Below are 49952 nucleotides of genomic sequence, written 5' to 3' on the forward strand. Positions count from 1 at the left end.
GACATGGCCAACCGCCTCCCCGCCCCCGACCTGAAAAACCTCCACGCCGCGTTCCGCACCGAGAGCGCCGTGATGCTCGAATTCGCGAACTCCCTCACCACCGCCCAGTGGAACGCGCCCAGCAAGGCCGCCGGCTGGAGCATCGCCGACATGGTCGGCCACATCGGCTCCACCGCCCACAACATGTACAGCCCCGCCGGCCTCCAAGCCGCCCGCCAGCCGAGCCTCGAGGCCGTCAACGAGGGCCCCGTGCAGGTGCGCCGCGCGTGGAGCCGGCAGCAGGTCATGGCCGAGTTCGAGACCGCCACCCGCACCTCGGCCCGCATGCTCGCCTTCGTCCGGCACACCCCGATGCGCGCGGTGCCCATGGGGCTGAACGAGCTCGGAAAATTCCCGATGGCGCTGCTCGTCGGCGGCGCCCTGGTCTTCGACCTGCACACCCACCTCCGCCACGACATGGCCCCCGCCCTCGGACTGCCGACGCCTCCGACGGACGCGAACCGGATGCGCGCCGTGCTCGACTGGATGACCGCGGTGCTCAGCAACCAGACCGCGAAATCCCCGGCACCCGGAATCGACGCCGGACTGACCCTCACACTCACAGGCCCCGGCGGCCGCACCTGGTGGATCGACGCCGACGGCCTCGCCGCAGCCGGCTCCCGCACCCCGGCGGCCCGCATCACCGCCCCGGCCATCACGTTCCCCGACTGGGGAACGCAGCGCTCCTCCTGGCGAGACGCAGACGTCGAGCTCGCGGGCGACACCGAGCTCGCCGCGCTCTACCTCGACACCGTCAACGTCATCTAAAGGCAGACGCCCGCCGCCGGCGTTCATTCCACGGCATGATGGAGGACGTCGGCTGTGGCATTCATGACGCATACAGTCGGCGCCTGATTAGGAGACTGCTGAACTAAGTCCTTTTAAGGGGCTGGTCCTGGGGCGTTCACGTGTCCGGGCCAGCTCTTCTTTCGTAGGCGATGTCGCCGACGATGACAGAAAACACCTGAGGGCAGATGGGCCAGTGCACTTTCCTTCAGGTCGGAGACATAGTCGGAGCCGTTGTCCGAGAGGGCACGGTAGGTGGTGACCACGCCCCCTGAAACCGCCACGGAGCCGTGGGTCTGGCCCGTCCGTTTAATGTGCCACCAGCAGCGGATGCATCGGGTGGTGTCCAACTGAGAGAGGCCCGTTGACTGAGTGATTACGCTCACGATAAAGTGTGCCGACGTTTATTGAAACGTATCAACCCGACCGCGGCCTCGCTCCGGATCGGCAAACTTGAAAGGCAATGGCGCCGATGTCCAATGAATTACTCGCCTTCCAGCGCACCAGACACCGACCGGGGCCCAAACTGCCCGCCCTACTACTCTGTGTTGCAGTGTCTCTTGGAGGGGTACTTGTGCCGACAGCCGCGGCCGCTGTGACCGTTGAAGTCGCCTCCGAGGCCATCGCGGTGGACGGCTTGACCACGAATGGCCGCGTGAATCCCTTGGGAATAGCAGGCAAAAACCCGTCTTTTGGCTGGCAGTCGGCCACACCCCGTCGGGGCGCCACGCAGTCGGCCTATGAACTCCAGGTCGGCTCCTCCGCAGGGGCCTCTGATGTGTGGACGTCCGGTCGGGTAACAACTTCCCAGCAGGTCGATGTCGAATATGCAGGGCCTGCGCTGCAGGCAGCGTCTCGGTACTACTGGCGCGTCCGTGTGTGGGATGACAAGGGGACGGCGAGCGACTGGAGCCAACCAGCCTGGCTCGAGACCGGCCTTCTGTCGGCCAGCGACTGGGGCTCCGCAGGATGGGTGGGCAAGCCGACGCCGTCTTATCAGGATTGGACCGACTACACGGCCACTCAGCAATTCAAGCTGAACAGCACGGCGTTCGGCACGTTCCTTCGGACACAGGACGTAAACAACGCCTACATGTGGCAGCTCAATGTGAGCACCGGTGTGCCAATGTTGCGTCCGCATCTTCGGGTGAACGGTGCATACAGCTTGCTGGCTGAAGTCGATCTTCGGCCGTTTGGTTTCACCGCAGCAGGTCTCCTCGCGGGTCAGCACGAGGTGTCCTTCCGGCTGGCCGGGAATACGATCGAAACCGTGCTCGACGGAAAACTGGTCGACACCCGGACGGCGACGAAGTTCAGCTGGGGACGCACCGGATACCGCACCTTCGGCGCGGAGTCAGTGACCATTAGCTCACTGAAGGTGACGAAGGCCGATGGCACCGTACTGGCGAGTCCGGATTTCGGTACCAACCCGTTCACCGCGGGCACATTCTCTGGCGGACAGGTCACGATCGCCGGGACATCTGACGCTCTGCTGAACGGTCCTTCGGAGTATGAGCCGCTGCTTCGCAAGGGATTCTCGACCGATGCGGCAAAGACGGTCAAGAGTGCGCGCATCTACGCCTCGGCCCACGGCATTTACGAACTTTCCCTCAACGGAAAGCGCGTTGGCGACCAGGTACTGGCGCCCGGCTACACCGAGTACGCCAAGCGCATCCAATCCCAGACATATGACGTGACCGAACTTGTTCAGCAGGGGGACAACGCGTTCGGCGCATCCTTGGGCGACGGCTGGTGGGCAGGCAAAGTCGGGTTGGCCGGCAAGGCGCAATACGGCTCGGACCTCGCGCTCGTGGCGCGGCTCAAGGTCACCTACACCGACGGGAGCACCCAGTGGGTCGATACTGACTCTTCGTGGAAGTGGGCACCAGGGCCGTTTGTGGCGACAGATAACCAGCTGGGTGAGACTTACTCTGCAGCACTCGAGCAGCCAGGGTGGGACCGCCCGGGCTTCGATGAGGCGACTTGGAAACCCGTTATCGAGCGGAGCTCAGACACGGCCAAGCTCTCGCCGCAGCCGGATGAGCCAGTCCGTCAGACCGATTTGCTCGGTACTGTTGCGATTACGGAGCCAAGTCCGGGCGTCAAGATCTATGACTTGGGCCAGAACATGGTGGGTGTCCCGCGCGTGACCATAACCGGCAAGGCCGGCGAGACCGTCCGGCTTCGGCACGCGGAGGTTCTCAACCCCGATGGCACGATGTACACAGCCAACCTTCGGGCGGCCCTGGCCACGGACTATTACACGTTCGCCACGGACGGCACGGTTACTTACCAGCCGACCTTCACCCAACACGGTTTCAGGTACATCGAGATCACAGGCCTCGGCCAGGCTCCGACGGCGGATAATGTCAAGGGCGTGGTGCTGGGGTCCGATCTGCCTCGGACAGGCTACCTCAAGACCTCCGACGCGATGCTGAACAAACTGCACAGCAACGTGACCTGGGGTGCCCGGGGCAACTTCTTGTCGATCCCGACCGACACACCGGCACGCGACGAGCGACTGGGCTGGACCGGTGACATCAGCATTTTCGCGCCGACGGCAAGCTATCTCAGTGATACCAGAGGCTTCCTGGGCAAGTGGATGACCGACGTTCGCGACGAACAGAAGCCCAATGGCGGTCTCCCGGCTGTCGTTCCATCGACCAACGGCGCATTTGACATGAGCGCCGTCGGCTGGGAAGACGCCACCATCACAGTGCCCCACGCCGTATGGAAGGCTACCGGGGATGCCCAGATCGTCCGTGAGAACTACGAGGCGATGAACAAGTTCTTCGCCTACGCCCGCACTTCCGCAGGTGCCGACAACCTGGAAACCGGGCGTTTGTCGTTCTTCACGAACGACTGGCTGCATCTCAACGATCCGACAAACCAGGGAGTCCTGGGCACCGCGATCTGGGCACTGGACGTCAAGATGATGGCAGAGATGGCCGCGGCCATCGGCCGCGACGACGAGGCGGCAGACTACGCCAATCTCTACCAGGCCGTGCGCGAATCGTTTACCAAGGCGTACGTCGCATCAGACGGCACGGTCTTGGGAAATTCTCAAACCGGCTATGCCCTTGCTCTTGGTGAGGGGCTGGTCACCGACCCGATCCTGGAACGCAAGGTCGGGGAGAAGTTCGTCGCGAAGCTGGCCCAGACGGGCTATCACCTGCGCACCGGCTTCATTGGCACGCCGTGGCTGCTGCCCGCGCTCACCAACATCGGGCGTGACGACCTCGCCTACACGATGCTCCAGCACAAGGACTACCCATCGTGGGGTTACGAGATCGAGAAGGGTGCCACCACGATCTGGGAGCGCTGGAACACGATCATGCCTGACGGCTCCTTCGGCCCGGTGGACATGAATTCCTTCAACCACTATGCCTATGGAGCCGTGGCCGACTGGATGCACCGTAACATCGGCGGTATCCAGATCGATGAGCCCGGATACCGAAGCAGCATAATCGAACCGCATCCCGGCGGCGGGCTGAACTCAGCAGACGGCACGCTTGAGACCGTGTACGGAGAGCTGTCGAATTCCTGGCAAAAGACCGCAGAGGGCCTGACCATGAATGTCACTGTTCCGATGAACACCACCTCGCAGGTACGCATCCCATCGGATCACCCGTTCCAGGTCAGCGAATCGGGCAATCCGTTAGCCACTGGTAACGGGATCCAGAAGATCGCTTACGACGACGACAAGTCAGTCACGGTGGTGACCGTCGGTTCCGGAACATACTCGTTCAAGGCGAACAGCATTTCAGTGCCGCCCACCGAGTCGACGACGGACTACGTGGACTTCGGCGAAGCGACGTCGGAGAACCAGCACGGTGTCGAGGCCTCTCCCAGCAGTGGAACCAGCGTCGAAGCCGGCCTGACCCGCCGATACTCTCACAACCAGTTCCCAGGCTCTCGGTACTCGGCGAAGGTCAAGGTGCCGGCCGGGAAGCCGTTCCTCCTGCGGATGCAGGAGACCTGGTTCACTCCAGGGGTCAAGGACTACGAGGTGTACGTCGATGGCACGCTGGTCAAACATGTTCACATGACGCGCACTGAGCCCGGCGCGGGCACCTCAAAATACGAGATCCTCGTCGACGAAGCAACTGCTGTGGACAACGACGGCACGGTAACGGTTGAGTTCCGGTATCCGGACAGTAATCCTCCGGGACTCTATTTCGACCCCTCCATCGCAGACCTGTGGGCGATCAGTGCGGCCCCCGCAGACACGAAGGGTCCGGCGCTCACATGGGACGCTGGTCCGGAAGACGGGAGCCAGTGGGTCTGGGGCAGCGTCCACGCGGCACCGACATGCTCAGCAGTGGATGAGGAGTCGGGACCCGCGGAATGTGCCGTTACAGGCTACGACACGGCCGTCGGGCAGCACACGCTGACAGCCACGGCAGCCGACAGGTCCGGGAATTCTACCAAGGAGTCCCGTACTTACACCGTCCTCCCATGGACGCTGAACGGCTTCCTCGAGCCCGTCGATATGAATGGCGTTGTCAACGTGGCCAAAGGAGGCTCAACGGTGCCTATGAAGTTCGAAGTCTTCGCTGGCACCGAGGAGAAGATCACGACCGACGCAGTCAAGGCGGTCAAGGCCACCAAGGTCTCATGCGTGGCCGACGCCCCAACAGATGCTGTCGAGAGCGTTACCACCTCTGCTGCCGGGCTGTCCTACAACACATCTGAGGGAGTGTTCCAGTACAACTGGAAGACACCCAAGTCTGCCGGGGACTGCTACCGACTGAGCGCCCAGGGAGCAGATGGCTCGACGTTGGAAGCGCTGTTCAAGCTGAAATAGGGCGAAGACCCCTGTCGGACTAGCAAAGTAGAAGCGCAGGACCTGGGCCCGGCATTGCCGGGCCCAGGTCCTCAAGCTTGGGGAGATACGCACGGTGTTCCACCAAAAAGATGGGCGCAGCTACGTGCTTGACCCTGGGAACAGGCCCCTGCGACGTCGATAAACCGCTTTCCCAATTGAATCGAATCAAAACGCTTTTTTGTGCTCCTTGACACACCTCCGAATCGTGCCCTACGGTGTGGGGAGGTTCACAAATGAATCGTTTCATTACAAAGGAGTAACGGCATGGACGACACCGAGTCCTACGACGTCGACCACCCCGGCCCGGCTGCCGCCGATAACCTCGTTCCCGTCTTGGAACTACGGGATATCCACAAGTCATTCGGAGCCGTCAAGGCCCTGCAAGGAGCGAATCTGCGCCTCCACCGCGGCCAAGTCACGGCCCTCGTCGGAGAAAACGGCGCCGGTAAGTCCACCATGGTGAAGACTCTGGCCGGTCTTCACGAGCAGGACCGCGGCCAAGTATTCCTGCACGGCGAAGAGGTATCCTTCCGGGACCCGCTTCATGCGCGGGAAGCCGGCATCGCCGTGATCTACCAGGAACCGACGATGTTTCCGGATCTGACCGTCGCGGAAAACATCTTCATGGGCCGCCAGCCTCTGGGATCGTTCCGGCGAATCGATCGAAAGGCCATGCGGCGCCTAGGCCTGGATCTCTTCAGCCAGCTTGGCGTGAAGATCGATCCCGACCGCATCGCACAAGGTCTTTCCATCGCCGACCAGCAGGTGGTCGAAATCGCCAAGGCGATCTCCCTGAACGCGCGCGTCCTGATCATGGACGAACCGACAGCAGCCCTGAGTGGGGTCGAGGTGGAGCGGTTGTTCGCCGTTACCCGCACGCTCCAGGCCGGCGGAGCGGCAGTCTTGTTCATCTCCCACCGGTTTGAGGAAGTTTTTGCCCTTGCTGACTGGATCACGGTCATGCGCGACGGAGCCCACGTCGCCACCGCACCGGCCTCTGAACTCACAGTGGATCAGGTCATCCGACAGATGGTCGGGCGCGATGTTGCCTCACTCTTCCCCAAGCAGGAGGCAGAAATCGGGGACGTCACCCTCGAAGTCCGGAATCTGAGCCGGAAGGGTGTTTTCCACGACATCTCATTCAACGTCAAGGCCGGTGAGATCGTCGGACTAAGCGGTCTCGTGGGTGCAGGCCGTTCGGAAGTCGCCCGCGCCATTTTTGGTATCGACAAGTACGACGCCGGTGACGTGATTGTACGGAACCAGCCGCTAAAAGCGCTCTCCCCCCAGGCATCCATGGCTGCTGGCATCGGATTCGTTCCCGAAGACAGGCGCAAGCAGGGCCTGGTCATGGAACTGAACGTCAGCCGCAACCTGACGCTTACACTGCGCCAACGGTTGAGTCGCTTCGGCCTTCTAACCAACAGATCCGAGGCCGAAGCCACCAACGAGTGGGCCAAGAAGCTACAGATCAAAGCAGGAGCCCCCGACTCGCCCATCTCGACGCTCTCCGGAGGAAATCAGCAAAAAGTCGTCCTGGGCAAATGGCTTGCGACAGGACCGAAGGTCCTCATCATCGACGAGCCCACCCGTGGCATCGACGTCGGCACGAAGTCCGAAGTTCACCGCCTCATCTCTGAGCTTGCGGGGACCGGGCTCGCGGTCCTGATGATCTCATCCGAACTCCCGGAGATCCTCGGCATGTCAGACCGCGTGCTCGTCATGCACGAAGGCCGCATCACCGCCGAACTGAGCCGCAGCGAAGCCACCGAGGAAACCGTGATGACCGCCGCCACTGGAGTCGATTCCCACAACAAGGAGACCCTCGCGTGACCACATTAGCCCTCCAACGCCAGCCGTCCTTGGCCTGGCTGGGAACCTTGACCCGTTCCCGGGAATTCAGCGTTTTCCTGGCCTTGGCGATTCTGATAGCGGCTACCGTCGCAGTCAACCCCCGCTTCCTTGGCGTACAGAGCACCAAGGACCTGCTGCTCAACTCTTCCATCCTCGTGATCCTCGCGATTGGGCAAGCGGTGGTCATCATCACCAAGAATGTGGATCTCTCCGTCGGCTCCGTTCTCGGCCTCACCGCCTTTGCCACAGGCAAGATCTTCATCGCGTTACCGGAACTTCCGGTCGTAGTGATGTTGATCATCGGTATTGGCATCGGAACGCTCCTCGGCGCGATTAATGGAGCGCTTATCGCCGTTGCGAAGGTCCCGGCACTGGTGGTGACACTCGGCACCCTTTACATCTTCCGCGGCGTTGATTTCGCTTGGGCGCAAGGGCAGCAGATCAGCCCGTCCAACCTCCCTCAGGGATTCCTGGATCTAGGCAGCGGAGCAATTCTCGGGCTCCCCTACCTTGCCCTCTTAGCGCTGGTCGTCGTCGTCGTCTTTGGGCTCTATCTCAAGAACATGCGATCAGGACGTGAATTCTACGCCGTGGGATCCGACGTGCTTGCCGCGCGGCTTTACGGAATTGGCGTGGGGAGGAAGGTGTTCATCGCCTTCGCCGTCTCGGGCGCGCTGGCTGGTCTCGCGGGGGTGATCTATGCCGCGAAGTACGGAAACCTTGATGCCACTGCAGGCCAAGGGCTGGAACTGAACGTCGTCGCGGCCGCCGTCGTCGGTGGGGTGGCAATCGCGGGCGGTGTCGGAACTGTCTATGGAGCAGCCATCGGCGCGCTCCTCCTCACCACCATCACGTCCGCGCTGCCGGTCCTGGGCGTTTCCCCCTTCTGGCAGCGCGCCATGATCGGGGCACTGATCCTGGCTTCCATCGCACTTGACCGCTACCTTGCCGTCCGCGCTGAGCGCCGGCTGAGAGGACACGATTCCCATGCTGGCTGAAACAGTACGTCCAACGGCAGCCCCGTCATCAACACCTTCGCGCTTTAGCTTTCTACGGGGCTGGGACACTGCAATCATTGCCGTAGTTTTGATCTGTGTTCTCCTCGCGTCGCTGACCGTGGAAGGATTCGCTTCACCTCGCAATGCCGGGTTCCTCCTGATTGACATGATCCCCATCCTGCTGCTTGCGTTACCCATGACGCTGATCATCCTGACCGGCGAAATTGACCTTTCGGTGGCCAGCATCGCAGGCTTCACCAGCTGCGTCTTCGGCGTCCTCTGGAGCGGCGGCCTTCCGCTGGAGACCATCATCCCGCTCTGCCTCGTTCTCGGTGCCGTCTCCGGAGCCCTCAACGGCTTCCTGGTTTCTGTCCTCAGACTGCCCTCATTGGCTGTGACGATCGGCACGCTGGCGCTCTATCGAGGACTGGCCTTCGTGGTCTTGGGGGATCAGGCCGTAACCAGCTTCCCCCGTGCCGTCACCACAGCCCTGCAGGCAAAAATCGGATCCACCGGCATCCCTGTCTGGATCATCCCCGTCCTGCTCCTCGCACTGGCCTTCGGGGTCGTCCTGCACTTCACAGGCTTCGGCCGCTCCCTGTTCGCCATCGGCTACAGCGAAGACGCCGCGCGGTTCGCTGGCATCACGGTGGCCCGGACCAAGTTCTGGCTGTTCGTCGTATCGGGCATCGTCGCCGCACTGGTCGGTATCTGGTGGACGCTCCGGTACGGAAGCGCCCGAGGTGACAACGCAACCGGCCTGGAACTCTCAGTGATCGCGGCTGTACTCCTCGGCGGCGTCTCGATCTTCGGCGGAAAGGGCAACCTGCCCGGCGTCATTGCCGGCGTCGCACTGCTCGCGATCCTGCGCAATGCGCTCCAGCTCGCCAGCGTCCCCGAGGACACCCTCTCCATGTTGACCGGCGGGCTCCTCATCGCGGCAGTCGTCGCGCCCAACGCCGTTGCCTGGGGACGTACCCAGCGCAAGAGGTCCAGCACCACCTAGCCAACCCCCTACAACCCCCTGCAACAACGACGTTTCAAACCGAAAGGCTCACCATGAAATTCACCACTAAAGGAAGCCGCCGGGTCGCCCCGGCCTTCCTTGCCATCGCCACCGGCCTCACCCTTGCCCTGACGGCCTGCGGAGGCACCACCGTCAACTCCGGTTCCAGTAATGCAGCAAGCGGCGGCGCATCCACCGCCTCGGCGGATCCCAACGCTCCCCTCAAGGAAGGCCTCAAGGTTGCCTTCCTGCCCAAGCAGCTGAACAACTCATACTTCACGGTTACCGACCGCGGCGGGAAGACAGCTGTTGGGGAGTTCAAAGGACAATTCTCCGAAGTCGGCCCCTCCGAAGCCAGCGCCTCAAGCCAGGTGAGCTATATCAACACCCTCACCCAGCAGGGCAGCGACGTGATCGTCACCTCGGCCAATGACCCGAAGGCCATTTGCTCAGCACTTGATGAAGCACGAAGCGCGGGCGCCAAGGTTGTCACCTTCGACTCGGACACCGACCCTGAATGCCGGGACGTCTACGTAAACCAGGCAACGGCCGAAGGGATTGCCGCGACGCAGGTCAAACTCATTTCCGAGGCAATCGGAGCCGAAGGCGGAGACATCGCCATCCTCTCGGCGACTGCCAACGCCACGAACCAGAACGCCTGGATCGAACTGATGAAGAAGGAACTCCAGAAGGCGGAATACTCCAAGCTGAAACTGGTATCCACGGTCTATGGCGACGACAACGCCCAGAAGTCCCAGCAGGAAGTTCAGGCGCTCCTGCAGCAGCACCCGAACCTCAAGGGCATCATCTCCCCCACCACGGTCGGCGTCGCTGCTGCCGCTCAGTACCTGGCCGGCTCGGAATACAAGGGCAAAGTCCAGCTGACCGGGTTGGGGTTCCCCAGCCAGCTCAAGGAGTTCGTCAAGAACGGCACGATGAAGTCCTTCGCCCTGTGGGATGTTGAAAAGCTTGGTTACCTCGCGGCCTACACGGGTGCTGCTCTGGCTTCGGGCCAGATCACCGGCGCTGAAGGTGAGAAGTTCAAGGCCGGAGACATGGGAGAGTTCACCATCGGTGACAACGGAATCGTCCTGCTCGGGGAACCCACGGAGTTCACCGCCGACAACATCGACCAGTTCAACTTCTAAGCAAGCGCTGAACGGCCAGATCGGACAGACTTTGCGCCTAGATCGGGGCCCCTTCCCCAAGGGGTCTCGGTCTGGGTTCCAATCGCCCACAAGTTTGGTTCCCCGACCTCCTCGGACGAGTCGGTGCGGCGCCGGGCCCTCGACCAGCATTTTGACTGCATCGAGATCATGCACGCCACCGGCTCGCGGGACCTGAAGATCCGGCTCGCTGACGGTACCAACTACCCGGGCCCAGGACGACATCCGCGGACGCCAGGACCGACTGGCGGTGTCGCTGCAGGAGATCTACGCCGCCCTGGGGATGAGCAGCGCCGGGTGCTGGAGTACGAGTTCTTCGAGCCGGCTTTTTACCACACCGATGTCCCGGACTGGGAGACTTCCTACGCCAGACGCTGTCGTTGGGGGGAGGATGCCTTGGTCTGCCTGGACACGGGTACAACGCGCCGGGAAGAACATCGAGTTCATCGTGATGCAAGCTGCTGCGGTTGGGCAAACTGGTAACAGTGCCGAACCCCACAGGCCCGCAAGGTGTCAGCATTCCATCCGATCATCCTTCGGCCCCTTCAAGAGATCACGCCGCAAGCTTTGGCTGTTTAGATCACGCAAGGACGCGTCGCCACGTATTCGTTCAGACGCTGCTCCTGACCACACTCGGAGACCAGACACTGGACACGCACCTTTAGAGTCCTCTGTTTCTTAGGAAGCAGATTCGCGACCTCATGGGCGAAGGCCGCGTTGGATTCGTTGTCCACATTCCTCTCATGCTCTCGCATCGCGAGGAAGGCGGTCGAAGATGGTCCGGAGGTACGGGTGGTCGCAGTCTGTCCGCTTCTGGACGTCTACGCGTGCGTCCGAAAGAATTCTGCCAGTCGGTAGGCGGGGTCGGCTTCGAGCGCGAGTTCCAGGAACTGGTGGGCTTTGCTGCCTCGGCCTCCTCACCAGTTGATGAAGGCGATGGCGGTGAGGATGGGGGCCGAGTGTTCGGTGCTGCTGTGCCTGTACGCCTGGAGCAGTAGCTGCTGGGCCCATTCGACACGCGACCGAGGGGTCGTCCGACTTAGCTGTAACCCGTGAGCCTCTATGTGCCGACCTAGTCTGCCCTGGCCTCCCGGGTGTGACCCGACTTGCTCCATCAAGTCTGCCATCCAGGGGGCGGCGACCGTGATGAAACGTCATCCCTCGAGCAGACCGCGGACGGAGGCTGTGGACCCGGAAACGTCGATAGTGAGGCGCCCCACGGCGGGCTGACCCCCTTGACTGGGAAAGGCTTTTGAGTTCTTACTTGGTTTGAAGAGGCGAGCACATTGGAGGGGAGGCAGTCTGCCGCCGGTGAAGCGTCCAAGGAAGGGATCATGTTAGCCAGAGTCAGCACATATCGGCCCAGCCCAGACAACACGGGGGCGCCGACAGAAGAAACAATAAACCGCGTGCTGGGACTTCCCGGGTGCAAGGGGATCTACTATCTCTTCGGAGACGCTCAAAAGTCGATGTCGATCACCTTATGGGACAGCCAAACAAGCCTCGATGACAGCCGGCAAGCCGCGGACAAGATCCGTTCTGAAACCAGCGCTGAGCAACACCTGCAGGTTCTTGACGTCGAGGAATTTGAAGTCCTGACCCGGGAAATCAAGGGTTGACCTCCCTTTCAGTCCGGGGAAGGCCTCCGGCAACAGAAATGAAAGTAAGGCGTGGCGAAATCTGACGGAATCTGTGTCCATGTTTATGTTGCGGCAGCAGGACGCAGAGCCGTTCATCGGGTGAATTCAAATACATCGCCCTGGTGCGACTCCTGCTGCCTAGAACGGGGAGTCATCACTTCAGTTCCACGGGCATCCCCGGCGCGGTCCGGATCGTGCCGGGCAACACGGCCGGCCCTTCCGCGTCCACCGGCATCGCCGGCGAGATCAAAGACCTCTCCGGCGTCGAGGAGATGGTCATGGTCGGGGACTGGGCATGATCGCAGCGTCGTGACCTGACCGCCGACGCGTTTCTCAAGGTCCGGTCCGTGAATTTCGTCGGGGATCCACAACATCACCCGCGCTTTCCTGCCTCTCATCGCCAGGGGTGGGAGGGTCGTCAACAAAGGCTCGGCCAGCTGTAGCCGGATGGAGTTCGGTCCGCTCGACATTCACGTGATCCGGTCGAAAAGGTTGTCGGCATGGTGGTCGAGGCGTTCGTCGCGGACCGGCCCGCACCGCGATACGACCTCCACCACAGCTATCTGCAAGACGTCGTCCCGATGAGGCTCCTTCCCATCCGGGTGGATGAGGCCCTGGTCCGCCGAGTCCTTGGTTTGGTCGCTCGGTGATGCGATCGCCGAACTGACAGTGTCGAACTGGCAGAGTTTGGCTGACGGGCCGAGGGGACGCCTCAGCGTTTAGTGCGGTTCTACTTGGCGGCAAGGGCCGCGAATCGGTGGAACTGCGCCTCGCGCTCCGCGGCGCGCTGTTCTTCGAAGCCTCGCTCCACCGCGCCGAGCAGGAGAGACTTGGTGGCTGTGACGGCGCCGTGCGGATGTGCGGTCAGACCGTTGACCAGCTCAGCGATCGCCGGATCTACCATGTCGCGGGACACCACCTGGCTGACCAGGCCGCTCGCGAGGGCCTCCTCGGCACCGATATACCGTGCCGTGGCGGTCCATTCCAGTGCGCGGGAGTAGCCGACGGCTTCGACCAGATGCTTGGTGCCGGTGAGATCGGGGATGATGCCGAGCGCGGGTTCGCGCATGCTGAACTTGGCGTCGTCCGTGGCGATGCGGATGTCACATGCCAGCGCGAGCTGGAAGCCTGCGCCGATGGCGTAGCCCTGCACCGCCGCGACGCTGATGAAATTAGGGTCGCGAAGCCACAAGAAGCCTTCCTGGTAGGTCGCGACCGCGCGATCGAACTCTTCCTGCGTTGCCGTGAAGAGGTCGGTGATTGGGGCGTCGTCTCCGATCCGTTCCCCGGAGAAGAGCCGCCGGTCCAGCCCCGCGCTGAACGCCTCGCCTGCCCCCCGGAGGACGACCACGCGGACGTCATCGCCGATCGAGGCACCGACCGCGGCCAGGGCGGCCCACGTGCTCGGCCGCATGGCATTGCGATTCTCGGGGCGGTTCAGGGTGACGGTGACGACCGCGCCGTCCTGGACGCGGGTGACGCCGCCTTTCTCGAGTGCGGTCCTCGTTGTTGTTTCCTCGGGCATGTTGTCTCCGCTCTGTTCTAGTCGCTCCACGGGGTGGGCAGGGTCAGCCGAGCTTGATCTCGCGCTTGAGGATCTTGCCGGTCGCGGTCTTGGGCAGCGACTCGAGGACGTGCACCAACCGCGGGTACTTGTAGGCGGCGACGTTGCTTTTCGCGTGCTCCCTCAACTCGTCCGGAGTTGCCACGGCGCCGGGCTTGAGTGTCACGGCGGCGGCGATCTCCTCACCGAGTTCGGCGTGCGGCACACCGATCACCGCGGCCTCGGCGACGGCGGGATGCCCGTAGAGCACTTCTTCGATCTCACGCGGGTAGACGTTGTATCCACCACGGATGATCATGTCCTTCTTGCGGTCCACGATGAAGTAGAACCCGTCATCGTCCCGCCGGGCCAGATCACCGGTGTGGAACCAGCCGTCCCGGACGGCCTTCGCTGTCTCCTCGGGCTTACCCCAGTAGCCCCGCATGACGTTGTGGCCGAGGACGGCGATCTCGCCGATTTCCCCTGGTCCGACGTCGGCGCCCTGTTCGTCAACGAGCCGGAACTCGACGCCGCTGATCGGCGTGCCGATCGAGCCGGCGCGACGGTGGCTGGGCAGGTTGAACGACGCAGCCGGGGATGTCTCCGACAGCCCGTAGCCCTCCAGCACCGTGGCGCCGGTGGCCTGCTCGAAGGCGGTCATGACCTCGATCGGCATCGCGGAACCTCCCGAAACGCAGATGCGCAGCGCCGACAGGTCGTGCTCGGCCAGGCCAGGGTGGTTGAGCAGGGCCATGTACATGGTGGGCACCGCCTCGAAGATCGTTGCCCGGTCCCGGACCAGGATCTCCAGCGCCTTCGCCGCATCGAATCGGGGGAGCAGGGTCAGTGTCGCGCCGGCCGCGATGACCGCGTTGAGCCCGCACGTCTGCCCGAACACGTGGAACAGCGGCAGCCCGCCGAAGACCATGTCCTCGGCGGTGAGACCGAACAGTTCGTCGACGCACACTTCGGCGTTGCGGGCCAGGTTCGCGTGGGTGAGTTCGGCGCCCTTCGGCTGTCCGGTGGTGCCGGAGGTGTAGAGGATGACCGCCGTTTCGGTCCCGGCCCGCTCCGTGACGCCCTGGACCGGGGTCACCGCCGCCAGCAGCGCGGCGAAGCCGGCGGCCTGGACCACGACTACCTCGGCGTCGGCCTGCTTCGCGCCGGCTTCGGCCTCGGCGCGGCACCCTTCCGCCGTGAAGATCAGCTTCGCGCCGGAGTTGCCTAGGTAGTACGCGATTTCGCGGTCCTTCAGCAGCGGGTTCATCGGCACCACCACGCCACCCATGCGCAGGATCCCGTAGTACAACACGGCGAACTGCGGCACGTTGGGCAGCATGACCGCCACCCGGTCGCCGGGCTGGACGCCGCGTTCCGCCAGCAGGCCCGCCACTTTCCGGGTCGCGTCCTCGAGCTGGGCGTAGCTGAGCACGACGTCATCCAGCCGGATCGCCGTCCGGTCGGGTCTCGTATCGGCTTGACGGATAAGATTCATCGCGAGGTTCAAGGCGAAGGCCTTTCAGTTGAAGCGGGTCGGGTCAGGGGCAGCGGCAGTGCTACCGGAGCCTGTGCCGGCACGGTGGGGTGGTCCGGGGCGACCGGGTCCAGCCGGCGGTACGGCTGTGACTGGGCGGGGCGCGGATCGGCCTCGCCCCTGTTGGGCCAGAACGCAAAGGCACGCTCAGCCTGGGCGGTGATGGTCAGCGACGGGTTCACCCCGAGGTTCGCGGTCAGCGCGGTTCCGTCCACAACAGACAGATTTGGGTAGTTGAACACGCGGTGGTAAGGGTCGATCACGCCGTCATCCGCCGAGGTTCCAATCGTCGCGCCGCCAAAGAAGTGCGCAGTCATCGGCTTGTTGAAGATCTCGCCCCACGTCCCGCCCGCGACGCCGCCGATGCGCTCGGCCGTGCGCAGGTTTGCTTCGTGCCCGGCCGGGATGAACGCCGGGTTCGGCTCGCCGTGGCCCTGCTTCGACGTGTAGCTCCGGCGACCGAACAGGCCGCGCTTGGTGAACGTGGTGATCGAGTTGTCTAGGTTCTGCATCACCAGAAGGATCACCGTGCGCTCGCTCCACCGGTAGCCGTTGGATAACTTCACCGACTTGACTGGCTCCCGCACGAAGGTCCGAAGCGCCTGCAGCCACCGCGGCGTGGGCAGCGAGCCGTCGGTGGCGACGGTCTGCAGCAGGCTCATCGAGTTGCTGCCCTTGCCGTAGCGCACCGCCTGGATGTGGGTGTTCTCGTCCGGGTGGATCGATGACGTGACCGCCACGCCCCGGGTGAAATCACGCTCGGGGTCGGCGGTGGACCGGCTGGACCCGACGATCGCCTCCGAGTTCGTGCGGGTCAGTTCACCCAGCCGTGGCGAGAGCTCCGGCAGGACACCGGTGTCCCGCATCCGGTGCAGCAACCGCTGCGTACCCCAGGTGCCGGCCGCGAGTACGACCTGGGGGGCGGTCAGGCTCCGGCGGTGGCGCCGCGACCGATTGCCGGTCTTGTGGACGTCCACCATGAAAGACCCGTCCGGCTGCGGTCGCACGGAGTCCACGGTGGTCATTGGGATGACTTTCGCGCCGGCGCGCTCCGCGAGGTGGAGGTAGTTCTTGACCAGGGTGTTCTTCGCGCCCACACGGCAGCCGGTCAGGCAGGACCCGCACTCGGTGCAGCCAGTGCGCTGCGGCCCGGCGCCGCCGAAGTACGGATCGTCGACGGTCTTGCCGGGCTCGCCGAAGTGCACCCCCACCGGTGCCGGTTGGTGCGACTCCGGCACGCGCATCTCGGCCGCGACCGCGCGCATCACCTCGTCGGAGAGCGTCACGGTCGGGTTGGTGACCACGCCCAGCATGCGGTCGGCCCGGTCGTAATGCGGCGCCAGCTCTGACTCCCAGTCGGTGATGTGCGCCCACCGCCGATCGGAGTAGAACGGCTTGGGCGGCCGGTACAGCGCGTTGGCGTAGACAAGCGAACCGCCGCCGACACCGGCGCCGGCCATCACTATGATGTCCTTGAGCGGGTGAATGCGCAGGATGCCGAAGCAGCCGAGAGCGGGCGCCCACAGGTAGCGCTTGAGATCCCACGACGTCTTGGCGAACTCGTCGTCTGCGAACCGGCGGCCCGCCTCGATCACCGCGACCCGGTAGCCCTTCTCCGTGAGCCGCAGCGCCGCGACGCTGCCGCCGAATCCCGATCCGACTACGATCACGTCATAGTCGGATTCACTGACAGCGGGGATCGTCATGAACACTGCCCCCGGTCCCCGTTCAGGGTCAGCTCGGCGGGAACGGCGAGCCCAAGCGTGGTGAACAGGTCGCCGGGGTTGTGCCGATACATGGGCTCGGCGATGGTGTGGTTGCCCATGAGGTAGGGCGTGCAGCGGCGGACGTGTCCGGCCAGTTGGTGGGGGACAACGCGTGTCTCATCGGTCATTGTTCGTGGCCTCGCATGAGCGATCCCGACGGTGACCACTCCGACGTGTCGATCATCGAGTAGTCCTCGTCGTTCTTGTCGAGCCGTCGCATCCGGCGGCCGGCGAAGTGTGCGAGGGTTTCGCTGTCCAGTGGTGGCACGAAGGCGTTGTCCACCACCGTGTATTCGGCAGCCAGGCGGCCGACGGGCGCCACCGCACCGGTGTCGATCCGCCCGTTGGGCAGATAGAGGTCGTCGCGGATGTAGAACTGGACAACCCGGCCGATCACCATGTGGTTGAGCCCGTCCGGCGCGGGGACAATCCGGTCGACCACACACTCGAACGCGATCGGCGCGCCCTCGATCCGGGGTGGCTTCACCGCGAGGCTCGGAAGTTTTTTCAGGCCGATGGCGTCGAACTCATCCTCGTCCGGCTCGAACTCACTCGCACTGATGTGCAACGGAAGCACCTGGGGCAGGGTCGCCAGGTGTGTCACGAATTCCCCGGTGTCGCGCATGTTGACGAAGCTGTCCTTGAGCGTGACGCCATCGGAGCGGGGCTGGATGGACAACGAGATCCGAGGGGGTTTGCGGCCCGCGACGGTGAAGAAGGAGATCGGTGCCAGGTTCCCGATCCCGTCGGTCGACTCGGTGCTGACCCAGGCTATGGGTCGCGGGATGACGCTGCCGATCAGCAGCTTGTACGCTGATTTCGCGTCGAGACTTTCGGCGTCGATGAACATCGGGCGTTCCTTTCGAATTCCGGACAGGCCGGTCAGTGCGGAGTGGTTCGGTTACCCCCACCGTCATCGATCGGGTGACGGCGCCAGCGCAGCAGGTATTTCTGAGTTTTTCGGTCGACGTGCGTCCAGGAAGGACAGTGGGCTCAACGGCTCGGACGACAACGGCTGGCGGCTCTCGCCGCGAGTCCATCGGATCTCCTGGAGTGCGGGGTCTCCCTCCAGTAAAGGAACTCAAGGGTTCCTTTGTCAAGAGCGCGCGCCCACCGAGTTGGCAGGAACAGACCGCTGATCAGCCGGGCTGGCCCACCTTCGGCGACGCGGCATAGCCGTTGAGAAACAGATGCACGGCCCGTCGTACCACCGTGGTGATGTCCTCGTCGGTGACGGTTTCCCCCAGCAAGGCTTTCTCGCGGACGTCGCCATAGGCGAGCATCCCGAACTGGTGCGAGGCGGCATCAGGATCGGTGATGGCCAAGGTGCCCAGCTCGGCCTGCTCGCGCAGGTAGACGGCAAGCGTGCCGCGGAAGCGGGTCATCGTTTCGCGGTAGACCGACGCCAGCCGGGGAAAGCGCACCGCCTCGTAGATCATCAACCGGTACAAGCCGATTTCTTCGGCCCCGAGCCAGATTCGCGCCACCTGGATTCCGAAGCTGGTCAGCGCGTGTTCGGGGTCGCCGGCGGAGTCGGCCATAGCGGCGATGACCCGTTCGTGCAGGCGCGCCGCCAGCTCGTCGGTGACCGCGAGCAGCAAGGCCTCCTTGCTGGGATACCGGGCATAGATCGTCTTCTTCGACACACCGGCATCGGCGGCGATGCGCGACACGCTGGCCTCGGCGTATCCCCGGCTCACGAACTCGGCCGACGCGACGGCGAGGATGTGGCGCAGCCGGGCGGCGACCGCGGACTTCGGTGGCCGGCCCGGGCTTACTGCCCGCGGCGACCCGTTCGGGGTGGCATGTTGTTCCGCTGTCACACGAACCAACATCGCACAGCATCTCCGGTTTGAACAACTGACCCTTGACAAAGGAACGCACCAGTTCCTTTAATGATGGGTAGCAGCTAACGAAGACTGCTGGAAAGGACACTACTGACATGTCTAATGACCGGATCACGGCCACGCGCGCCGAGGTGACGGAGTGGTTCTTCGAGGACTATCTGCCACGCTGGGCCGCGGCCGCCGCGGGCACCTCCGCGGACGGGCCCGATTTCATCCACGGCTACTGGGGCACCCCGTTGCACGTCACCGGCCTGGAACGGTCGTTCTGGTGCCTGGACGACGAGAGCGTGCTCGGGTTCCTGGAGCAGAATCACGCACCGCTGCGCGCGGCGGGATACAGCCATACCGTGGTGCCCGACCGCCGCGTGTTCGTCTACAACACCGTCGGCGCCGCGATCGAGGTGATCTGGTCGCGGCGGGCGGCCGACGAGACCGAGATCCAGCGCTGGGCCACACATTTCGAGGTGGCCAAATCCGACGAGGGCTGGCGCGTGATAAGCGTCCAGGCGGCGGCCACGGACCAGGATACGCTCGAGGGCGCCTGGCCCCGGGAATCATCCCCGGAGGAGATCAGCCATGTCTGAAAAAGTCTATCCGCCGCTGGTCATGCCCGACGGTGTCGGGCGGCATCCGGTCACGGTGTGGAGCAATGGCATCGCGCTGGACGCGGACGTGTACCGGCCGACGACCATCGAGCCCGACGCCGCGCTGCCCGCGGTCGTGCTGGGGCACGGCTGGGGTGGCAGCAAGCTGACCGCGGAACGCTACGCGGCGTTGTTCGCGTCCGCGGGCATGATCACGCTGACCTTCACCCAGAGCAGCTGGTTCGGTTCGGGATCACCGTTGCAACTGGTCGGTGAAGCGCCCGGCCTCGAGGACGGCAATGAGGCGCTCACTCGGGTGCGCTTCATCCGGGACCTGGTGGATCCGTCCGCCTGGATTGCGAACCTGCGCGCGGCGCTGGACTACATCGAAGGGGAACCGAACGTCGATCCCGCCCGGATCGGGCTCTGGGGCACCAGCTTCGGCGGCGGCTTCGCCGTACATCTGGCCGCGAACGACGACCGGGTCAAAGCCCTGGTTGCGCAGGTCCCCGCCATCGCGCCACTGCGCGGTCCCATCGCCGAGCTCGCCCGCAAACGGGCGATCGACACCGCCCGCGGCGACGCCGACGCGATTCCCCAGGGCGTCGACCTGTGGCCGAACATGGCCGGAACCCCCTACCTGGCGACCATGGCGCACTACGACGCCCTCAGCCAGGTCGACCGCCTCACGATCCCCACGCTGATCATCGACGCCGGCGACGAGGAGATGTTTCCCATCGCCGACAACGGGGCCCGCGCTGCGGAGATCATCAAGAACACTCCCGACGGCGTCGTCGACTACCAGGTCATCCCCGGCATCACCCACTACGGCATCTACTTCGAGGGCTACGAGCCCGGCAGCCGGGCCGCCCTGGACTGGTGGGGGCGATACCTGTGACTACACCACACGCGCGCGTTCTCAAAGTCACCACGACTCTGGGGCCGCTCCACGTGCAGGACGCCGGGCCCGCCGATGGCGCCGCGGCGTTGCTGTGGCCGAGCTTGTACAGCGATGGCCAGACCAGCTGGGGCGCGCAGCTCGACGGCCTGCACGAACTCGGCTGGCGGACGCTGCTGGTTGACCCGCCCGGCACTGGCGGCAGCGCCCCGGCGTCGCGACTGTTCACCATGGAGGAGTGCGCCGAGGCCGCCATCGAGGTCCTCGACGCCGCCTCCGTAGACCGCGCGGCCGTTCTCGGGCTGTCGTGGGGCGGTTTCGTTGGCCTGCGGGTCGCGCTGGCCGCACCGCATCGGGTCATCGCGCTGGTGCTGTCCAACACCAGTGCCCGCCGCATGTCCGTGGCCCAGCGTTGGCGCGACCGGCTGTCCGCCGGCCTCGTGCGAATCGGGATACCGGGCGGACTGGGTCGCCTGGTCGTGTCCGGCATGCTCAGCGACCACTCCCGCCGCACCGACCCCGCGGTCGCGACCCGGCTCGCCGCCGTCGCCGACCAACTCGACCCCCGAGGCTTGTCCCGCGCCATTCGGTCGGTGCTGGCGAACCGCACCGACGTCGTCGACGCGCTGACTCGGATCACCGCACCGACCCTCGTGATCGCCGGGGATGAGGATCAGGCGTTCTCGCTCGTCCACGCCGAGGAGCTGGCCGACCGCATACCGGGCGCCCGGCTCGAGGTGCTGCCGCGCGTCGGGCACCTGGCTCCCCGCGAAGCGCCCGCCGAAGTTGCCGCCCTGCTCAAGAGCTTTCTCGCACCGGAAGGAACACCCACATCATGACCGAGCTGAATTACGAGGTGCTGGTCCTGGACGGCGTCCCGCGCGCCCGGCCCGAACGGCTGCCCGACGGCGGCCCGATCGTGTCGTCCCCGCTGGCCTCGACGCTGATCACCGGCGACCGGGATGCCGTGCTCGTCGACCCGCCGTTCACCCGCGAACAGATCCGGCAGGTCGGTGACTGGGTGGAGCGCTCGGGCAAGCACCTGACCCACATCTACGCCACGCACGGCCACGGTGACCACTGGTTCGGCACCGGAGAGCTGCTCGAACGCTTCCCCGGCGCCATTCCGTACGCCACCGAGGGCACCATCGGGATCATGCGCCGCAACGTCGAAGCGCGTGAGCAGTTCTGGGACTCGGACTTCCCCGGCCTGATCCCGGACGCCCCGCTCGTCTTCCGGCCGATCCCCACGGGCGGGTTCGAACTGGAGGGGCACTCGATCACCGCGGTCGAGGTCGGCCACACCGACACCGACGACACCACCGTGCTGCACGTCCCCTCGATCGGCCTGGTAGTCGGGGGCGACGTCGTCTACAACGGCGTGCACCAGATGCTGCTGGAGACCCCCGGGGGCGGATTCGAGTCGTGGCTGGCGGCGCTCGACGTGATCGAGTCGCTCGAACCCCGCGCCGTGGTGGCCGGGCACAAGAACCGTGACCTGCCCGACGACCCGGCGATCATCGACCAGACCCGTCAGTACCTGCGCGATGCGCAACGGCTGCTCGCCGCGAAACCCACTCCCCGCGAGTTCTTCGACGAGATGATCGCCCGCTACCCGGACCGGCTCAACATCGGCCCGGTCTGGTACGGCGCGCACGGCCTCCTCGCCAACTCCGCGGAAGAAAATCTTGGAGATCGAGGGATGTCGACTAATAACCCGGAAACCATTACCTCCGTGATGAGTCTTGGGGGGCGGCCGGCGAACAGCCGTCGTGAGATAAAGATCATCGATACGACCCTGCGCGATGCGCATCAGAGCCTGTGGGCTACGCGGATGCGCACTGATCACATCGTTTCTATGGCGAGCGATTTCGACAAGGTCGGTTTCGAGCAGGTCGACTTGGTGGCACCGATCCAGTTCGATGTGGCAGTCCGCTACTTGAAAGAAGACCCCTGGGAGCGGGTGAGGCTGGCCCACAAGCACGCGCCCAACACCACATTCAGGGCGTTGATCCGCTCCAAGAACATCGCCGCCTTCGACTTTCTGGCCGACGATGTCATCGAGGCCTGGGTGGAGAACCTGTACGCCAACGGCTTCCGGGTGATCGGCTCGTTTGACGGGCTCAACGACGTCGACAACATCGCTCCCGGCCTGATCCGAGCGAAGGAGCTTGGCGCCTCCACCTTTGGGGCGGTCTCGTTCTGCGAGAGCCCGGTGCACACCGACGAGCTCTTCGTCGCCAAGGCCCGTGAGCTGATCGAGAAGGCCGATGTCGACGCCATCATGCTCAAGGACGCCGGCGGCCTGTTGACGCCCGACCGCATCCGCACCCTCGTGCCCGCCCTCAAAGAGGCTATTGGCGACCGCTCTCTCGAGCTGCACAGCCACTGCCTGACGGGGCTGGCGCCGCTGGTTTATCTCGAGGCGGTGGAACTGGGCTGCGACGCGCTGCACACTTCGATCGCGCCGCTGGCCAATGGCGCCGCCCAGCCCGCGACGCAGGACATCGTGCGCGATCTGCGGGCGCTCGGCTATACGGTCAACGTCGACGACGAGCGGATCGAGACGATCAGCAAGCAGCTGACGGCCATCGCTGAGGCGGAAGACAAACCGGTCGGCCATCCTGTCGCGTACAGCGGCCTGCACTTCATGCACCAGCTTCCCGGCGGCATGCTGTCGAACTTCCACTCGCAGCTTGCCACGGCGGGCCTTTCGCATCGCTTCGACGAGCTGCTCCATGAAGTGGCCCGGGTGAGGAAAGAGCTGGCGTTCCCGATCATGATCACCCCGTTCGCCCAGTTCGTGGGAACCCAGGCGGTGATGAACGTGATCTCCGGTGAACGTTACTCAATGGTGCCGAACGAGATCAAGAAGTACGCCCTCGGCTACTATGGCGCGCTGCTGGCCCCCATAGACCCGGAGCTGATGGAGCGGATCATCGCCAACGGCGCCTCGAACATTGCACTCGAGCCAGCCCCGATTGCGCCGATGCTCCCCGATCTGCGGGAGCGCTATCCGGAGGAGAGCCTCGACCTTCTGCTTCTCCGGGCGATGTTCGCGGGTTCCCAGGTCGACGAGATGAAGAAGACCGTGGCCGCGGGCGGAAACGCCGATGAGATTTCCCGGCCGTTCCTCGGCCTGATCAAGGCGCTTTATGCGAAGAGCGCGACCGGAACGAAATGGCTGAAAGCAGGAGATCTGCGGATCAGCATCGAAAAAGGAAAGAGTGAAGATGCCGCTTAACCCACCTGATATCAAGGAACTCCAAGCAATCGTCGATTGGGTGAACCTAGCCGAGGACGTGCGCGAGGTCTCGCTCAAGTTCGGCGATATGGAGTTGTTCATCTCCCGCGACCGGCAGCAGCCCGCCGCAGTGCTGACGCCCGCTCCCGTGACTCCGGCCGCTGCCGCTCCCGCGCCCGCACCGGCTGTCGCCGCTCCGGCGCCCGCGCCGGCTGTCGCCCCGCCGGTACCCTCCGCGAGCGAACCGTCGTCCGCTGACGCGTTGGCGCCCGATGAGGTGCTGATCAAGGCGCCGATGGTCGGAACCTTCTATGCGTCCCCTAAGCCCGGGGCCCCAAACTTCGTTTCGGTCGGTGACAATGTCGCTGCCGACTCGGTGCTGTGCATCGTGGAGGTCATGAAGCTGATGAGCAATATCGAGGCTCAGGTCGAGGGCACCGTCACGAGGATCCTGGTCGAGAACGAGCAGGCAGTCGAATACGGTCAGCCGCTCATGGTGATCAAGCGCAGGGTATGACCGGTGACATCAAAGGAGGAACGGATGGTTGCACCGCTAAAAAGCGTGCTCATCGCCAATCGCGGAGAGATCGCGCTGCGCGTCATCAGGGCGTGCAAAGAGCTGGGTATCCGAAGCGTGCTCGCCTATTCCGAGGCTGATGTGGACTCCCTGCCCGTCAAGATGGCGGATCAGGCCGTCTGCATCGGTCCCGCGCAAGCGAAACTGAGCTACCGCGATGCCCGCGCGGTTTTGGGGGCGGCGTTGGCGTTCAAGGTTGATGCCATCCATCCGGCTACGGTTTCCTGTCCGAGAACGCCGATTTCGCCGCCATGTGCGAAGAGGAGGGTGTCGTCTTCATCGGCCCCGCTTCCGATGTCATCCGGCGCATGGGCGACAAGATCGAGGCCAAGAAGATCGCACGTCAGGCCGGAGTGCCCACCGTGCCCGGCTCGGTGGGCGCGATCGCCGAGTTCAGCGAAGCGCTGGCGGTCGCGGGCGAGGTCGGCTACCCCCTCCTCATCAAGGCGGCTGCCGGCGGTGGCGGACGAGGCATGCGCGTCGTGGAAACGGCCGGAACGCTCGAGAAGGACCTGGCGGAAATCATGTCCGAAGCCGAAGTCGCCTTCGGCGATCCCTCGGTGTACATCGAGCGCTACCTCACCGACATCCGGCACATTGAGATCCAGCTGATCTCGGATGGCCACACCGCGCTGCATGTGGGAGAGCGCGACTGCACAGCGCAACGACGCAACCAGAAACTGGTGGAGGAATCGCCGTCGCCGGTCCTGGACGCAGATCTTCGGCAGGGCCTGGCTCAGGCCGCTGTCGCCCTGTGCAAGGAAGTGGGGTATCGGAATGCCGGCACCGTCGAGTTCGTCTTCGATAACGTCGAGCGCAAGTACTACTTCATCGAGATGAACACCCGGATTCAGGTTGAGCACCCCGTCTCGGAGATGGTCAGCGGCATCGACCTCATCAAGCTCCAGTTGCACATCGCCGGGGGACTGCCTCTGGGCCTGGAACAGGACGACATCGTCTTCAGCGGCCACGCGATCGAGTGCCGCATCAACGCGGAAGACCCGGACCGGGGCTTCGCACCCAGCCCGGGGACGATCTCCAACTTCCGCTCACCAGGCGGCTTCGGAGTGAGGATGGACACCCACATCGAATCGGGCTACCGCATCCCTCCGTTCTACGACTCGATGATCGGCAAGCTGATCTGCTGGGGTCAGGATCGCAGTGAGGCAATCGCCCGGATGATCCGCGCGCTCGATGAACTTGTCGTCGACGGCGTCTCCACCACATCCCAGTTCCAGAAAAGGATCCTCGAAAGCGCGGAGTTCACAAGCGGCGAGTTCAACACTGCATTCGTCGCCGAACTCCTGGAGAGAGAGAACGCACGGTGAGTGAGGCGCGGGCGATCGCGACGTAGCGTATGGCGTCGTTCTCAGCAAGGACAGCCCCGGAACGACGTCCGCGAACCGCTCGGCGGCATGACGGTGTTCGAAGTTCTTTTGCATGGGAAGTGGTGCGTTCACCCTCTGGGTCCCCGCGGGGAACTGACGAATACAACAACCAAATCATTCCTACTCACGACGACGAAGGAGTCTTCATGGCTACGAACCTCAAGGTCGAGCAGTCCCCGCGCTCGGTTAGCGCGGCAGCCAGCAAACGACGATCGATGATGGCCAGCACCGTTGGCAACGTTCTGGAATGGTACGAGTGGGGCGCCTATGCTGTCTTCGCACCGTTCATCGCTAAGGCGATGTTCAATTCGCAAGACAGCGTATCTGCCTTGCTCTCGACCCTGGCGGTATTCGCCGTCGGATTCCTCATGCGCCCACTGGGCGGCATTGTGTTCGGGCGGATAGCCGATGTTAAGGGCCGTAAATTTGTATTGATCACAACCATGCTCATGATGGCAGGCGGCTCGCTGTTGATTGGCCTGATGCCCACCTACGGGCAGATCGGCGTCGCGGGTTCGCTCCTGCTCTTGCTGGCCCGCGTGGCCCAAGGCTTCGCACACGGCGGTGAGTCGGCAACTGCCAACACCTACATTGCCGAAATTGCACCCCGCAACAAGCGCGGTCAGTGGGGCTCGATCGTATTCATGGCGATCTTCGGCGGATCCGTCCTCGCCTTCACAATCGGCGGCGGAGTGACGAACATCCTCTCCGATTCGGCCGTTGCCGAGTGGGGGTGGCGCATCCCGTTCCTCTTCGGTGCAGTACTCGCTCTCGCCGCACTGTACATGCGCCGCAGCATGGCTGAAAGCGAGGTATTCGACGGTCAGCAGGAGGAGCAGGCTCTGAACACCGCCCTGGCCCTGGACCGAAAGAAGATCGTCCGATCCATCCTGATGATGATCGGCATGACGGCCGGAATCACGGCAGCCCACTACACATGGACCTCCTACGCGTCGACATATGCCATCACCAGACAAGGCATGGATGCCGAGGGCGCTTATTGGGTCACGGTGTTCGCGCAACTGATTGCACTGGCATCGCTGCCCCTCTGGTGAAAGTTATCGGACAAAATCGGACGGCGCCCAGTCCTCATTGGGTTCCCAGGTGCCATGATCATCGCCCAGATCCCGCTAATGAGTATGATCCACTCCGAACCATGGACGCTGTTCGTGGCCTCCTCACTCGCTCTTCTCATCATCGCAGCCGCTGGCGCACTGCTCTCGTCTGTACTATCTGAAGCATTTTCGACGAAGATCCGTACCCAGGGAATTGGCTTCGCCTACTCGTTCTCCGTCGCGGTATTCGGTGGTACGGCGCCGTATCTCAACGCTCTTTTTAACAGCTGGGAATCGGGCTGGCTCTCGAACATCTACATCATGATCCTTTGTGGACTCACTGGCCTCGTGGTCTACAAACTGCGCGAGACCAAAGGCATTGATTTGAAAGACGCCTAGAAGCTCGCACCAACTATCCCCTTCGACCAATTCATCTGCTAAGAAACCTCCTCTGCCGGGGCCGGACCGCGGATTCCCCTCACGCTCTGGATCGCTGAGTGGCCCGGCAAAAGGTGTTTCCGGGTTTCCTCCATCCTCTGATCTGGCTGCGGGACATCCGCTCCGCTCAGGAAGCACATGAAACCAATTGGCGGATCAACACTGGCTTCGACAGGCCGCTGACCCGTGAGCAGCGAACTGAGGAAGAAAAGTTCGCCCAGCGCGAGGAGGAGATCGTCGCAGGACACGGAGACGTGAGGCCCGCTGCCTACGTGACCAATACTGCAGGGAGGCTGGCGGACCTGGCCCGGCACAGGGAGGAACTGGAGCCGGCGGCCGCGGGAGCCGTCGTCGAATTTCGCCTTCTGGGCCGGATAGCAGTGGGCTGCATTCGCCGCAGGTGCACTCCCGTTCGGGCGGGGTCCACGATGACACGCATAACCCAGTCAGTTGAGTACGCCGTCGGGCGGGAACCGCCAGGAGCGGAAGGAACGACGGCGGCGAGCGGCTGCCGCTGACAGCCAACTCCCAGAGGCGGACGGTCTCCGGTGACTTGGAAGGCATGTTTGACGCACAGTCTACGGTCGCCGTCGACGCCGATGCGCCCATGATGGTGATGGACACTTCTGCGCTGATCGGATCCATCGGAGCAAGCATCGTCCCTGGCGATCGGGTGCGGTGCCACTTGGCTGGAGCAGCCGTCACCAATCCCGACGGCGGCAAACTGTTAGTGGCTTACGACCAAGGCAAAAGGTACTCGGTCTGCTGGCCGAGGCAGACACCAGAATATTATCTGCCGGCAGAAGCACGACGCCATGCGCCTGACGAAAGAAGCCCGGGGCTGTCGGAGGCCGAGTGCGACCACGCAGAGAACCTCCCCAAGGGTGTGGGCTAGCAAAACCATGGATCCAGGACGTGGCATGGACACTGGGCCGTTCCCGCGGTGCCACGATCCATGTCTCCACGGAGGAAATCGAAGGTCATCCAGGGTGCTCCGCGATCCGGCAAAGGTCTCTACGTGGTCATCGATGTCATCCTCGATGCCCCGGGCGCTGTTGTCACGACGTCGACACGCGCCGACAACCCGGTGGTCACTATGAAGGCCCGCGCTACACGCTGCAGGCCGGTCACCGTGTTTGACCACAAGGCATGTCCGGACTGCCGCTGGTCTCCCGTACGCGGTTGCGTGGACCCTGACGTCGCCGCGCCGCGCTCCCGTTATCACCGCGGACACGCAGATGAAGGGAGAGAACGCTGCATGGCAAAAGCGCTATGACGGTCTGCCTTTGTGCCTCTATTCCTTACCGCCCGATCGTGTGAGCCTAAACAGATCTGCAAGCGGCGGGCGCGTGCCCAGGCGAAGATTTATGTGGTTCGGCAACCCTTCAACAATGACGCTGTTTGAGTTCATGTCTACATCAATTGTTAGTCGTGCCTGTCCGGCAAACGGCACGTTTTCCAGGCGAAAGTGTGTTCCCGGCGGTAGCGCGGGAGCCAGCCATAATTCATTCCATATCAGTATGGGGTCAAAACGCAGCAGCAGTCTGATCAGGTGCACGGGTGCGGCCGATGCCCAGGCTTGGGGGGAACACGAGGCGGGGTAGGGGACAGGCACTGGGTAGTTGGAGCGGTCCAGTCCGCAGAACAATTCCGGCAGCCGACCTCCGAAGTGGTCTGCGGCCTCCAATAGCCCGTAGGAGAGCCTCTGCGCTTCTTCGACGAAGCCATATCTCATCAGTCCCGCTGCTACAAGGGCACTGTCGTGCGGCCAAACTGAACCGTTGTGATAGCTTGCCGGGTTGTAGGCGCCCATGTCACTGGAGAGCGTGCGGATTCCCCAGCCGGTGAACATCTGCGGGGACATGAGGTGCTCAGCCACCGATGCCGCCTTGTCCTGGTCGATAATTCCGGTCCAGAGGCAATGACCCATGTTTGAGGCGAGGGCGTCAACGGGTTTCTTGTCACGGTCCAGGGCGATAGCGAAGTATCCACGGTCCGGCAGCCAGAAGGCTTCATTGAACGCTTCCTTGAGTTTTGCAGCTTTAGCCGCGCAGATTTCTGCCGTGTCTGTGTCGCCGTTAGTGAGGGCGATCAGTGCTCGACCCAGGTAAGCGGAGTAACTGTAGGCCTGGACTTCGCAGAGGGCTATTGGCGGCTCGGCCAGCGTGCCGTCGGCAAAGTTGATCCCGTCCCACGAGTCTTTCCAGCCCTGGTTAAGCAGGCCCTGGTCGGTGTATCGGTGGTATTCGACGAATCCGTCACCGTCTCGGTCGCCGTAATTTTCTATCCATGCAAGGGCTCTGTCGGCGGCGGGAAGAAGTTCCTGAACTGCATCATTTTCGAGTCCCCATCGGTTCAGTTCCCCCAAGGCGGCAACGAATAGCGGTGTGGCGTCGGCGGTGCCGTAGTAGATCCCATGTCCGGCCAAGGCTTCCCCCGTGCTGACTCCCAGGCGTACTTCATGCAGGATCCGCCCAGGTTCTTCCTCTGTGAGAGGGTTTACTTCTTTGCCTTGATAATCTGCGAGCGTCCTGAGCGTGCCTAGGGCAAGAGAAGGATCAAGCAGAAGGGACATGTAGGAAGCGAAAAGACTATCCCTTCCGAAGAGTGCCATGAACCAGGGTGCCCCGGCTGCCACTACAGCCCGGTCGGGATGATCGCGGTTGAAGATCCGCAAGGAGCCAAGATCCTCCTGGCTTCGCCTAATCACCTTTTCGACGGCGTCATCCCCCAGGTCAGCCACAGGCATAGCTGCCCGCCACTCTGTTATCCGGCGAAACGGCTCGACGTGGTCTGGAATCTTTTCCTGCAGCGGGAGCTCGCTTCCCGGCCGAGCGTTACCCTCGGCTCCGGTGCCGCCCAAGTACTCTTGCGGCATGGCTGTAATTGTCCACGTGCATTTGCCATGGGCCGGAATCGTGAACGTGGATACCATAGCGCGGTCTTGAACCCGCGCGCCGGGGCAGGTGATGATCATGCCGTGATGATGGCCTTTCCACTCCGATTCCAGGATCAAATGATCGCCCTCAACACGACGTCGCTGTTTCCATCGGCGCGACACGTGACCTTCCTTGACCTCGAACAGATCTGCGAAATCGGTGTCCACCGCCATGGCTATGCTGCAGGGGAAGGGGGCCCGCGAGTAATTACGTACGGTGACCTTCTCTGTCAGTCCACTACTGAGAATTCGTTCCCTTTCGACCAGCAGTGTGCTGTCGGCCCTGTCGCTGCTGCGCACCCCACCGACGAAATGGCCCCTGTATGGCTCCGGCGTGGCGGCGGAGAGCGGTTCAATGGGGTGCCCGTTGATAGTCAGGCTCCATTCGGCAATGAACCGGGTGTCATTGAAAAAGGCTCCCTGCGGCCGCCCTGCGGACATATCGCCGTTGGCTGCGGAAATGCAGAAGGAGGAGCCCTCCAGCAATGTCACCGCGCCGGGTCCGGCAGATCCTGCGAGGTTATCGCTGTTCCAGCCAGCCATCTTCCGACCTCCATCGCCGTTTCCGGGGTACCCGTAGTCCTTAGAACGGCGTTGCTCATTACAGCTGTTGGGGGCGCCCCTTAATGAAAACTATCCGGCTTTGCCAGGGGCAGGGCAAGGCTCAACTATTGCCTGTGACTGGATCAGCCATGCAAATCAGACCACTGTGACTACTACAGGAAGGCTCGGCAACGGACCAGTCCACGGGTCCCACAGAGACGAGCGGTCTAAAAACCGGACCCGAGCCCGCCATAAAGGCGGCCCGCTACCCCTGCGCCGTGTCGGTCATCGACGACGCACGAATCTCAGGTCGTGACGTCCTCGTCTGTCGGCGCTCAAAGGCGTGGGAAGGGGTGACGGGATATCCCCCATGTCAAGGGCCATTAGTTTCTGCCCATAGCGGCAGCGCCGCTCGGCCGCTATGGGCAGTTTTTCATGGCGGCTAACAATCCGCAGGCCCCGGCTCCACCCCAGACCAGAGACGGCATGGACCAAGCCTGCAGCGTCTATGACCCGTCAACGGTTCGACGGGCTGCTCCATCAACGCAGGGTGGGCAGAAAATCTTCGTGGCAGTTTTATTGACCGGCCGGTCTTGTGGATCCTGATGCGGACCACAGGGCAGTATCTATTGGCGAGAATCCGCTGTCCAGTTCGTCAAGACGGCGCATCCGAATTCCTTCAAGGGCGGCGAGCGTCTCTGCTGGTAGCGGGGTTGTAAATACGTTTTCCACGAAGGTGTATTCGGCGGCGAGGCGGCCAACCGGTGCCAGCGCAGCCGTATCGATGCGGCCGCGTTCCAGGTAGAGGTCATCACGGATGTGGAACTGTACGATGCGTCCCCAAACCACGTTATCCGTCTCACCGACAGGAATTATCCGGTCCACCAAGCATTCGTAGGCGATCGGCGCGGACTCTATCCTCGGCACGGAAACAATTTCGCAGCGTGCTTTTTCCAGGCCAAGGAGCTCAAACTCATCTTCATGGGGGGCAAACTCGTAGGCGGACCGGTGAACGGCGTCGGAATTTGGAATCGTTGCCATGTTGACCACGAATTCCCCGGTATCGCGGATGTTGTTGAACGTATCCTTCAAGACCCTTCCATCGGACCTGGGCTGCAGGGTCAGTGAAATCATCGGCGGTTTGCGGCCGACCGCCGTGAAGAACGAGATGGGGGCGATGTTGGCCGTCCCTTGGGGAGAAACTGAACTGACCCAGGCGATAGGGCGGGGGACGATTGACCCGATGAGCAGTTTGTAGGCTGCCTCGGCCGTCAATGAATCGGCGGGAATGATCATGGTGTTCACTTTCGCGGTGATCTGTGGGCGGGACGCCAGCGAGAGAGCGCCCCTGGGCTCCATTGCCCGGCTGTTCGAATGTGATGGGGTATCGATCGACGATGATAGGAGCATATACTCCTAATTTCCTTTTGAACAGGATAAGTTCCTGGGACTCACGTTTTCATTCAGGGCCGGCCGCCGGCATGCTTGGAGGGCGCGGGCGAAAAGGGCTACGGCGCGCTCAGGCCGTCCAGGGATCGAAGCCTGTTCCTAAAACCAGTGACAGCATGCGCCGGAGTTCGGCAGCTTTGGCCTCACCGTAGTTGTGTTCGAATTTGTCCTGGGCTCCGGACCAGAGGGCGAGGGATTCCTCGAACTTGGCCAAACCCGCATCGGTGATCCTGGTCATTTTCTTCCGCCGGTCCTGCTCTGAGGGCTCGACGGTGACCAGACCCGCCCTTGCCAGGGGCTTGAGGTTGGTGGCCAAGGTGGTTCGGTCCATGGCCATGATTTCGGCAAGTTCCGTGACTGACAATGCGCCCTGGGATGCAGTTTTCTGAAGAATCGTGAATTGCGTGGCACGCAAGCCCGTGGGGGCCAGGGCCTGGTCATAGGCTGCGGTCAGGTAGCGCGACGCCTTCCTGAGGGCAAAGCAGTTGCAGGTCCCGTCCAGCTGCGCAATCGTTCCCGCCATGGCTTCCACTCCTGTTCGATCCGACTTGTCCCACCTTAACCCCGCTTCCAGCGAGGTGGGAAAGTCATTGACACTCCCATCATAGGAGCATATGCTCCTATTTGAGATGTGCAGCACGTCACATTCGGATTCCACGAAAGGATGGCTCATGCCAGTATTCGAGGCCCACGTTCCGGCGGGTAGATACACCACCCAGCAGAAGCGCGCTCTGGCCGACGCCCTTAACCAGTCACTCGTGCAGGGGCTGGGGGTGCCTGAGGGCGACCGCTTCATCATGATCACCGAGCACGGAGATGCCGAGCTTTTCCTGCATCCAACGTTCATGGGCATGGACCGCAGCGACGACGCGATGTTCATAACCGTCTTTGTAGGCGCCCACCGGCCCTTGGATGACAAACAAACCCTTGCCGCACACATAAGCAGGCTCGCAACGGAAGCGCTGGGCATTTCACCGGACGACATCTTCATCACGCTGGTGCCTGTCCCGAATGACAATTTCTCCTTCGGCCGGGGCGAACTCCAATTGGCCGAAGTCGCCCCCCGCTGGTAGCCCCTGCAGAGCGGACCGTTCGCCAACTCCTAAGTCAGTTCCACATCCGCCCACATCACGGAAACAATGAGGTTCCCCCATGTCACTTTCCTTCTACACGCACGGATCCGGCCCCGTCCGCGTCCTCTGCGCCCATTCCTGGGTCGCCTCCGGAGTGACTTACGCCCCGATGCTTCCCTTCCTTGACTCCGAAAAGCTGACGTGGGTATTCCCGGACTTCCATGGATACGGGATGTCGTCCTTCGGCGAGGAAGCATCGATCGCCGCTATGGGGCGTGACCTGGTTGCGGTAGCTGATCAGCTCGGCTGGGAAACGTTCCACCTGGTGGGGCACTCGATGGGAGGCCAGGCGGTCCAGGCCGTACTCGCGGATGATCAGAGTCGCTCACGAATCCTGACAGCTTCCCTGATCAGTTCCGTTCCCAGTGAAGGATTTCCACTGGATGCCGAATCCGAAAACCTGTTCCTGAGCGCTGCATCGTCCAAAGCCACGATGCAGGGTGTGGTGAGCACTCTCGCCGGCGGGAAGCGTTCGGAAGGATTCAGCCAGTACGTCGCCGCTCTAACGCAGGCCACCGCGGATGAAGCCACCCTTCGGAGTTATCTCAGGGCATGGACCGCCGATGACGTCTCCAAGAACATCGGTGAATACACCGGGCCGGTTCTGGTAGCCAGCGGAGAGATTGATCCCGTGCTGGGACCGCCCGTGGCAGGCAGGATCGCGGCGCAGTTCTCCCACTCGGAACATGTGATTCTTCCGGGTACCGGCCATTTCCCACCGCTGGAGTCACCGGCGCTGGTCGCTGAGGCAGTCGCCCGGCACATCCTGTCTGCCAGGGTTCTGACAAAGACTCACTCCAACTAATTCAAATGAAAGAACGACCATGACCAGCAACGAAATTGTGGAGGCAGTCAAAACCGCCTTCACCGGTTATGAAGCCAACGACCGCGGTCCCTTGATCAACCTGTTGGCGCCGGACTTCGCTTTCGAAATGTCAGATTCACTGCCTTATGGCGGACGGTACATCGGGCCAGATGAGTTTGTAGCCTACTGGAAGGAAGTCGGCAAAGAATGGGAATACTTCCGCTACCACGCCCACGAAATCATCCATAGCGGGGACTCGATTGTGGTTCCGGTTGCCACGGACGCACTCTCCAAGCGCGGTATACGGATGCGCAACGAACATCTTTTCCTGTTCAAGGTTGCAAACGGGCAGATAGTCCAGGGACGCCTCTACGCAGATACCGCCCGTGGGCGGGACGTCATCGCCGGCCACGAGCCTCAGCGCTTCGAACGCATTACCCTCCCTGGCCGGCAGTAGCGATGACCATTCGTTCCAACGTCGAATTCGAAGGAGAAGACGGTGTCATCCTTCGGGGCTGGTTGTACCGGCCCGAAGGCAGCGGGCTGAAGCCGGCCATCACGATGGCCCACGGCTTTGCAGCCGTGAAAGAGCATGGCCTGGACTCTTTCGCGAGAGCCTTCGCTGCTGAAGGGTTCATTGTTCTGGTTCATGATCACCGAAACTTTGGGACGAGCGAGGGAACTCCCCGCCACGACATCGATCCATGGCGGCAAATCGCTGATTGGCGCCGGGCCATCACGTTCCTGGAGATGCAGCCAGGAGTGGCACCGGATCGCATCGGAATCTGGGGAACCAGCTTCGCCGGCGGCCATGCGATAGTTCTCGGCGCAACCGACCGCAGACTGAGTTGTGTCGTGGCCCAGGTACCCACCATCAGCGGATATGACCAGGGCCAGCGCCGGGTATCCCCGGATGCGACGGCCTCCCTCGAAGCGGCTTTCGCCGAAGACGAACGGCAGCCCTTTAGGGGAGGAGCCCCGCGCAGGACCCGTGTGGTCTCCTCTGATTTGGACGAACCCGCGGCCTACAGGAGCCCGGACGCCATCGATTTCTACACCCAGGTATCGGCCAGGGAAACCTGGGTCAATGACGTGACACTGCGGTCCACCCGGGCTGCACGTTCCTACGAGCCCGGACCTTGGGCACCGAGGGTCTCACCTACGCCGCTGCTTCTCGTTGTTGCCCTGCGGGACACCGTCACAGTCACGGATCTGGCGTTACGGGCCTACGAAAACGCCCTGGAGCCGAAAAGGCTGGTAACGATTCGCGGCGGGCATTTTTCGCCCTACGAAACTGAGTTTCAGGCCGCATCCTCTGCCGCCCTGGCGTGGTTCACGAACAACCTCTAACCGCCGCGGGGCACGGCGTCTCCCGGCATTGTGCCCCCGCCGCCGGCGGCGGGTTCATCCGCTCAACCATCTAATTTACAAGGACGTAAAATGGACATTCTTGAGGACATCGAACATTCGCCCATGAGCCGATTCCAGGTGAGGGCCGTTGCCGTGGCCACCGCGCTCATGATCGTTGACGGCATCGACATCGCCATCGCAGCCTATGCTGCCCCGGCCCTTTCCCGAAGCTGGAACCTGGACCCGGTCACCCTGGGATTCCTCCTGAGTTCGGGGCTCGTGGGGATGGCCGCCGGCTCGCTGTTCCTGACACCGTTTTCAGACCGAATCGGCCGCCGGCGGCTCACCCTTGTGGCTTTGACGATAGCGAGCGTCGGCATGATCCTGTCGGTCTTCGCAGCCGATGTCGTGCAACTCATGGCTTTCCGAGTACTCGCAGGGCTGGGCATTGGTGGCATGATCGCCAACAACAACGTCTTTGTCTCCGAATACTCGTCAGAGAAACGTCGAGGGACGATCTTTGGCATTTACACCATGGGGTTCCCCATCGGAGCCACCCTCGGTGGCTTGATCGCCAGTCCGTTGATTCCGCAGTTCGGTTGGCGTTCAGTCTTCACAGTGTGCGCCGGCATCAGCGTCCTGGTGCTTCTTGTGGCCTGGCGCTATCTGCCTGAGTCGCTCGACTACCTGCTGAGCAGGCGGCCCGCAGGTGCTCTGGCCAGTGTCAACAGCATCATGGTGAAGATGGGACGTCCCGCAATCTCCGCGCTGCCGCCGCAGGCTGCGGACCTGCAGGAACAGGGGAGGATTAAGGAACTTTTCACGGGTCGTACGGCGGCCCGGACACTGTTGCTCTGGCTGGGTTACGGAATGATGATCGCCTCCTACTACTTCGCCACGACCTGGACCCCAAAGCTGATGGCGGCCGCCACCGGGGACGACGCCCTTGGGGTAACCATGGGCCTGATCATCAACATGGGTGGCATTGCCGGCGGCATCGTCTTTGGCGTGTTGGCGTTCTTCGTCAAGGTCCGCCACCTGTTGTTCTGGGGCCTGCTGGTGGCGGCAGCGGCCTACGTCATTTTCGGTCTTGTGTTCAACCAGACGCCGGTGGCCATCCTCGTAGGGGTGGGTCTTGGCGTCATTACCTCTGTCAACGTGTGCGGCTTCTATGCGGCCACTCCAACGCTCTTCCCCGCGGCCCTCCGCGGCACAGGCATCGGCTGGATGATCGGCATCGGACGGCTCGTGTCAATAGTCTCACCGATCCTCGTAGGCTACTTGCTGGCCGGCGGGTGGGCAGCAGAGAACATCTTCATCCTGTTCGCAGCACCGCTTGTCATATCCGCGCTCTCCATGGCCGGGGTCTGGGCCATGTCCGGTCGCGAAAGCGCCAGGGAAAGCAGCCCGGCACTGGTGCACTAGCGACCCCTTCCGCTGGCCGAAAACCAGCCTGGCCTGCCTTGAAAGGTACGGGGGCCTCTGTCGTCAATACGGGTCAGCAGACTCGTCCTGACGACAAGAGGCCCCCGTTTCCGGCGTTAACCGAGCCACCCGGATGTCCGTCCTGGCGGCTAAGCACGTAGTTCAGGGCGCGAAGATTGCCGACGCTTGCGGAAGCCGACCGGTCGCAGAGATTCATCGGCCCTGGATGCGAGCCGAAGGCATGGGGGACAGAGCCCAGTGCACGGCGGCCCGGCTGCTGCCTTTCCAGGCTGCGGCCACAGCACTGGTGACACTGTGGGCTCTGCGGGCATTATGTGCGTGACGCCACTGGGGTAAGCGGCCAAAAGCCGCTGGCCACCGCAGAAGGTACGCGCAGTGTGGCCGATACCCAGTAACAGGCGGAACGCGAAACGGTCCAGGACTGTTGTCCTGGACCGTTTCGCCCCTGCACTGAAGCTCTGTCGCATCCGGTCGGCTGTGTCGCCGTGGTCAGCCTGTCGACTGTGCCCGGAAGTTATCCCGGAGTAGTTTTTTGTCGTACTTCCCCACGGAAGTCCTGGGCAGTGCCTCTACGAAGATCCAATGGTCCGGCAGCCAGAACTTCGGAAAAGCTGCCGAAACGTAGTCCTTCAACGACTGGATGCTTGGGGTTTCCCCGCTGGGAACGATGATCGCCGCGGGCCTCTCCTGCCACTTTTCGTCGTCCACCGCTATGACCGCGGCCTCGCGGACACCGGGGTGGCCTGCAAGGTGGGCTTCGAGGGCCACGGATGAAATCCACTCGCCACCGGACTTGATGATGTCCTTGATGCGGTCCGTGTAGGTGAGGTAACCGTTGGGTGAGATCGACGCGATATCCCCGGTGGGCAGCCAGCCGTCCGCGGTCATGGCATCGCTATGGCCGTGCAGGTATCCACTGGCCACCCACGGGCCACGAAGCTGCAGCTCGCCGGCCGCCCGGCCGTCCTTGGGAAGGAAATTTCCCTCCGCATCAACGATCCTGCTCTGGATCCCAATGACGAATTGTCCCTGTGTGCGCTGGTAAGGAGATAAGGTCCCGAACTCAAACCCCAGTGGTGGAATTCCGGAGGTCATGGTGGACGAGGTTTCAGTCATCCCGCAGCCGTGAAGGATTGCCACGTGGTGCCGGTTCTGCCACCACATGATGAGGGCCTCAGGAACCACAGCCCCACCGGAGGAGATCCGCTGCAGCGACGAGATGTCGTAAGCATTATCTGATCCGGAATCGTAAGTGTAGGCAACATCGCTCCAGATCGTGGGGACTCCCGCCCCGAACGTCGGTTTCAGCGCCGTTATGGCTTCCAGCAGGCGTATCGCCTGGTTGAAACGATTGGTCAGAACAAGGTTGCTGCCCACCATGAAGGCGGAGAAAATCAGGTTCCAGCCCATCACATGGAACATTGGAACTGCCGGCAGGATGGTGTCCTGTCTGGAAAGCCCGAACTGGGCGGCGCTGGTGTTCATTAGGGAATGCAGCCAGATCGAGCGGTGGCTGTACACCACGCCCTTTGGGCGCCCGGTCGTTCCCGAGGTGTAGCAAAGAGCGGCGGCGGAGCGCTCAGGGACACGTACCCAGACGGAAGCGGGCGCGCTGTTGTTTATCAGGTCCTGATAATGCAACACGTTGATTCCCGCGGCGGCTATGGCTTCGAGTTGCGCGCCGGTGTGTTCCCCGGGTTCGCCGTTTGCGTAGTGAATTACTGCCCGCACACCTGGCGTGTGCTCAATGGACTTCACAAGCGTGGCCAAGAGCATGTCGTCGACAATGATGACGGAAGTTCCGGCGTCGTTGATGCACCAGGTGAGGTCATCCGCGCTGAACCGTGGATTCAGCGTGTGAAGGACTGCGCCCAGACTGGGAATTGTCAGGTAGCACTCCAAATGCTCGCGCGTATTCCAGGCGAGCGTACCTACCGTGTCGTCCACTCCTACGCCAAGGGAAGCCAATGAGGTACCGAGCCGTGAACAGTTTTCAGCGACAGCTGAAAAGGTGGTTTCCTGGACTCCATTTTCCAGGAGGGTGAAGACTTTACTGTCGCCGAAACTGCCCGCCCCATGCTCGAGTATGTCGACTACGCTGAGCTCAACATCCTGCATGGTCGACTTCATCCTGCTCCTCCCGAGCGGCTGTTTACGATGGTGCTCATGTCAGCAGTCTCCTGTCGCTTCAGGGAAAGGCCCATAATCTCGGCCGCCCGCTGCGGCGTCGCCACGGTACGGCCGAGGGATTCAACGATGCCCTTCATGGTCTCGAAGACAGCAAGATTCGACTCGATGCGGTCTGTACGGTGGGGCCACATGTAGTAGGTGTCCTCCATTCCGATGCGGACGTGAAGTCCCATCAGGACTGCGAGGGTCGCCAGGTGGAGGGAGGCCCGCCCGGCGGCGCAGACCATGATGACGCCGTCCGGATCGATGTCCCGGATGGCTTCGACGATCCGGGTCAGTCCGGAAATCATCTGCCTGTGGTTGTTCATGGGACTGCCGCCGGGGAGCGCGGGCAGGACAAGCCAGGTGGCCGGCAGCGGAATCAAGCCGCTCTTGATGAGGAGGCGGTCGGCGATATTGACGTCGGCATCCGTGTAGACGGCGATTTCGGCAACGCTGCCGGCTTCCCTGATGAGGCGGGCCTTCTCGAGGATGATCGGGGCAGGCTTCGCAAAAAGTGAGTCACCGATATAGGTAGCTGTGGCATTGATGGGGGCAGCGTCGAGAAGCCCCAGGCCCAACATTTCCTCCATCTTTTCCCACTCGCCATCGAGTGCCGGCACGAGGCAGCCGTCGACCGGCAAATCAGGGAACTCTGCATGCAGGGGTTCAGTGACCTCTTTGAAGAGTTCGGGGGAGAGGACGTTGTAACCGGCTTCATCCCGGACATGGAGGTGGACTGTGCTGGCGCCCGCTTCAGCAACCTCGCGTGCTGACGCCAGGATTTCCGACGGCGAGATGGGTTGGTTGGGATTCTCCTTTTTACCGAAGAACGCCCCAGTGATTGCCACGGAGACGATGGTCTCGGTTGGAATGTCCGACCAGGGCTGTGACGTGGGTACGTCGTGGAACGACGAGCCTTCCAGGTCCATGATGTGGGGTGTGCCGTAAGGGCGCCAGATCATTTTGTTCTTTTCCCGCGCCACGCCACGCTGTACGCGGTCCCAGTCAATGGTTCCCATGTTGCTTCCCTTCATTGCGAGCTACTTGGTAGTAACGGCTATATTTACTTAACATTAAGTAAGTGCCGATACGCTTATTTAACGTTAAGTAACCTAGGGCGTCAAGGTCGGCGGCCCAACGGACGGAACGTGGGCGGTCCCGCGTATCCTGCACTAGGCTCATGGATTGGGAAGGGTGGCCAACGTTGACCAAAGCGACATCGGGCAAGAGCAGATTGCCCAACAACAGGGAGTCTCTCCTGACGGCCGCAGCCCGGCATTTTGCACTTCAGGGGATCAGTGGAACGAACCTGAAGAGCATCGCCTCCGAAGTCGGAGTCTCGGCGCCTGCCATTTACTACCACTTCGAGTCCAAGGAGCAATTGGCTTTCGAGGCCTTCCATTGGGCCATGTCCGAATTTAATGAGTACGTCCGCGCCCGAACGGCCAGTACGGATCCGACGCTGCGCATGGCCGAATCAGTCCGGGCCCACGTGCAGTTCAAGCTTCAACGGCCCGAGATCGCCATGGCGTACAGCGTACTCATGGGAACCAGCGACCGACTCCAGGATTTCAACGCTGAGTATCGCGGAAGCCTAAAGTCCCTGGAACGCGAGTATTACAACTTCCTGCACAGGACGGTAGATGCGGGCCTGGCGGCTGGACAATTCCACGCCGCAGTTCCGTCGTTGCCGGTCTTCGCCATCATCTCAATGTGCGAGCACGTCCCCACATGGTTCAGTCCCGCGGGACCGCTGTCGATTGAAGAGGTGAGTAAAAACTTTGCGGACTACGCGCTTGGCATCCTTAAGGCGACTCCCGAGGACCGACTGCGCGCAGCTGATTGGCTGGCAGTCCTTACCCGCGAATCCGGCGGCAGGGCCTAAAAGAAGGGTCCAATGCCAGCGGCCGAGACGATGGCAATCTGCCACCCTGCTGGTTCTCCATGCACGGGCTCTCTGAATTCCGGCGTGGTCCACGCCGTAGGTTCCACCAGTGTCAGCCGGACCGGGCCTTTGTCTTTGCTGAACCTGTCCAGTGCACCCTGAGGACCGTCCAACGATCCGGGGCCGCCTGTCAATGAGCCGGCCTGCGACGATCGCCGTTGGCTGTGTCCTGCTGCCGATTACCGCGCCGCACACCGTGTCCAGGACGTCTCTGTGTTTGACCTTGGACCAAATTCTCTGCCCGACGTCGTAGGTTTGGGCGGCCCCTCTGATCAAGTCGAGCGTGTTGAAGCTATGCGGGCAGTCCCAAACAAGCCGCTAACTCAGCCGGGACCGGGCAAGGCCGGACACGACCGCCCCGCCCGGGCTGAAATAGTTGTCCTTGCCACTGTCAGCTCTCCGGCGACGTCGTCCGGATGGACTGGCAGAACTCGAACGTCACCGAGATGCATGGCGAGCCATGTGTGCCGGCACGCTGTTCTTTGAAGCGCTTGTCGTGGCCGAGGTTGTGCCATAGGCCCTAGAGGGATAGCGGGGGAGTTTGAGTCCGCTGCGGCCGACTCGGCGGTACGGCGTGGCTTCATAGCGGTTTCCGCTGCCGAGTACGTCATGGTGCCTTTCTGCCTGCCGTTCGAGGAAGCCGAGTCGGCGAACTACCCGTTGTCAGGTACGCCAGGGCCGCATCACAGTTCCGGTGAAGTCCACGTGGCGCGTTCGTCGGTGACGTGCAGGGTCTGTGCCGGTTCGATGGGAGTAAGCATCGTGGTTCCCTTGCTTCTCAAAACTCTTCCGTACCTTCGGCCGCAGAGGGCCGCTGTGACGTCGTCCTGGCCGGAGTGCGCGGTCCGCATCCTGCCTGTGTCGTACCTTTCGTGTGGTCAGTTGGTTCTGGTGACGCGGTAGAGGACCACTTGATCGGGGTGGATTCTGGGGGACGTGACTCCCACGTTCGACAAGACACTGCCGGGGAAGCTGGCTCCGGGAAAGTTCACGTCGTTCTGGGCGGTTCCGCGCAGGGAGGTACATTCAATTGCCTGGCCGGCCGCTGTTGGCTGGCCCCACCACGCGGGTGGCTGGAGTCCGGAGGGGGTGGCCCCTGTGGAGACGGGTTCCACCAGGTAGGTTGCGTGCGGGTCGAGTCCGCGGATTTTCAGGCGCCCGGCAGGATCCGGGTAGAGGCTGTCGAGTGCCGCGGCTGCGAAGATCGCACGCGAACGGTCCTTGCTGACGACGCCGTGGACCATGACGTTCGAATCGGGGCCGTCCATTCGGACGACGTCGCCGTCCAGCAGGAGGCTGCGTTCCTGCTTGTAGAAGGCGATCCACCCGCGCAGGCCGTCGAGATCTTCCTCGCTGGCGTGGGCGAGGTCCCACTCAACGCCGAGGTGTCCGAAGATGGCGGTGCCGGCACGGAACGCCAAGTCGTGCTGGCGGCCGGTGGTGTGGGAACGGCCCGACGCGATGTGGGAGCCCATGTACTCCGGCGGCAGCAGTTGCGTGGTCCAGCGGAGCATGGTCTGTCGGTCGTGCGGGTCGATGTTGTCCGACACCCAGACCCGGTCCGTGTGTTCCAGCACGCCGAGGTCGACGCGGGCGCCACCCGACGAGCATGATTCGATCTCCAGCCCCGGATGTAGTGACCTGATTTCCCCAAGCAGTGAATAGAACGCCAGTGTCTGTTGGTGGACGCCTGGGCGGCCTCCGTCCAGCTGGTTGCCCGCCTCGATGAGGTCGCGGTTATGGTCCCACTTGATGTAGTCGATCCGGTACTCCGCCAGAAGGGCGAGGATCTGCTTTCTGACGTGTTCGTAGGCTTCAGGGATGCCGAGGTTGAGGACCTGCTGGTGGCGCGACTCCACGGGCCAGTCGGTGCGGGCGGCCATGATCCATTCCGGGTGCGCGCGGGCGACGTCGCTGTCCGGGTTGACCATCTCTGGTTCAAACCACAGGCCGAACTGCATGCCGAGTTCGTGGACACGGTCAACCAGGGGGTGGAGCCCGGTGGGCCACACGTCTGGGGAAACCACCCAGTCGCCCAGTCCGGACGTGTCGTCGCGTCGTGAACCGAACCACCCGTCGTCGAGCACGTACCGTTCGACGCCGACGGCGGCGGCGCGCTCAGCCAGGTCGATGAGCTTGTTCTCTTCGTGGTCGAAGTAGACGGCTTCCCAGACGTTGAGCGTTACGGGCCGCTCGGCGGTAACCCGTGGCGTGCGGCTGCGCACATGTGTGTGGAAGCGGCGCGCGACCTCGTCGAGTCCGGCCCCGTACGAGGCATAAATCCAAGGGGTTGTATAACTCTCGTCGCGGCCCAGCCTAACTTCACCGGGCAGGAGCAATTCCCCGCCGCCGAGCAGCTGCTCGCCAGTGAAGACGCGCTCGGCGTAGTGCTGGTGGTTTCCACTCCACGCCGTGTGGACGCCCCAGACGTCGCCGCTACCAAATCCGAATCCAGGAGTTCCTGCGTGCAGAATGTACGCACTGTCGGCCCCGGTGCGGCCTTTGCGGTTCTCGCGCAGGTGCGTGCCGGTCCGCAGGGTGCCACGCTGCGGGATCCGTTCATAGTTGTGGTTGCCTGCGAAGTCCAGCAACTCTGTGGCCTCCGCGGGAATCGGGAAGGACAAGGCGAGATCGTCGACAGTGTACGTCTTGTCGCACAGGTTGGTCAGTTCCGCCCGGCTGCGCAGCAGGCCGCCCGGGAGCATCTCCAGCGTCAAGTCCAGGCGCAGCCGTCCGGCGTCGTCAAGGGCACTGATTTCGAGGAGGCCGGCGCCGGAGGTGGTGAATCCTGTGACCGGTGTGCCGTTCAGGGACACGGTGTCAGTGCGGAACTTGGTCGACCATCCGACGCCGTCGAAGGAGCCGCGTAATCCGGGGCGTCCTGTCCAGCCGCCGTGTTGCCCGGGCAGCAGGCTTGGCCGGGGCGGCAGGTCGACGGTATTGGACCCGGTCACCGGAACGCTGGCCCCAACCAGAGCCTGGGCCTGTTCGGCAGTCAAAGCCGGAAGTTCGGCTCCCCAGTGGACGACGGCGGGCAGCTGGCCGTCCGTGGCGTCTATCAGGACTGACACTCCGGCTGCGGTCAGCTGCAGGATCGCGCCCTGGCTATCGGTTGGCATAGAACTCCTCATGCGTTGGTGCGGTCAAGACCGGTGTGGGCTAGCGCTCGTTGGCGGTGCTGGTTTGTGGTGGTGCCGTGGTCAGGCTGCCGCGTTCCGGGTCCCAGTGGACTGGTGTTGGATCGGACACGACACCGTCGAAGGAGCCGTCGGTGTTGGCATCATGGCAGGCCATCATCAGCCATTGGCCTGCACGGTCCCGGATGAGTCGGCCGCTGTAGAGAGGTGCAGTCGTGACCACTGCTGCCGATCCGACGTCGTAGGGGCCGCTTGTTTGGTCCGTTTCCAGGCTCCAGATCCCGCCGCCGCCGAACCCTTCGGCCTTCCTGACAGCGAGGGTGTCCACGCCGCAGGAGAACAACAGGACGGATCGGTCGCCCATGACCACGGTCTGCGGAACCTCAAGGTGTCCGAAACCGGCACTGGGCTGGCTTAGCGGGGGCCTGACCTCCCAGGTCTCCAGGTCAGCGGATACAGCGTGCCCGATGACCCCGCGGTTGTCGACGTCTCCGTCCTTTGCCCTGGCTGTAATCAGCATGTGCCAGCCCTCGCCGGCCGGATCGGCAAACACCCACGGGTCCCGCCAAGCCTCTTCCGGCCAGGTCGAATCACCGTATCTTTCGTACCAGCGTCCGTCCGCTTCAATCACGACGGACGGGTGCTTGGTCCAGGTGTGGAGGTCGGGGGACGTGGCGACGCCAATGGCCTCGATGTTGTGTGACTCGTAGAACCGGGCGCCGGTGTAGAACATCCGCCAGATTCCGTCGGGGCCTCTGAGCACGCTGCCGGTCCAGGTTGAGGTCGCGTCAAAAGCATCCGGGTCATCGGGCTGAAGGACGACGCCGTGCGAGACCCAGTTGCTCAGGTCCCGTGAGGTGGCATGTCCGATCCGTGCGTTGCGGTGCCGGAGCGCCGGGTCGCCGAGGCTCTTTGGAGCATGTAGATAGTACATGTGGTAGATGGAGCCGTCGTCGGCTAGCCAGAAGTCCCACACCCAGGAGTCCTCGAGACTGAAAACCAATTTAATACACCTAACTGCTTGTGGCCGGCCGCTCGGGCCGCCGTGGGAAGTGTTAGCCCTTGACTGCGGAGCTGCTGATGCTGGCGACGAACCAACGCTGGAAGATCAGGAAGACCGCCAGGACCGGCAGGATGAACATCGTTCCGAAGGCCAGTACCTGGCCCCACTCAGGCGGCTGCTGGTTTTGGAAGATGCCGATAGCCAGCGGCAGCGGCCGGACGGTGGGGTCCGAGACCATCAGGACAGGCCACAGGTACGATCCCCACTGGGCCAGGAAGGTAAGAATGGCGACAGTGGCAAATGCGGGCCTGGTGATGGGCACCACGACCTGGAAGAACGTTCTGAACGGCCCGGCACCGTCAAGGCGGGCAGCTTCTTCAATCTCTCCGGGAACGTCGAGGAAGAAGGTATAGAACAGGAAAATCGAGAACGCGTTGGCAACGAACGGGATCGCCTGGATGAAGACGGTGTCCCGCTGGCCGGAGAACATGAAGTACAGAGGCAGGGCGACGGCCTCGAACGGGATGATCGTCAGGACAATCACCAGCAGGAAGAGGATCTTTTTCCCGCGCCATTGCATCCTGGCGAAGGAGTAGGCCGCCATGGAATTCACGACCAGGCTCCCTGCAACGACCGCGGTAGTGACAATCATTGAGACGGCCGCGAACTGCACGAAATACCCGGTGGCATCGGAACTGAGGTGGTCGAAGACGCCCGTGTAGTTGTCGAAGGACAGGTTCGTTGGAACGAAGCCGCTAAGTCCGCTGAGAACCTCGGCAGACGGGCGGAAGCTTCCAACAATGAGGTAGTAGACGGGCAGGAAGAAGAACAGCGAGACCACGCCCAGTATCAGGTAGTGGAGGGCGGTTTGCCAGCGTCGAGTGCGTTTCATGCTCCCGCCCCGCCGTCCTGGTTTCAAGGCCTTGGACATCGTCATCAGACGCCTCCTCGCTGGCGCGCCACGGCGCGTTGAATGATTGCTATCACGGTGATGATCAGCATGAATATGACGGTCATTGCGGCAGCCTGACCCACGTTGTTGTTATCGAACCCGGTGTTGATGATTTGCGTCATCACGGTCTCGGTCGAACCGCGGTCAACGCTCCCGGAACGGCTCAGGAGATACACCTGGTCAAAGAGCCTGAACGAGAAGATCGTCGTGATCAGAGCAACGAAGATCAGGGTGTTTCTGATACCGGGCACGGTGACGTTGAGGAACTGGGCCCACTTGCTGGCACGGTCCAGCGATGCCGCCTCATACAGTTCGGTCGGTACGCTTTGCAGCGCAGCGAGAACGATGATCATCTGGAAGCTCACGCTTTGCCAGATCGACATGACAATGATCGATCCCAGCGCCGTGGAGGGATCGCCGAGCCAGTCGTGGCTGGACAACGCGCCGCCGCTGAAGAGCCCCAGGATGGCGTTCAGGAGTCCCTGGTCTCCCCTGGAGTAGATGAGCCGCCAGATCACGGCTGTCAGGGCCAGCGGGAACACCAGGGGCATGAAGATGAAGGTTCGGAAGATCACCATGCCGCGCAGTTTGCGGTTGACGAGTACGGCCAGGGCCAGAGCCAAAACCGTTTGCACAGGTACGACAATGAGGGCGAAAGTGAAGTTGTTCAGCAGTGCCTGGCCGAAAGCTGCGGCCAGGTCAGGATCGGTGAAAAGGCGGGCGTACTGTTCGAATCCAACGAAACGGGCCGGACGCGGGCTGTTGAGCTGCACCCGGTAGAAGGACAGCACGAGTGCGAGCACGAACGGTGCGACGAGGAAGATGGCGAGTCCGAGCAGGGCCGGGCTGGCGAAGAGGGGGCCCGCGAACCGGTGTCCGGAAAGACCGGCGGAGGACCGTCGCCTTGCCGGCACGGTGGGGGCCTGGAGCTGTTGCGTTTGAGTGGTCATGATGGAGGCTTTCGCTGGGAGCGAGTCCGGAGAGGTCCGGCCGACCGCCATGGTTGCGGCGGCCGGACGACTGCCGGAGGTCTATTTCTTGTAGCCGTCGTTGTCGGCGAAGTTCTGGTCGATGGCGCGGGCGGCGGCGCTCAGTGCTTCCTTGGCGTCCTTGCCTGCGTAGATGGCCGCCTCGGCCTTGCCCACCTGATCCGTGACGGTGGGGTAGCCTGCGGTCACCGGTCGGGTGACGCTGACGCATGTGTCGTTGATCTGGTCCTCGGTGCCGCATGCCTTGCTCAGCTGATCACCAAGGAGCTGCAGCTGCTTTCCAGGGCCGTAGAGGGCGGATGTGGCCAGTGCCGTCTTGGTCGCGGGAGGGGCACCATTGGCGTCGGTGTAGGTTTTGACGCTGTCGTCATTCATCATGAAGTCCAGGAACTTCCCCGCCGCAGCGCCGTTCTTGGAAGTGGCGCCCATGCCCCAGGCAAAGGTTCCGGATGCGGTCTTTGTTCCCTTGCCGAAGTTCGGCAGGGGGATGGAGACCAGATCGCTGCCCAGGGCCTTGTATGTGGGGTAGGTCCAGTGCCCGACCCAGCTCAGAGCGACACGTCCGCTCGTGAACGCCAGTCCGTCCGCGTTAGGATCCGTGTACTTCTTCCAGCTCGCGAACTGCGTCAGGGACTTCACGTTGGCCTCTGAGTTCAGCGCCCCAGATGCCTTGTTGTCCTTGAGCATGGTGCCGCCGCCGGACCAGATGACCGGCCCGGCCGAACAGCAGGTTCCCCATTCGCCGGCAAAACCGTACTGCTCCGAAAGATCCAGTGGCTTTCCTCCCGGGACCACAGTGGCGAGCTTGCCCAGGACTCCCGTGAACTCCTCAGCCGTCCAGGCCTTTTCCGGGGTGGTCGGGTACGCAACACCTGCGGCGTCCAGGAGTTTCTTGTTGCCCCACAGGGCAAGGCCGGCGTTCATCATGCCTACGCCATACACGGCGTCATCGACAGTGTTCTGGGCCTTGATCGAGTCTGTCTGGTTCGACAGTGTTCCGTCGGACACGGAGCCTTTCAGCGGGGCCATCTTGCCGTTGTAGACGAAGCTGGCCAAGGTAGGGCCATCGAAGTCCAGAACATCGGGCAAGTCACCCGGCGCGGCAGAGTTCACCGCCTTGGTGTACTGGTCGGAGGGGAAGAGCTTGAGATTCACTTTGATCTTGCTCTGAGAGCTCTCGAAGTTCGAGACGATCTTCTTCAGCGCGTCGTTCTCAGCCGCCTGACCGTCGACGGCCCAAACATTAATGGTGCCTTCACCGGAGCCCGCCTCAACGGAAGGACCGGTACTGCCGGTTCCCGGGCCGCCGCAGCCGGTCAGAGCCAATGCCGCGATGGAGACAGCGGCAGCCGCGGTGAGGATCCGCGCCCCGCTCGGAGATTTTGGAATGGTCATCATTGATCCCTTCGGAGAATGTGAAATTTTCTGGAAAGCGTTCAAAATGCCTGGGACATCATCAGGCGAGAAGCGTGAGGAGGATCACTACTCATGGGCTTGAACACGAGTCTACGCGGGTAGACTGGTGTATGCAAGCATCATTATTTGCCAAGCAAATAAAGGCTCAAACGCGACAATTAGTGGTTCAACGCGGGTAGACTGTGGGAACAAGGGAGTGGGAGGGTGGTCTTCGTGGGAAGTCTGCAGGTACAGGCCGGATCCGGAAAAGTAACGCGAACGGACGTTGCCCGCTACGCGGGGGTGAGCACGGCAGTTGTCAGCTATGTCATCAACGGCGGCCCCAAGCCGGTCGCGGCAGCAACTGCGGCCCGGGTGCGCGAAGCCATCAAGGTGCTCCACTATCAGCCCAATGCGACCGCCCGGGCCCTGACCATGGGCTCGGCGCGGCTCTTGGGGATGATTGTCCCTGACAGTACGAACCCATATTTCGCTGAGCTTACGGACGCCATCGCGCAGGCGGCTGCCGCCCGAGGCTACGCACTCCTCGCCGCCAACTCCCGCACGGATGCAGACACCGAGCGGCAAAACACCCTCAACCTCGTGTCGCGGCAGGTCGACGCGATCATCCTCGCTACAGTGCTCAGCCCAAGTGAAGTCGCCGCCATGGCGGTCCAGGGAATTCCCCGGGTGCTCGTTGACCAGTCCAGCTCTGTGCACGGCATACCCACGATCAGTACCGACTTTGAACAGGGAGCGGCCATAGGTGTGCAGCACCTTATCGGCCACGGCCACCAGGACATTGCCATTCTGGTCGGCCGGGACATCGACCCCTCCCGCGTGGACCCGCGACATAACGGCTGGAAGAAGGCGCTGCGCAATGCCGGCCTGCCCGAGGGGCCCGCGGAATTCACCGACTTTACGAGGCAGGGCGGTTACGAGGCCACCCGCCGACTGCTGGAGCTGCCGAAGCCGCCCACGGCGATCTTCGCGAGCTCTGACCTGCTGGCGGTAGGCGCCCTGCGCGCCATCCATGAAGCCGACCTGTCCATACCCGACGACATTGCCGTCGTCTCGTTCGACGGAACGTCCGAATCGGAATTCAGCTGGCCTCAGCTCACGACTGTCCGGCAGCCCATCAGCCAGATCGCTGAGGCAGTTATCGAAGCGGCCCTCTCCCACGACGACTCAGACGGGAAGATCCAACTTCTCGGCACAGAGCTCATCATCCGCCGGTCCTGTGGCTGCTGACGCGGCAGGCGCGTAGTTGCGTTAATCGCCCGCGTGTTGACGGTCCCGCGGAAGGGTCCCCAGATGGTCTCGGACGCTCCCGGTGACTGAGGTGCCGCTCAGTGTCTCGAATGCCGGGACGGTCATGTTGATGACCATGACCGCCCCGATGATGTTGGCTAGCAGCGCATCGTGCGCGCTCGTCACGAACTTGTCCTCTTCTCTTTTTGCTCGTTTGGGCCGAGGCTCAGGCCGTGAGGAATACCAGCACTTC

General features: G+C 62.8%; 41 protein-coding genes and 3 pseudogenes. 26 read left to right on the top strand and 18 right to left on the bottom strand.

Going from position 1 to position 49952, the window contains the following annotated elements:
• The 9 genes and pseudogenes from J7I79_RS23380 to J7I79_RS23415 all read left to right on the top strand — a co-directional run.
• Nucleotides 1–807 (top strand): maleylpyruvate isomerase family mycothiol-dependent enzyme (locus J7I79_RS23380; RefSeq protein ID WP_214957547.1); only part of this gene is annotated, 807 nt, incomplete at its 5' end.
• An 895-nt stretch (nt 808–1702) separates the two neighbouring features.
• A complete protein-coding gene (locus J7I79_RS23385) occupies nt 1703–5632 on the top strand; it encodes a family 78 glycoside hydrolase catalytic domain (protein ID WP_214957549.1) in 3930 nt (1309 codons plus the stop codon).
• Between the two features lie 285 nt (nt 5633–5917).
• Entirely contained in the window at nt 5918–7486 is a 1569-nt protein-coding gene (locus J7I79_RS23390) for a sugar ABC transporter ATP-binding protein (RefSeq protein ID WP_214957550.1), read from the top strand.
• Entirely contained in the window at nt 7483–8505 is a 1023-nt protein-coding gene (locus J7I79_RS23395; protein ID WP_214957553.1) for an ABC transporter permease, read from the top strand. The genes J7I79_RS23390 and J7I79_RS23395 overlap by 4 nt, the downstream gene beginning before the upstream one ends.
• 88 nt (nt 8506–8593) lie before the next feature.
• The gene (locus tag J7I79_RS23400; protein WP_251043208.1) at nt 8594–9511 is read left to right on the top strand and encodes an ABC transporter permease; all 918 of its coding nucleotides are present in this window, start codon (nt 8594–8596) and stop codon (nt 9509–9511) included.
• 53 nt (nt 9512–9564) lie between these two features.
• The gene (gene rhaS, locus J7I79_RS23405; protein WP_214957556.1) at nt 9565–10659 is read left to right on the top strand and encodes a rhamnose ABC transporter substrate-binding protein; all 1095 of its coding nucleotides are present in this window, start codon (nt 9565–9567) and stop codon (nt 10657–10659) included.
• An 87-nt stretch (nt 10660–10746) separates the two neighbouring features.
• Nucleotides 10747–11161, top strand: a pseudogene (locus tag J7I79_RS24470) (rhamnose isomerase); the annotation flags it as partial.
• 850 nt (nt 11162–12011) lie between these two features.
• On the top strand, nt 12012–12296 hold the full coding sequence (locus J7I79_RS23410) for a hypothetical protein (protein ID WP_214957558.1): 285 nt from the start codon (nt 12012–12014) through the stop codon (nt 12294–12296).
• 143 nt (nt 12297–12439) lie between these two features.
• Nucleotides 12440–12616: a hypothetical protein gene (locus J7I79_RS23415; RefSeq protein ID WP_214957560.1), complete on the top strand. Its 177-nt coding sequence runs from the start codon at nt 12440–12442 to the stop codon at nt 12614–12616.
• Between the two features lie 431 nt (nt 12617–13047).
• Here the strand turns inward: J7I79_RS23415 and J7I79_RS23420 are convergent, their stop codons facing one another.
• The 6 genes from J7I79_RS23420 to J7I79_RS23445 form a co-directional block, all read right to left on the bottom strand.
• The gene (locus J7I79_RS23420; RefSeq protein ID WP_311380657.1) at nt 13048–13872 is read right to left on the bottom strand and encodes an enoyl-CoA hydratase/isomerase family protein; all 825 of its coding nucleotides are present in this window, start codon (nt 13870–13872) and stop codon (nt 13048–13050) included.
• Between the two features lie 13 nt (nt 13873–13885).
• Nucleotides 13886–15355, bottom strand: coding sequence for a long-chain fatty acid--CoA ligase (locus J7I79_RS23425; RefSeq protein WP_214957562.1), 1470 nt, complete (start codon nt 15353–15355; stop codon nt 13886–13888).
• Nucleotides 15356–15363: 8 nt separating this feature from the next.
• Nucleotides 15364–17100 carry a GMC family oxidoreductase gene (locus tag J7I79_RS23430; RefSeq protein ID WP_214957564.1) on the bottom strand — a complete coding sequence of 579 codons (1737 nt, stop codon included), beginning with the start codon at nt 17098–17100 and terminating at the stop codon, nt 15364–15366.
• On the bottom strand, nt 17097–17288 hold the full coding sequence (locus tag J7I79_RS23435) for a hypothetical protein (RefSeq protein WP_214957571.1): 192 nt from the start codon (nt 17286–17288) through the stop codon (nt 17097–17099). Before J7I79_RS23435 ends, J7I79_RS23430 begins: the two co-directional genes overlap by 4 nt.
• The gene (locus tag J7I79_RS23440; protein WP_214957573.1) at nt 17285–18010 is read right to left on the bottom strand and encodes a flavin reductase family protein; all 726 of its coding nucleotides are present in this window, start codon (nt 18008–18010) and stop codon (nt 17285–17287) included. Before J7I79_RS23440 ends, J7I79_RS23435 begins: the two co-directional genes overlap by 4 nt.
• Before the next feature lie 289 nt (nt 18011–18299).
• Nucleotides 18300–18983 carry a TetR/AcrR family transcriptional regulator gene (locus J7I79_RS23445; protein WP_214957575.1) on the bottom strand — a complete coding sequence of 228 codons (684 nt, stop codon included), beginning with the start codon at nt 18981–18983 and terminating at the stop codon, nt 18300–18302.
• A gap of 119 nt (nt 18984–19102) precedes the next feature.
• Between J7I79_RS23445 and J7I79_RS23450 the strand changes: the two genes are divergently transcribed.
• From J7I79_RS23450 to J7I79_RS23490, 10 genes and pseudogenes are all read left to right on the top strand, one after another.
• Nucleotides 19103–19591, top strand: a complete 489-nt coding sequence (locus tag J7I79_RS23450; RefSeq protein WP_214957577.1) for a hypothetical protein — start codon at nt 19103–19105, stop codon at nt 19589–19591.
• The gene (locus J7I79_RS23455; protein WP_214957579.1) at nt 19584–20489 is read left to right on the top strand and encodes an alpha/beta hydrolase; all 906 of its coding nucleotides are present in this window, start codon (nt 19584–19586) and stop codon (nt 20487–20489) included. The genes J7I79_RS23450 and J7I79_RS23455 overlap by 8 nt, the downstream gene beginning before the upstream one ends.
• A complete protein-coding gene (locus tag J7I79_RS23460) occupies nt 20486–21328 on the top strand; it encodes an alpha/beta fold hydrolase (RefSeq protein ID WP_214957581.1) in 843 nt (280 codons plus the stop codon). Before J7I79_RS23455 ends, J7I79_RS23460 begins: the two co-directional genes overlap by 4 nt.
• Nucleotides 21325–23733: a pyruvate carboxylase subunit B gene (locus tag J7I79_RS23465; protein WP_214957582.1), complete on the top strand. Its 2409-nt coding sequence runs from the start codon at nt 21325–21327 to the stop codon at nt 23731–23733. Before J7I79_RS23460 ends, J7I79_RS23465 begins: the two co-directional genes overlap by 4 nt.
• Entirely contained in the window at nt 23723–24250 is a 528-nt protein-coding gene (accB, locus tag J7I79_RS23470) for an acetyl-CoA carboxylase biotin carboxyl carrier protein (protein WP_214957584.1), read from the top strand. The genes J7I79_RS23465 and accB overlap by 11 nt, the downstream gene beginning before the upstream one ends.
• A 24-nt stretch (nt 24251–24274) precedes the next feature.
• Nucleotides 24275–24552: pseudogene (locus J7I79_RS25060) on the top strand (biotin carboxylase N-terminal domain-containing protein); the annotation flags it as partial.
• 9 nt (nt 24553–24561) lie between these two features.
• A complete protein-coding gene (locus J7I79_RS23480) occupies nt 24562–25638 on the top strand; it encodes an acetyl/propionyl/methylcrotonyl-CoA carboxylase subunit alpha (RefSeq protein ID WP_214957586.1) in 1077 nt (358 codons plus the stop codon).
• A gap of 206 nt (nt 25639–25844) precedes the next feature.
• Entirely contained in the window at nt 25845–26753 is a 909-nt protein-coding gene (locus tag J7I79_RS23485) for an MFS transporter (RefSeq protein ID WP_251043210.1), read from the top strand.
• Nucleotides 26754–26768: 15 nt separating this feature from the next.
• Nucleotides 26769–27152: an MFS transporter gene (locus tag J7I79_RS24475; RefSeq protein WP_311380659.1), complete on the top strand. Its 384-nt coding sequence runs from the start codon at nt 26769–26771 to the stop codon at nt 27150–27152.
• Between the two features lie 601 nt (nt 27153–27753).
• Nucleotides 27754–28086, top strand: a complete 333-nt coding sequence (locus tag J7I79_RS23490) for a hypothetical protein (RefSeq protein ID WP_214957587.1) — start codon at nt 27754–27756, stop codon at nt 28084–28086.
• Between the two features lie 399 nt (nt 28087–28485).
• Here J7I79_RS23490 and J7I79_RS23495 read toward each other — a convergent pair whose 3' ends face one another.
• The 3 genes from J7I79_RS23495 to J7I79_RS23505 all read right to left on the bottom strand — a co-directional run bounded on the left by J7I79_RS23495 (nt 28486) and on the right by J7I79_RS23505 (nt 32644).
• Nucleotides 28486–30672, bottom strand: coding sequence for a glycogen debranching N-terminal domain-containing protein (locus J7I79_RS23495; RefSeq protein WP_214957589.1), 2187 nt, complete (start codon nt 30670–30672; stop codon nt 28486–28488).
• A gap of 576 nt (nt 30673–31248) precedes the next feature.
• The gene (locus J7I79_RS23500; RefSeq protein ID WP_214957591.1) at nt 31249–31968 is read right to left on the bottom strand and encodes a flavin reductase family protein; all 720 of its coding nucleotides are present in this window, start codon (nt 31966–31968) and stop codon (nt 31249–31251) included.
• Nucleotides 31969–32191: 223 nt separating this feature from the next.
• Complete coding sequence (locus tag J7I79_RS23505; protein WP_214957593.1) at nt 32192–32644, bottom strand: MarR family winged helix-turn-helix transcriptional regulator; 453 nt, start codon at nt 32642–32644, stop codon at nt 32192–32194.
• A 148-nt stretch (nt 32645–32792) separates the two neighbouring features.
• Between J7I79_RS23505 and J7I79_RS23510 the strand changes: the two genes are divergently transcribed.
• The 5 genes from J7I79_RS23510 (at nt 32793) to J7I79_RS23530 (ending at nt 36834) form a co-directional block, all read left to right on the top strand.
• The gene (locus J7I79_RS23510; protein WP_214957595.1) at nt 32793–33194 is read left to right on the top strand and encodes a tautomerase family protein; all 402 of its coding nucleotides are present in this window, start codon (nt 32793–32795) and stop codon (nt 33192–33194) included.
• A 79-nt stretch (nt 33195–33273) separates the two neighbouring features.
• Nucleotides 33274–34059, top strand: coding sequence for an alpha/beta fold hydrolase (locus tag J7I79_RS23515; protein WP_214957596.1), 786 nt, complete (start codon nt 33274–33276; stop codon nt 34057–34059).
• Nucleotides 34060–34078: 19 nt separating this feature from the next.
• On the top strand, nt 34079–34516 hold the full coding sequence (locus tag J7I79_RS23520) for a nuclear transport factor 2 family protein (protein WP_214957598.1): 438 nt from the start codon (nt 34079–34081) through the stop codon (nt 34514–34516).
• Between the two features lie 2 nt (nt 34517–34518).
• Nucleotides 34519–35409 carry an alpha/beta hydrolase gene (locus tag J7I79_RS23525; RefSeq protein WP_214957600.1) on the top strand — a complete coding sequence of 297 codons (891 nt, stop codon included), beginning with the start codon at nt 34519–34521 and terminating at the stop codon, nt 35407–35409.
• A 90-nt stretch (nt 35410–35499) separates the two neighbouring features.
• Entirely contained in the window at nt 35500–36834 is a 1335-nt protein-coding gene (locus J7I79_RS23530; protein ID WP_214957602.1) for an MFS transporter, read from the top strand.
• A 510-nt stretch (nt 36835–37344) separates the two neighbouring features.
• Here the strand turns inward: J7I79_RS23530 and J7I79_RS23535 are convergent.
• Complete coding sequence (locus J7I79_RS23535; RefSeq protein WP_214957604.1) at nt 37345–38985, bottom strand: long-chain-fatty-acid--CoA ligase; 1641 nt, start codon at nt 38983–38985, stop codon at nt 37345–37347.
• Nucleotides 38982–40046, bottom strand: coding sequence for a 3-keto-5-aminohexanoate cleavage protein (locus J7I79_RS23540; RefSeq protein ID WP_214957606.1), 1065 nt, complete (start codon nt 40044–40046; stop codon nt 38982–38984). The genes J7I79_RS23535 and J7I79_RS23540 overlap by 4 nt, the downstream gene beginning before the upstream one ends.
• A 185-nt stretch (nt 40047–40231) precedes the next feature.
• Between J7I79_RS23540 and J7I79_RS23545 the strand changes: the two genes are divergently transcribed.
• The gene (locus J7I79_RS23545) at nt 40232–40912 is read left to right on the top strand and encodes a TetR/AcrR family transcriptional regulator (protein ID WP_214957607.1); all 681 of its coding nucleotides are present in this window, start codon (nt 40232–40234) and stop codon (nt 40910–40912) included.
• Nucleotides 40913–41441: 529 nt separating this feature from the next.
• On the opposite strand, the pseudogene J7I79_RS25065 reads toward J7I79_RS23545, so the two are convergent.
• The 6 genes and pseudogenes from J7I79_RS25065 to J7I79_RS23570 all read right to left on the bottom strand — a co-directional run.
• Nucleotides 41442–41583, bottom strand: a pseudogene (locus J7I79_RS25065) (aldo/keto reductase); the annotation flags it as partial.
• Between the two features lie 267 nt (nt 41584–41850).
• Complete coding sequence (locus J7I79_RS23550) at nt 41851–44091, bottom strand: alpha-galactosidase (protein ID WP_214957609.1); 2241 nt, start codon at nt 44089–44091, stop codon at nt 41851–41853.
• A 40-nt stretch (nt 44092–44131) separates the two neighbouring features.
• Nucleotides 44132–45112 carry a glycoside hydrolase family 68 protein gene (locus J7I79_RS23555; RefSeq protein WP_214957611.1) on the bottom strand — a complete coding sequence of 327 codons (981 nt, stop codon included), beginning with the start codon at nt 45110–45112 and terminating at the stop codon, nt 44132–44134.
• Between the two features lie 52 nt (nt 45113–45164).
• Nucleotides 45165–46004 (bottom strand): carbohydrate ABC transporter permease, encoded by an 840-nt coding sequence (locus J7I79_RS23560; protein WP_251043212.1) that lies wholly within the window; start codon nt 46002–46004, stop codon nt 45165–45167.
• A 44-nt stretch (nt 46005–46048) separates the two neighbouring features.
• Nucleotides 46049–47014 (bottom strand): carbohydrate ABC transporter permease, encoded by a 966-nt coding sequence (locus tag J7I79_RS23565; protein WP_214957614.1) that lies wholly within the window; start codon nt 47012–47014, stop codon nt 46049–46051.
• Between the two features lie 81 nt (nt 47015–47095).
• Complete coding sequence (locus J7I79_RS23570) at nt 47096–48448, bottom strand: extracellular solute-binding protein (RefSeq protein ID WP_251043213.1); 1353 nt, start codon at nt 48446–48448, stop codon at nt 47096–47098.
• Between the two features lie 234 nt (nt 48449–48682).
• Between J7I79_RS23570 and J7I79_RS23575 the strand changes: the two genes are divergently transcribed.
• A complete protein-coding gene (locus J7I79_RS23575; RefSeq protein WP_311380658.1) occupies nt 48683–49699 on the top strand; it encodes a LacI family DNA-binding transcriptional regulator in 1017 nt (338 codons plus the stop codon).
• Between the two features lie 21 nt (nt 49700–49720).
• Here the strand turns inward: J7I79_RS23575 and J7I79_RS23580 are convergent, their stop codons facing one another.
• Nucleotides 49721–49885 carry a hypothetical protein gene (locus tag J7I79_RS23580; RefSeq protein ID WP_214957619.1) on the bottom strand — a complete coding sequence of 55 codons (165 nt, stop codon included), beginning with the start codon at nt 49883–49885 and terminating at the stop codon, nt 49721–49723.
• Nucleotides 49886–49952 lie beyond the last annotated feature (67 nt).

Source organism: Arthrobacter sp. ISL-69, assembly GCF_018613775.1.
GTDB lineage: Bacteria > Actinomycetota > Actinomycetes > Actinomycetales > Micrococcaceae > Arthrobacter.

What these genes read in the sequence shown, in the direction of transcription:
- J7I79_RS23390 (WP_214957550.1), top strand. Translation starts at nt 5,918, where the DNA reads ATGGACGACACCGAGTCCTACGACGTCGACCACCCCGGCCCGGCTGCC.
- rhaS (WP_214957556.1), top strand. Translation starts at nt 9,565, where the DNA reads ATGAAATTCACCACTAAAGGAAGCCGCCGGGTCGCCCCGGCCTTCCTT.
- J7I79_RS23410 (WP_214957558.1), top strand. Translation starts at nt 12,012, where the DNA reads ATGTTAGCCAGAGTCAGCACATATCGGCCCAGCCCAGACAACACGGGG.
- J7I79_RS23425 (WP_214957562.1), bottom strand. Translation starts at nt 15,355, where the DNA reads ATGAATCTTATCCGTCAAGCCGATACGAGACCCGACCGGACGGCGATC.
- J7I79_RS23430 (WP_214957564.1), bottom strand. Translation starts at nt 17,100, where the DNA reads ATGACGATCCCCGCTGTCAGTGAATCCGACTATGACGTGATCGTAGTC.
- J7I79_RS23435 (WP_214957571.1), bottom strand. Translation starts at nt 17,288, where the DNA reads ATGACCGATGAGACACGCGTTGTCCCCCACCAACTGGCCGGACACGTC.
- J7I79_RS23440 (WP_214957573.1), bottom strand. Translation starts at nt 18,010, where the DNA reads ATGTTCATCGACGCCGAAAGTCTCGACGCGAAATCAGCGTACAAGCTG.
- J7I79_RS23450 (WP_214957577.1), top strand. Translation starts at nt 19,103, where the DNA reads ATGTCTAATGACCGGATCACGGCCACGCGCGCCGAGGTGACGGAGTGG.
- J7I79_RS23455 (WP_214957579.1), top strand. Translation starts at nt 19,584, where the DNA reads ATGTCTGAAAAAGTCTATCCGCCGCTGGTCATGCCCGACGGTGTCGGG.
- J7I79_RS23465 (WP_214957582.1), top strand. Translation starts at nt 21,325, where the DNA reads ATGACCGAGCTGAATTACGAGGTGCTGGTCCTGGACGGCGTCCCGCGC.
- accB (WP_214957584.1), top strand. Translation starts at nt 23,723, where the DNA reads ATGCCGCTTAACCCACCTGATATCAAGGAACTCCAAGCAATCGTCGAT.
- J7I79_RS23480 (WP_214957586.1), top strand. Translation starts at nt 24,562, where the DNA reads ATGTGCGAAGAGGAGGGTGTCGTCTTCATCGGCCCCGCTTCCGATGTC.
- J7I79_RS23485 (WP_251043210.1), top strand. Translation starts at nt 25,845, where the DNA reads ATGGCTACGAACCTCAAGGTCGAGCAGTCCCCGCGCTCGGTTAGCGCG.
- J7I79_RS23490 (WP_214957587.1), top strand. Translation starts at nt 27,754, where the DNA reads ATGTTTGACGCACAGTCTACGGTCGCCGTCGACGCCGATGCGCCCATG.
- J7I79_RS23495 (WP_214957589.1), bottom strand. Translation starts at nt 30,672, where the DNA reads ATGGCTGGCTGGAACAGCGATAACCTCGCAGGATCTGCCGGACCCGGC.
- J7I79_RS23500 (WP_214957591.1), bottom strand. Translation starts at nt 31,968, where the DNA reads ATGATCATTCCCGCCGATTCATTGACGGCCGAGGCAGCCTACAAACTG.
- J7I79_RS23505 (WP_214957593.1), bottom strand. Translation starts at nt 32,644, where the DNA reads ATGGCGGGAACGATTGCGCAGCTGGACGGGACCTGCAACTGCTTTGCC.
- J7I79_RS23510 (WP_214957595.1), top strand. Translation starts at nt 32,793, where the DNA reads ATGCCAGTATTCGAGGCCCACGTTCCGGCGGGTAGATACACCACCCAG.
- J7I79_RS23515 (WP_214957596.1), top strand. Translation starts at nt 33,274, where the DNA reads ATGTCACTTTCCTTCTACACGCACGGATCCGGCCCCGTCCGCGTCCTC.
- J7I79_RS23520 (WP_214957598.1), top strand. Translation starts at nt 34,079, where the DNA reads ATGACCAGCAACGAAATTGTGGAGGCAGTCAAAACCGCCTTCACCGGT.
- J7I79_RS23525 (WP_214957600.1), top strand. Translation starts at nt 34,519, where the DNA reads ATGACCATTCGTTCCAACGTCGAATTCGAAGGAGAAGACGGTGTCATC.
- J7I79_RS23530 (WP_214957602.1), top strand. Translation starts at nt 35,500, where the DNA reads ATGGACATTCTTGAGGACATCGAACATTCGCCCATGAGCCGATTCCAG.
- J7I79_RS23535 (WP_214957604.1), bottom strand. Translation starts at nt 38,985, where the DNA reads ATGAAGTCGACCATGCAGGATGTTGAGCTCAGCGTAGTCGACATACTC.
- J7I79_RS23540 (WP_214957606.1), bottom strand. Translation starts at nt 40,046, where the DNA reads ATGGGAACCATTGACTGGGACCGCGTACAGCGTGGCGTGGCGCGGGAA.
- J7I79_RS23550 (WP_214957609.1), bottom strand. Translation starts at nt 44,091, where the DNA reads ATGCCAACCGATAGCCAGGGCGCGATCCTGCAGCTGACCGCAGCCGGA.
- J7I79_RS23560 (WP_251043212.1), bottom strand. Translation starts at nt 46,004, where the DNA reads ATGAAACGCACTCGACGCTGGCAAACCGCCCTCCACTACCTGATACTG.
- J7I79_RS23565 (WP_214957614.1), bottom strand. Translation starts at nt 47,014, where the DNA reads ATGACCACTCAAACGCAACAGCTCCAGGCCCCCACCGTGCCGGCAAGG.
- J7I79_RS23570 (WP_251043213.1), bottom strand. Translation starts at nt 48,448, where the DNA reads ATGACCATTCCAAAATCTCCGAGCGGGGCGCGGATCCTCACCGCGGCT.